Below are 57671 nucleotides of genomic sequence, written 5' to 3' on the forward strand. Positions count from 1 at the left end.
ACCCAAGCGTTCGCCCCACCCACACCTGCCCTGCCGCTCCGGACGCCAACGGGTGGGTCGGCGTTACGTCCGAAGCTGTTTCGTTTTTTTCGAATACTGGTATCCTGGGGGCCGGAGGTGTGCGTCATGGTCGGCATTCTGGAGGAAAGAACGATCCTGCCACCGCAGGAGCATCTGAGGCTGGACGCGGTGGCGCGCTTGCTGGCGGCGCATCCTACGCGGCAGGCCAAGTTGGTGGCCCCGAGCGGTGAATTGATCGAGCTACCCAGCGAGGTCTATCGGGCCCTGCGTGAGGTCGTGGAGGCGTTGTCTCAAGGCCTCGCCATCACGATCGCACCGCACAACACCATGCTCACCACGCAGGAAGCCGCTGATCTGCTGAGCATCTCCCGTCCGACGCTGGTTCGTCTCCTGGACGAAGGGGAGATTCCACACAGCATGCGAGGCAGACACCGCAGGTTGTTGCTGCGGGATGTCATGGAATACCAGGACTGTAGCCGTGCGGAACGACGCGTCGGTCTTGACGAGATGGTCGCCGAAGGCGAGGCGTCCGGCCAATACGACACGATCGAACCGCCGGGCCAGAGCAGGTAAAAGGGGACCAGGGGTGGGCTTTCCAGCGATGCTGGACACGTGTGTTGTATCCGGCGTACCTGTGCGACACGTTGTTGTCACTCGCGGAGGAGTGCGCGTACCGTCCGCTGTGGTCGGTGGATATCCTGACGGAGCTTCGCAGAAATCTGGCGACACGGATTCCGCAGGAGGCCGCGGATCGACGGATCGCACAGATGCGCAGGTATTTCAGGGACGCCGAGGTCACCGGTTACGAACCGCTGATATCGGACATGCCCAACGATCCAAAGGATCGGCATGTCCTGGCGGCGGCCATCTGCGGTGGCGCCGAGGTGATCGTCACCGCCAATGGGAGCGACTTCAAAGCCAAGGATCTTCAGCCTTACCACATCGAAGCTGTCAGCCCGGACGACTTCCTTCTGGATCAGCTGGACCTCTATCTTCTGGATCAGCTGGACCTCTATCCGGGCAGGACACTCGACGCATTGACCCGCCAGGCACAGCGGTATCGCCGAGAACCCCGGACGGTCTTGAGCCTTCTTGGCGTTTTGGACCGTTCAGGTGTGTCACGTTTCGCTTCCGAAGCCAGACGCTACCTATAGGGTCCCCTCTGCTTGGGGCCGTCGAATGCGTCCATCGTCCGAGGGCTTCCGCATGGGTTAAGGGCGGCGTCCGGTGCGGCGGCGCCAGGCCGCGCTGCCGGCGATCGCGCCGGCGGCGGCCCCGGCCGCGACGGCGGCGGGCACGGCGAGGCGGATCGCCTTACGTCCGGCGCGGAAGTCGCGCACCTGCCAGCCGTTGATTCGCGCGATACGGCGGAGCCTCGGGTCCGGATTGATGGCGACGGCGTGCCCGACGGCGGACAGCATCGGCAGGTCGTTCGCCGAATCGCTGTAGGCCGTGCACTCCGACAGGTCGAGCCCCTCCAGGATGGCGAGCTCGCGGATCGCGTCCGCCTTCGCCGGGCCGTGCATGATGTCGCTGACGAGCCTGCCCGTGTACAGGCCGTCACGAACCTCGCCGACCGTGCCGATCGCGCCCGTGAAACCGAGGCGCCGCGCGATGATGCTCGCCAACTCGACCGGGGTCGCCGTGACCAACCACACGCGTTGCCCGGCCGTCAGGTGCGCCTCGGCGAGCGCGCGCGTTCCCGACCAGATGCGGGCCTCGATCGTCTCGGCGAAGATCTCCTCGCCGAGAGTGACGATGTCGGCGACCCGGCGACCGGCGACGAAGGACAGGGCCGATTCCTTGATGTCCGCGATGTGATCACGGTTTTCCTTGCCGCGCATCCGAAAGCGGGCCTGTTGCCAGGCGAAACGAGCGAGGTCGCGGTTTCGGAAGAACCGGCGCGCGGCGAGCCCCCGAGCGAACCAGTAGATCGACGCGCCGTGTACGAGCGTGTTGTCGACATCGAAGAATGCCGCGGAGCGCTCGGGTTGTCCGTCGGCGGGGCGCTCCGCCGGGGTTTCGTCCGGCTTGTCGTTTGCCACGCCGTCGAGCGTATCTGGAATGCGTGGCGGAGGCACACCGCCGTCGTCGCCTTGATCAGTCTCGACCGTCGACGCGGCGGCGTGCTCCCGTGGGCTCATCCGAAGATCCCCGACAACAGATCGCCCAATTCGGACAGTAGGCCGCCGCCTCCGTCGTCCTCCTCGTCTTCGGTCGGGGAGGGTGACGTCGAGGGGGACGGGCTTGGCGACGCGGACGGATCGCTCTCGCCCGGCGTCGACGACGTGTCGTCGGGCGGGCTGTTCGTCGTCGTGTCGCCGGTGGCGAACGTGCCGTCGCCACCAGGGGTGGACTGCGCCTCGCACTGGCCGGGGAGCGGGCCGAGCTCGTCGGAGCGCAGTTGCGTCGCGTCCTCGGTGCAGGGCATGGCGAGGCGGAGCTGTTCGACGCGCTCGATGGAGGCGTCGAGAGGTCGATCGACTCGGCGGCCTCGGGGCGGGCCTCCACCGGCAGACGGTCGGCCAGGGCGGCGACGTCGGCACGGTGCGAGTCGAGGAAGTCATCGATGATGTCGAGCACGGCGGGGTCCGCGCGATCGACTGCTGCGGAGGTCAGTTCTTGCATGCCCCAACGGATGTCGTCGTCCATGTCGTTGAAGGCGATCGTGACGGCGGCCGGGTCCTTGATGACCTGTTCGGCCTCGAAGAGCCGCGTCCGCGCGAATTCGAAGTACAGCTGGCCCCGATTGACGTCGGAACCGGCCAGTGCGAGCTGGGCGTGCTCGGTGGATCGTTTGACGGGGTACAAGGCCTCGCCGGGCAGCGCGTCGCCGCTGGCGGTCGACACTCCGGTCAAACCGAAAACGGCGGCGGCGAGCGCCCCGGCGATGATGAAACGCCTGCGGGCGCGTGGTCGGGACGGAACCGGGTCCGCCCTTGGTGGGGCGTCCGATTCCGACCCGAGACCACCGACGGCGGCGACAGCCATGAGTCGTTGCCGTAGCTCGGCGGCGAACTCGGGGCGTGGAGCGCTGGCGTCGGTGGACTGCCGACTTGCGGTGGAGAGGGCCTGTCCAATATCGACCAGCGGTCGCAGGTCCTCGTCATGAGTGGTTTTGGTGTGGCGCCTCCGTCCCGTCTCGGCTTCGGTCAGGAGCTCGTTGAAACGTTCGGCTCGGCGCTTGTCCAACGGATTGCCGATCAAGTCGCGCACCCCCTCTCGTCGTGCGGTGCCGACCATTGCAACCGTTCCAACGGATGGGGGCGGCAAGAGGTTACGGTTATCCCAGAATACGTGGCCATATTTACGCTGAAGAATGCCTTGAAGGGTGGTTTTCGGTGGATGGGTCGCGCGGGGGCGCGCACCGAATCAGCGGCTGAAGCCCTCGGGGAGCAGTCGAGCCAAAGTCCGAACGGCGCGGTACTGGAGCGCCTTTATCGCGCCCTCGTTCTTGCTCATCGCCCTCGCCGTCTCGGCGACGGTGAAGCCCTGGAGGAACCGCAGGATGATGCATTCCTGCTGGTCAGGGTTGAGTTCTTGGACCGCCCGCAGCAGCGTGATGTTGGTGAGCTTGTCGCACACCATGCTCTCCGGGTCGCCCTCGGGGGAGCGTTCCTCCCGGTCGATGTCGAGGATCTCCGCGGTCGCCATCTCCAGCCGGTAACGGCCCGACTTGAAGTGGTCGGCGACGAGGTTGCGCGCGATCGTCACGAGCCAGGCGCCGAAGTCGCGCCCCTGCCACGTGAACGAGGCTATCCGTCGCAGCGCTCGCAGGAAGGTCTCGGACGCGAGATCCTCGGCGAGTTGGCGGTTGCCGACTCGGAAGTAGATGAAGCGGTAGACGGTCTCGTTGTATCGGTCGTAGATGCGACCGAACGCCTCGACGTCGCCGGCCTGAGCCGCCGCGACGAGCCGTTTGACCTCACTGGATCCGGACTCGTCGTTGTCGGTGGTGTTCTGTCCTCCGTCGCCCGAACCGTCGCCGCGTGAACTCGTGCGCGGTCGTGGGGACGGGCGGCTCTTTCGTTGCGTGTTGACCATGCGACTGTCCACTTGTTGCGGAACGTCCACCCTCGGGGGGCTGACATCGACGGCGAGCATGCGTCGAAGAGACGACAGCCCACCCGTCAGGGTGTCTGTCGCGACGCGGATGTCGACCGCGACGTCTGCTGTGGTGACCACCGGTACGGTGCCGGGCACTGGGCCTCCTCGGGTGAGGGGATGTCGGTTCCCAAGGTCTGAAGGCGAACCGACCCGATGATGATAGGACCAAAATCGCCGATTCGTGTGGACTTGATTACTCGGTTGGACGATTGTGTCCCGATTCGCGGTGGCCGGTAACGGACCAGATGTGCGACTCGTGAGATTGTCACACTTTCGATGGATGCTTTCCCGGGGCGTCCACACGGGCGTTCCGAATAGGCTAATGGGCGTCCACAGCCGACTGTTATCCATAGGGGAGACATAGTAGTGAGACTGAAGCTGTTGACTACCAAGGACTGTCACCTGTGTGTCGAGGCCCGTTCGGCGATGGCGCGCGTCTCTCAACACTCCGGTGTGGACTGGGTCGAGATCGACGTCGCCACCGACGACCACCTCGCCCGCGAATACGGCGACCGACTCCCCGTCGTACTGCTCGACGACAAAGAGCACGGCTACTGGCGTGTCGAGGAGGAGCGGTTGCTCCGCGATCTGAGGGCTTGACGGGGTTGGTCGTGACTAGGACTGGGGCTGGTCCGATGGCCTGGCCTTCGCGCCGTCTGGGGTCGGCCACGGTGGAGGGGGGAGTGCGAGGGGTGGAGGCGAAAGTCTCCCCCTTCGATGGTGGAGGAACCGTGGGCCGCCTCCTCGGAGGTTGAGGGATCGGAACGCGGCCCCTAGACTTCGGGGCATGGCTGCGCACTTGGTGTGGGACTGGAACGGGACCCTGCTCGACGACTTCGCGCTGGTCGCCGCCGCGACGTCGACCGTCATCACGGGCGCGGGCGGCCTGGACGTCGACCCGGACACGCACCGCGCCCGGTTTCGGCGCCCGATCATCGAGTACTACGGGGAGCTGCTCGGGCGGCCGTTGACGCCGGAGGAGTTCGTCAAACTCGACGAGCAGTTCCACTCGGACTATCGCGTCCGTCTGCCCGGTTGTCAGTTGTCGCTCGGCGCGTCGGAGGCGCTGTCGTCCTGGCGCGGCACCCAGTCGTTGTTGTCCATGTGGCATCACCGCGAGTTGGTCCCGCTCGTCGACACCTTCGGATTGACCCCGCATTTCGCGCGGGTCGACGGCCTCCGTCGGCCCTCGGAGGACTCGAAGCGGCCGTTCCTGGTGGCGCACTTGGAGGCGCTGTCGATCGACGGCCCCGACTGCGTACTGATCGGGGACTCTGTCGACGACGCGCTCGCGGCCGCGGCCGTCGGCGCGCGTTGCGTTCTGTACAGCAAGGGGTTCACGGCCCGCTCGGCGCTTGAGGCCGTGGGCGTCCCGGTCGCCGATTCGCTCGCCGACGCGATCGCGATCGCGTCAACCGACTAGGCCGTGGGAACCCGGTGTCCCGCAGGGTGAGCACCGATCGTCTCGTGGACTTGTCGGCGCTTCCGCATCCCCCGCGGTGCCGAACACCAGTAGGCACCTCCGGCTCTCGGCGCGTCCATCCAGCGCCGACGCCGCGGAAGTGGATTCCCACGGCGGTTCGTACTCGAACCGTGCGAACGAGCCGTGGCGCGGGGCCGAGACCGCCATGCGTCCGGGCGCGGACCACCGGCCCGTCGCCGCCGACGCGCTCGGTTCGGGGCCCGGAACCGACGCCACCGTCGGGTGATCGGGAAGCCTCCCATCGTGACGTGACGGGTGGCACATCCTTGCTCGATGTGGCCGGGCCGGTCGGTCCACGCCCGGTATCGCGCCTGACCTGCGTCGACGTCGCCGCCTCGCGGCCGTGACCTCGCACTCGCCGTGCCCCGCTCGATTTGTGCAAACCTTCACAAGCGCCTAAGCTGATCCGCGAGCACCCGCCACGACGACGCCCCGACGAGCTGGCGCCGTCTTCGCCATCATTCGGAGAGCACCTTGCCGATCGGATCGAATCCCATCGACGCGACCCCGGCCCCGCCGGATCCACGCGACATCCCCGACGCGACCGTCGCGCGCCTCCCCGAATACCTGCACGCGCTCCACACTCTGTCGGAAGCCGGCGAGAAGACGATCTCCAGCGAGGGCCTCGCCGCCGCGGCCGGTGTCAACTCAGCGAAACTCCGCAAAGACCTGTCCCACTTGGGTTCCTATGGCGTGCGCGGTGTCGGCTATGACATCACCTCCCTCGCCACGCACATCTCGAGCGTCCTCGGGCTGACTCGGCATCGCTCGGTCGCGCTCGTCGGAGCCGGACACCTCGGTGCCGCGCTCGCGGGCTACGCCGGGTTCACCAAGCGGGGTTTCGCGATCGTCGCGATGTTCGACGTCGCGCCGGAACTCGTCGGCACCACCGTCGGCGGTCTGCCCGTCCACCACATCGACCAGCTGCACAAGGTCGTCGGCGCGGAGGGCATTTCGATCGCCATCATCACGACGCCGCCGTCGGCGGCGCAGCGTGTCGCCGACTCGCTCGTTAAAGCTGGTGTGACGAGCATCCTGAACTTCGCGCCGTGCGTGCTCGACGTGCCGGACAACGTCGACGTTCGCAAGGTCGACCTGGCGATCGAGATGCAGATCCTGTCGTTCCATGAGCACCGCAAGGCTCGCGACAACGCGGCCATCGCACAGTCCGTGGATAAGGTGGCGTAGTGAATCTGCTGGTGGTGGGGGCGTCACACCGAACCGCTCCCGTGTCGATGCTGGAACGGCTGTCGATCCCGTCCGCGCGCACGGTCGAGCTCGCCACCGAGCTGCTCGCCGGGCGGTACGTCGCCGAGACCGTCGTCCTGTCCACATGCAACAGGACCGAGGTGTACGCCGCCGTCGACAGCTTCCACGGCGGTCTGACCCAGATCGCGGAGCTGCTCGCCCGCCACGCCGGGGTCGCCGTCGACGAACTGTCCGGCCACCTCTACGTCCGCCACGAGGGCGACGCGATTCGGCACGCCTTCGCCGTCGCCTCGGGTCTCGACTCGCTCGTCGCCGGTGAGGCGCAGATCCTCGGCCAGTTCCGCGATGCCTACGACCTCGCCAGGGACCACGGTTTCGCGGCACGGACGCTGCACGAACTCATGCAGACGGCACTGCGCGTCGGCAAACGAGTCCACAATGAAGCCCATGTGGACGCCGCCGCGCCGAGCGTCGTCGCGGCCGTCCTCGATCGGGCGACGGAGCTCGCTGAGACCGATGTGGACGGAGCATCCGCCCTCGTCATCGGTGCCGGATCGATGGGCGCTCTGGCGTCCTCGGCGTTGCGCCGTCGTGGCGTCGCCACGCTGCACGTCGCCAACCGCGACATCGAGCGCGCGAAGCGGCTCGCCGCCAACTACGACGCGCGTGTCTGGCGACTCGACGAGCTCGCCGCGGTCCTGCCCGAGGTCGACGTCATCGTCACCGCCACCGGCGCGCCCGCGCCGATCCTCGACGCGGCCACCTTGGCCGCGCGGCGATCGCGGTTGATCGTGTGCGACGTCGCGGTTCCGCGCGACGTGGCATCCGATGTGGAGGGATTGGCGGGCGTGACGCTCGTCGACATCGCCGCCCTGTCCGCGAGCGGCGGCCTCGCCGCGGGCGGCGGATACCTGGAGGCGGCCGAGCGCATCCTCGCCGAGGAGACCGACGCCTTCCGCACCGTCGCCCTGTCGGCGCAGGTCGCGCCGACCGTGGCGGCGCTGCGCACCCGTGCCGACGAAGTGGTCGACGCGGAACTGTCGCGGCTGACCCGCCGCACCCCCGAACTCACCGACGACCAGCGCGCCGAAGTCGCGCACACCGTGCACCGGGTCGTCCGACAACTCCTGCACCAACCGACGGTGCGAGTCCGTCAGCTCGCCGCCGAACCCGGCGGTGAGTCGTACACGCGAATGGTTCGAGAACTGTTCGCGCTCGATTCGCCCGTGCTGCAATCCGTCGACGGTGGTGATGTGGCCGATTGCCTTCGGGTGTCCCCCACCACATCCGACACGAACGATATGTGACTACAAAGGACTCGAAAGTGACATTTGCCCGGTTGTCGGATAACCTCGACGACCGGCGCGACACGACGAATGCCGGGGGCGGGGCGCCGGACGGCTCGCTGTTCGCGAGTTACGGCGCCGACTCGGCCAACCGACCAACACATCTGATGGAGCGAAGTACATGAGCAATGTCCGAAACATCGCCGGACGCGTGCGGTTCGTCGGCACCGGGCCCGGAGATCCCGGCCTGCTGACCAGGCGCGCGGTCGACGCGATCGAGTCCGCCGAACTCGTCGTGTGCGATCGCACGATACCGAGCCCGCTGCTCGACGCCATCACCGAGATCGCCGGTGAACAGACCGTCTTCACCAACGCCGACGCCGCGCCCGGCGAGCTCGTGAAGGACCTGATCGCCGCCGCCGCCGAGGGCCGCAACGTCGCCCGGCTCGTCGCGGGAGACGCCTACCCGAACGCCGCCGTCGCGGCCGAGATCGCCGAGATCTCGAACACGGACATCCCGGTCGAAGTCATTCCCGGCATTGGCTACGCCTCCGCTGTCGCCGGATACGCCGGAATGCCGCCGACGGAGGCGCGCACCGTCGTCGACGTGACCGACCCGGTCGCGCTCACGCCCGCCACCCTGACCTCCGCCGTCGCCACCGGCAGCCTCACGCTGTCCGCCGACGTCTCGCTCCTGTCCGGCGTGCGCGACGCGCTGCTGGCCGCCGGGATCACCCCGAGCACCACCGTCGCCGTGACCGGTGACGTGACCGGCGAGACCCAGTTCACGACGTCCTCGACCGTCGACACCTTCGTCGAGGCCGCGCTCGGCTTCGCCGGACGCGTCGTCCTGAGCATCGGCCACGGTGTGGACGAGCGCGGCAAGCTCGGCTGGTGGGAGAACCGGCCGCTGTACGGCTGGAAGGTCCTCATCCCGCGCACGAAGGAGCAGGCCGGCGCGATGAGCGCGAAGCTGCGCACCTACGGCGCGATCCCGTGCGAGGTGCCGACGATCGCCGTCGAACCGCCGCGCACCCCCGCCCAGATGGAGCGCGCCGTCAAGGGCCTCGTCGACGGCCGGTACGCCTGGATCGTGTTCACCTCCGCCAACGCCGTCAAGGCGATCTGGGAGAAGTTCGCCGAGCACGGCCTGGACGCCCGCGCCTTCGGCGGCATCAAGATCGCGTGCGTCGGCCAAGCGACCGCCGAGCGCGTGCGCGCCTTCGGCATCGAACCCGAGCTGCTGCCATCCGGCGACCAGTCCAGCGACGGTCTGCTCGCCGACTTCCCGCCGTACGACCAGGTGCTCGACCCGGTGAGCCGCGTTCTGCTGCCGCGCGCCGACATCGCCACCGAGGTCCTGTCGGCCGGTCTCCAGGAGCGTGGCTGGGAGGTCGACGACGTCACCGCCTACCGGACGGTGCGCGCGTCCCCGCCGCCCGCCGAGATCCGCGACGCGATCAAGTCCGGCGGCTTCGACGCGGTGCTGTTCACCTCGTCCTCCACCGTGCGCAACCTGGTCGGCATCGCGGGCAAGCCGCACGCGCGCACCGTCGTCGCCGTGATCGGCCCGCACACCGCCGAGACCGCGACCGAGTTCGGCCTGCGGGTCGACGCCCGTCCCGAGAACGCGAGCGTTCCCGACCTCGTCGAATCGCTCGCCGAGTACGCCGTCGAACTGAAGCAGCGGATGGCCGAGGCCCCCGTCAAGCAGCGGCGCGGCGCGAAGGTCCAGGGCCCGACGGCCCTGAGGTTCCGGTCATGACGGGCGGGTTCCCCGAGGTGCGGCCACGTCGTCTGCGGACGACGAAGGCCATGCGCGCCCTGGTGTCCGAGACTCGGTTGCACCCGTCGCAGTTGGTCCTGCCGCTGTTCGTCAAGGAGGGCCTCGACGCGCCGCACCCGATCGCCTCGATGCCGGGCGTCGTCCAGCACACGCGCGATTCGCTGCGCAAGGCCGTCGCCTCGGCGGCCGGCGCGGGCCTCGGCGGCGTCATGCTGTTCGGGATCCCGAAGACGCGCGACGCGTACGGTTCGGCCGGTATCGACCCCGACGGAGTCCTCAACGTCGCGATCGCCGACACGGTGGCCGAGGTAGGTGACGCGCTCGTCGTCATGTCGGACCTGTGCCTCGACGAGTTCACCGACCACGGTCATTGCGGGGTGCTGGGGCCGGACGGCAGTGTCGACAATGACGCCACATTGGAGCAATACGGCCGGATGGCATTGGCGCAGGCCGAAGCCGGGGCGCACATGCTCGGCGCCTCCGGGATGATGGACGGCCAGATCGGCGCCGTGCGCGCCGAGCTCGACCGAGCGGGCTGCACGGACACGAGCCTGCTCGCGTACGCCGTGAAGTACGCCTCCGCCTGTTTCGGGCCGTTCCGCGACGCCGTCGACTCTGCTTTGGATGGAGACCGGCGCACCTACCAGCAGGACCCGGGCAACGCCCGCGAAGCGCTGCGCGAGGTAGCCCTCGACATCGCCGAAGGCGCCGACATCGTCATGGTGAAACCGGCGCTGCCGTACCTGGACATCGTCGCCGCCGTCGCGGCGGAGGTGACCGTGCCGGTCGCCGCCTACCAGGTGTCGGGCGAGTACGCGATGGTCGAGGCCGCCGCTGCCAACGGCTGGGTGGACCGCGAACGCATGATCGTCGAGACGGCGACGTCGATCCGTCGCGCGGGAGCCGGCATCATCTGCACGTACTGGGCCGAGGAACTGGCCCACCTGCTGCGGCGCGAGTTCTGAGAGACGCCGCGCGAAGCGGGGGCCCGGCGAATCGCCGGGCCCCCGCTTCGCGCGGTCACCGTGTGCCGGGGTGTCGGTGAGCTCGGCCGCTACATTGGGGTCGCCTCGATGACGAGGTCCAGCAGGTGACCCATCGTCTCGTTGGGGGCGATCCCACAGTCGTCCGTCGCGGTCTCGACGGTCTTCCCGTCGGCCGTCTCGGCGGTGACCGCGTACACGAACATGTCGGCGCACTGGTCGGTCGAGGGCTCCCCCTTCGTCGTCAGTTCGGGATCGGCGACCAGCGAGCGCAACTGTGACAGGCGTTCCCCCTCCAAGGTCCCGTCCTGCGGGGCCATTCGCGCCTTGACGTAGCTCCACGCGCCGTCGGCGTCGATCGTCACCGTCTCGGTGATCCCGGCGATGCCGCCGGACTTCGTGATCGTCACGGTCGTGAACTCGGGAAGACCGTCCGACATGGTCTCGTCTCCCGGTTCGGTCTTGGAATCGTCGACGTTCGTCGTCTTCTCGGAGCTCGCCGGTTCGGCCTTCGGCTGGCACGCCGCCGCGCCACCGACGGCCAGCGCTGCCACGAGCGTGATCATGATGCGTCTCATACCTACTGTGACGCGGACCCGCTCGCCCCGGTTCCCCCGATCTCAGAACCATTGGGGCACGACGAAAGCGGCCCGGCCCCGTGAGGGACCGGACCGCTTCGAGTCGTACTTGAACGACGCGGGGGCTAGAAGCCGCCCATGCCGCCCATGTCACCGGCACCGGCGCCCGGGTCGGCCGCGGCCTTCTCCGGCTTGTCGGCGACGACGGCCTCGGTCGTCAGGAACAGCGCCGCGATCGAGGCGGCGTTCTGCAGAGCGGAACGCGTCACCTTGGTCGGGTCGTTGATGCCCTCGGCGAGCATGTCGACGTACTCACCGGTCGCGGCGTTGAGGCCCTGACCGGCGGGCAGGTTCGCCACGCGCTCGGCGACGACGCCGCCTTCGAGACCCGCGTTCGCGGCGATCTGCTTCAGCGGAGCGGACAGCGCGGCGCGCACCAGCGTGACACCGGTCGCCTCGTCACCCTCGAGCTCGAGCTTGTCGAACGCGGTCGCACCGGCCTGGACCAGCGCGACACCACCGCCGGGGACGATGCCCTCTTCGACGGCGGCCTTCGCGTTGCGAACGGCGTCCTCGATGCGGTGCTTGCGCTCCTTCAGCTCGACCTCGGTGGCCGCGCCGACCTTGATGACGGCGACGCCACCGGCGAGCTTCGCGAGGCGCTCCTGGAGCTTCTCGCGGTCGTAGTCCGAGTCGGAGTTGTCGATCTCGTTGCGGATCTGCTGGACGCGACCGTTGATCTGGTCCTCGTCACCGGCACCGTCGACGATGGTCGTCTCGTCCTTGGTGATGACGATCTTGCGGGCCTGGCCGAGCAGGTCCAGCGACACGTTCTCGAGCTTGAGCCCGAGCTCCTCGCTGATGACCTGACCGCCGGTCAGGATCGCGATGTCGCCCAGCATGGCCTTGCGGCGGTCACCGAAGCCGGGGGCCTTGACGGCCACGGACTTGAAGGTGCCACGGATCTTGTTGACGATCAGCGTCGCGAGGGCTTCGCCCTCGACGTCCTCGGCGATGATGACGAGGGACTTGCCCGACTGCATGATCTTCTCGAGCGTCGGGAGCAGGTCCTTGACGGCCGAGATCTTCGAGTTGACGATCAGGATGTACGGGTCGTCGAGGACGGTCTCCATACGGTCCTGGTCGGTCACGAAGTAACCGGAGATGTAGCCCTTGTCGAAGCGCATACCCTCGGTCAGCTCGAGTTCGAGGCCGAACGTGTTCGACTCCTCGACCGTGATGACGCCTTCCTTGCCGACCTTGTCCATCGCCTCGGCGATGATGTCGCCGACGGTCGAGTCACCGGCGGAGATGGAGGCGGTGGCGGCGATCTGGTCCTTGGACTCGATGTCCTTCGACAGCTTCGCGAGCTCATCGGCGACGGCCGCGACGGCCGCTTCGATGCCGCGCTTCAGCGCGATCGGGTTCGCGCCGGCGGCGACGCTGCGCAGGCCTTCCTTGACGAGGGCCTGAGCCAGAACGGTCGCCGTCGTGGTGCCGTCACCGGCGACGTCGTCGGTCTTCTTGGCGACCTCTTTGACCAGCTCGGCGCCGATCTTCTCGTACGGGTCCTCCAGCTCGATCTCCTTGGCGACGGACACACCGTCGTTGGTGATCGTGGGGGCGCCCCACTTCTTGTCGAGGACGACGTTGCGGCCCTTGGGACCGAGCGTCACCTTCACGGCGTCGGCGAGGATGTTCATGCCCCGCTCAAGCCCACGGCGAGCCTCTTCATCGAAGGCGATGATCTTAGCCATTCGGCTTCTACCCTTTCGGATATCGATTGACACGTCTCTTCGAGGCGGATGGCCCGCGACGACCCAGACCAGCTGTCGACGCGGTGCGTCAACGGTGGTCCCACCACCCCTTGCGGTTGGCACTCACATAGAGCGAGTGCCAATGACAGGTATAGCACTCTAACCCCGAGAGTGCCAAATCGGGTGATGTTATGTCTGGTAGCGGCTGTGTCGACGCTTACTCGGGCGCGCCGTCCAGCATCGCCGTCGTCGTCAGTCCCGGTTCCTCGGCGGCGCGCGCCTCCGCATAAGTGACGAGGAGACCACCGGTGAGCAGGAGCCCGACGAGCAAAGTCGACAGATAGGAGCCGATCGCGTCGGAGGCGATCTCGGCGGTGGTGACGGTCGCCTGAACTCCGGACAGGGGAGACGTGAACAGCCCCGCCAGAAGCGCTGTGGCGCAGGTGATCGTCAGGACGAACAGCAGCAGGAGCAGCATGCGGCCGAGGATCTTGGCGAACGACCGGTGCACCAACCGCAGGGATCGGGCGAGCGCCGGTCCGGTCTCGCAGACGACGACCGGGCCGAACAGTCCGAACACGACGATGAGGTATACGCCCGGCAGGACGAAGACGCAGATTCCCACCATGACGCAGACGGCGGCGAGGACGTACCAGCCCCACATTCGCAGGCCGCGACGGAATCCATATTGGAGGGATTCGCCGATGGAGACGCGGCGGTCCGCGGCCTCGACGAGGGCGATTCGAAGGGCCGCCGCCCAGCCGACGCACGAGAGGTACGCCGTGAGCAGCGACACCACGAGGACGATTCCGAGCCGGGCGCCCAGGGCGCGGGCGTCGTTCAGGAACGCGGCCGTCGGGGTGTGCAGCTCGTCGGCCTGGTCCCGCAGCATCTGGGACGCGACCTCGTTGATGAAGAGCCCGCCGATCGCCGACGCGATCACGGGGATCAGCGCGGTCACGGCGAGGACGACCAAGATCTTTCGCCAACTTCGGGAGATCACGCTGGTCAGGTTCGCTGACCATCCACTGAGGTCATCCGGGATCAGCGGATCGGAGCGGCGGTTTCCTGGCGATGCGGTCATGGCTGACGGGTTTCCTGACGTCGGAGCTGCATGGGCGATGCCCCGTCGCGAGGCCCCTGACGCGCCGACTGGCGGTGTGGTCGCCGGATCCCCTGCGCGGCTCGTGTGGTGACGAGCCGACCCGCGCCGCCGGGTTCGATCGGGCCCGCTCGCGACGGACGATCCGTCGCGGACGCCCGTGAACAGCGGTAAGGGTGGGCATCCGTGAGGATACCCACCCTTACAAGCTTGTGGCGTCGTCTCAGACGATGCGAACGTTTTCCGCCTGCGGACCCTTGTTTCCCTGCGCGACATCGAATTCGACGCGCTGACCGTCGTCCAGCGAACGGTAGCCGTCCGACTGGATGGCCGAGAAGTGGACGAAGACGTCAGCTCCGTTGTCGACGGCGATGAAGCCGAAGCCCTTCTCAGCGTTGAACCACTTGACGGTGCCTTGTGCCATGTACTTCCTTCTTACTGTGCGTTCTCCAGTTCGCGCGGATGCGCTAACCGGTCGATCACCGCGCGAAGCGCGCCAGTCACACGTTGGTGAGTCAAGCTCGGCAGGCGGAAATGGAATCTCACGACACCGGTTCGACGATGACCAGGTTAGGAGGCTACACGAAAGCACCCCCGGATGCCCATTCTGCCGGTAGCGGATGTATGACTCTTCGCACCGGCGTGTCGTGCCCGTGCGCCTGGCGTCATGAGTCACATCACAGTCGCGGGGCGACGGGGCACACGGTCTCGCGGTACCGCGTCGAAGGCCCGGCATCGAGGTCGATCTCGATGCCGGGCCCTCGCTCACTCGATCGCGCGTCGCGGGTTCAGCGGTCCCGCGACGTTCCGGGTCCGGTCACTCCGCGGTGCGCGGCTCGACGTGCTTACGGCTCTGGACGATCCGGAAGCGGTTCGCCACGTAGGCGCCGTCGGTCAGGGCCGCGTTGGCCGCCGCGTTGCCGCCCGAGCCGTGGAAGTCGGAGTAGGCCGCGGACTGGTTGACGAACACGCCCGCCGTCAGGTTCTGCGACAGGTGGGTGTTGACGTCGATCGCGGTGGCGACCGCCGCGTCCAGCACGCCATCCTGTGTGGAGTAGACGCCCATGGTGAGAGCCCCTTCGCGCCCCACGACGTCCCGCACCACGGCGAGGCTCGCGTCCGTGTCGTCCGTCGTGACGAGGAAGGTCACGGGGCCGAAGCACTCGCTGGCGTACGCGTCGGAGGACCCGGCGTCGACGCCGAGGATCAGCGGGGACCGCACGCGCGCCTTCGGGTAGGCGGGGTGCTCGACGGTCCGGGACGGCAGCAGCACCTCGCCGAGCGACGCCGCGTCGTCGACGCGCTGGACGACCTCCGGCGAGACGATCGCGCCGATCAACTCGACGGCGCGGGCGTCATCGCTGGTGAGCTTTGCGACCGACTTGACGATGCCCGCCTTGACGTCGTCCGCGGACAGGCGGCCGTCGGGGGTCTCGATGCCGTCGCGCGGGATGAAGATCGCCTGCGTCGTCGTGCACATCTGGCCACTGTAGAGGCACAGGGTGAAGGCGATGTTGTTGAACATCCCCTTGGGATTGTCGGTGGAGTCGATGACGATCGTGTTGACGCCGGCCTTCTCCGTGTACACCTGCGCTTGGCGGGCGTTGAACTCGAGCCACTCGCCGAAGGAGTTCGAACCGGTGAAGTCGATGATCTTGATCGACGGGTGCATCGCGACGATCTCGGCGATGCCGTCCTCCGGGTTCTCGGCGGCGAGCGTGACGAGGTTCGGGTCGAAGCCCGCGTCCGCGAGGACCGCGCGCGCGTGTCGCACGGTCAACGCCAGCGGGAGCACCGCGCGCGGGTGCGGCTTGACGATCACGGGGTTGCCGGTGACGAGCGAGGCGAACAGGCCCGGGTACGAGTTCCAGGTCGGGAAGGTGTTGCAGCCGATGACGAGTCCGACTCCGCGTGGGACCACGTGGTACGTCTTCTCCATCGCGAGCGGTCCGGCCTTTCCGCCCGGCTTCTCCCAGTACGCGGTGGCGGGCACGCGGGTCTGCTCGGCGTAGCCGTACGCGACGGCCTCCAGGCCGCGGTCCAGCGCGTGCGGGCCGCCCGCCTGGAACGCCATGACGAACGCCTGACCGGTGGTCGCGTGCACGGCGTTGGCGAGGGTGAACACGTCGGAGTGGATGCGGTGCAGGATCTCCAGGCACACGCCCGCGCGGGTGGCCGGGTCGGCGGCGCGCCACGCCGGCCACGCGGCCTCGGCGGCGTTGATCAACTCGGTCGGATCGGAAGCGGGGTAGGTGATCCCGAGGTCGATCCCGAACGGGCTGTCCTCGGTCGTGACGTGGCGGGGTGCCGTCGGCTGGTCGATCTCGAAGGTCTTTCCGAGCAGCGCCTCGAAGGCGGCCTTTCCATCGTCGGCGGCGGTCTCGCCGTAGACGCGCGGACTCGGGGACTCGGGGTAGGCCGAGTAGTACTCGCGCGAGGCGATCGCGGTCAGCGCTGCGTCGAGGGTCTCACGGTGCTTGCTGAACAGTGGGTGCGTCATGCGATTCATCATGCCGGATATCGGGGCGGTGACGACACGGGCGCGGGCGGAGCGTGAGGAGTCCTCTCGGCCGCGCGGGGTCCGAAAGCACGGGTCCGATCCGCCCGAGAGCGCGACGTCACAATGGTGTCATTATGGATGAAATGGTCCGCACGCGATCGCGCGGACGGAACATCCACTGAGGAGATGCCCTCTCGCCTTCGGCTGGAAGATCACGATTCCAGGGCGTCGGCGAGAGGGCGGATACCCAGAAGGACCGGGCCTGATTGTCGACGTCGGCATGCCGTCACGCCAACACCGACTCAGCATGGCAGCGCCGTGGGACGGCGGCAACCGATTAACGATCGAGACGACTTCGTCGCCGAGTCGACATCCGACGCCGGTTTTTCGCCGTCAGCCCTCGGCGGCCCGACGGAGCCGGTTCGCGAGCGCGTCGACGGCTCGACGGAGTCCGGGGGGTGCCTCGACCGTGAAGTCGGCGCCGAGCCACGCGAGCGTCATGGCGGCCAGGTCATAGGAGTCCGTCGCGAGCTCCAGTTCGCACGTGGTCGCGTCGATCGGGGTGACGATCCCGCTGACAAGGGCCGCCACGTCGGCGGCCGGTGCCGCGACTCGCACCCGGCATCGATACGGCCACATGTCGAAGCCGAGCGCGTTTCGCAGGTAGGCCACCAGATCACCGCCGGGGGCTTCGCGGGGCGTGAATCGCGGGCCGCCGGGGACGAGCGGGCGCACGCGATCGAGTCGGAACGTTCGCCAGTCGTCGCGATCGACGTCGAAGCCGACGAGATACCAGCGTCGGTCCCACAGGACGGCCTGGTGCGGTTCGACCGATCGCCGAGACGGGGTGCCGTGATGGTCGACGTAGTCGAATCGCAGGGTCTCGCGGACCCGGATCGACGTCGAGACCGCGTCGAGAACCGACGGGTCCATCGTGTTGTCCGTGGTGGGTTCGGGCATCGCGGTGACGGCGGTGTGCAGCGCGGCCACACGCTGCCGAAGCCGGGACGGCAGTACCCCGTCGAGCTTGGCGCGGGCCAGCTCGGCGGCGTCGTCGATGCCGGTGATGCGTGATCGGGCGGCGAGGCGCAGGCCGACGGCGATCGCGACGGCCTCGTCGTCGTCGAGCAGCAGCGGGGGCACCTTCGTGCCCGCCCGAAGGCGGTATCCACCATGGACACCTTGGGTCGCGTCGACGGGGTAGCCGAGCTCCCTGAGCCGGTCGACGTCGCGCCGGATCGTGCGCGGCGTGACGTCGAGCCGGGCCGCCAGTTCGGGACCCGCCCACTCCCGAGGGGTCTGCAACAGGGACAGCAGCCGGAGGAGACGCGCGTGAGTGGGCAACATTTCTCCAGAATGCCAGCGAAATAGGAACGATCCTGTCCGCTATCGGCCGCATGCTGCGTCCATGACACGAACACCGTTCCGTATCGACATCCCGCAGGCCGACCTCGACGAGTTGCGCGCCCGTCTCGACGCGACGCGCTGGCCCGACGAGTTGCCGGGCGCCGGCTGGGACTACGGCGTCAACCGCGAATGGCTGCGCGAGCTCGTCGAGTACTGGAGGCACGGCTACGACTGGCGCCGGCATGAGGCCCGGCTCAACGCCGTCGCGCAGTTCATGACGACGATCGACGGTCAGCCGATCCACTACCTGCACGTCCGTTCGCCGGAACCGGACGCGACGCCGCTCCTGTTGACGCACGGCTGGCCCAGCACCGTCTGCGACTTCCTCGACGTCCTCGGGCCGCTCACGGATCCGCGATCGCATGGGGGCGACCCGGCCGACGCATTCCACGTCGTCGCGCCGTCGGTGCCGGGCTTCGCCTTCTCCGGCCCGACCCTGGAACGTGGCTGGGGACTGACCCGGATCGCCTCGGCGTTCGCGCGGCTCATGGCCGACCTCGGCTACGAGCGGTACGGCGCGCAGGGCGGTGACTTCGGCAGCATGGTCTCGCCGGAGCTGGGCCGGATCGCGACGGAGCACGTCATCGGCGTTCACGTCAACGCGCTCGCGAACGCGGCGGTCTCGACCGATCCCTCTGATATGGAGCGTTTGGGCGCGGAGGATCGCGCCCTCGTCGAACAGAACGAGCACTGGTGGTACGGCCACTCGGGCTACGCGACTCAGATGTCGACCCGGCCGCAGACCATCGCTTACGCGCTCAACGATTCCCCCGTCGGTCAGCTGGCGTGGAACCTGGAGTGGTTCGTCGACTGGGACCCGGCGAACACCGAGCAGACGCGGGTCTCCCGCGACGCGATCCTGACGGACGTCACGACCCTGTGGCTGACACGGACGGCGGGATCGGCGGCGCGCCTGTACCTGGAGGCCGGTGAGGGCGGCTGGGGCGAGCGACCCGCTCCGTCACCGGTGCCGACTGCGGTCGCGAACTTCCCGGGCGACCGGGCGGTGCGCGGAGTGGCCGAGTTGTCGAACACCATCGTCCGGTGGACGGAGTTCGACCGCGGCGGCCACTTCGCGTCCTTGCAGGCGCCGGACCTGCTCGTCGGCGACATCCGGGAGTTCTTCCGCGACCTGGGTTAGTCCGCCGCGACTGCGACGAGAGGCGACTGCCGTCCTGTCCGGCCTACCCGTCGAACCCTGAACAGCCTGTCGCGTTGTTCAGGGTTTCGGCTTAACCCTGAACAAGCGGGGTCGTTGTTCGGGGTTCGGTTGGGTGTCGCCGGTTGTGGTGGTCGCCGTGATGGTGGTGAAACGACGAACGCCGGATGATCGCGATGATCACCCGGCGTTCGTGTTGCTTTGGCGGTGGCGGTGGGATTTGAACCCACGGACGGGTTGCCCCGTCACACGCTTTCGAGGCGTGCTCCTTCGGCCGCTCGGACACGCCACCGCCGAAAAGGTTACCGAAGCTCCCACGGAGGCGTGCGGTGGGGTGGCACCGCACGCTCAGCCCAGGTCAGAGCTTGTGGCTGCACAGGATGTAGTCGGACGAGGTCGAATCCGGGTAGTCCACCCAGTACCAGAAGTCGACGGCACGGCCATCGGGAGTCGACGGGCAGTCGGTCTCGCTGATCGTCCCGTACTCGATCGAGTAGACCTTGTAGTTCGCCGAGGAGTCGGAGCAATCGGCGATCTCCGCGTCCCACGCCTTCGTGTCCGGGTCGGATTCCCACGCGTACAGGCAATCCCCGACGAGCGCGTAGCGCGGGTCGGTGCTGTCGGTCGGCGTCGGAGTGGCCGAGCTCGGGGCGTCCGAGGACGGGGCGTCCGTGGGAGTATCGGTCGTCTCCGTCGAGGTCGTCGAGTCCGCTTCCGGATCCTTGGCCTCCCCACGGTTCGTGAGAACCAGGATCACGACGACGATGAGGATGAGCACGACGGCGCCCGCGCCACCCGCGACCCACGCGACCGTGTTGTTGTTCTTCGGCGGCTCAGGCGGTAGGAACCCCGTCATCCCCGGCTGGGGCTGCGGTGGAGGCATGCCACCGGCGGCGGGGCTGTACGGCATCCCGGTGACGGGCTGCTGGCTCTGCGGGTCGTATCCGTAGCCGTCGCCCGGGTGGGACGGGCTGTACCCGCCGCCCTGCGGGTAGCCACCACCTTGGGGTTGGGCATACGGATCGTGCTGGGTGGGCTGATACGGCGGAGCGTAGGGATCCTGCGGCGGCTGGTTGTAGGGGTCTTGCGGCTGCTGCGGCCGACCGTACGGATCATTCGGCTGTCCGTACGGATCCTGCGGACCGTACATAGACATACGGTGGTCTCCTCTTCGTGGGGGTGCTCGCGGCGTACGCCAAGGACTGGCCAAACTCCGCAGTCGGTTCACGGGACCGAACGTCTCGAATGAACCCAGGGCCGTGCGGGACGCTCGCCTTCATTAGAACGCTGGCTGTCAAAGATACGACGAAATACTGACATCGACATGAAGCGGCGTCACCCGCAAAGCAATCGATTTCACAACAGCCGGGGCTGTTCCGCGCGCGGACCACGGGAGACAACTCGCCCAAACGGCGTGAACAGGCCCGAATCGATCGCGTCCAGTAGTGGAGAACCTGTGCCCGAATGGCTGACGTACAGCAGGTCAGCGGCTCGGCTCATCGCCACGAACAGGGATCGACGCGCGTTCGCGGTGTCCGGATAGTGTTCTCGCGTCACGGATGCGCAGTACACGACGCGATATTGCCGCCCGGCGAGCTCGTCGGCGTCTCCCCAACCCGGGCCTATCACCGCGACCTCCGACGCGTCGACGCCGAGCGGGGCCAGGCGATCCCGGAGCCGGTCCGCCAGAGTCTGCTCGTCGTGGATCGAGGTGGCGTAGTAGCGGCCGATCGGCGCCGTTCCGGCGGTCGGCCGGGTCGGCATCATCTGTCGGCCGGGCGCGCGCGTCGTCGGAGTGATGAGCTGCATGACGGCGGCGATGATCGGAGCCGTCGAGCGATGGTTGCGCGTGAGCCGGACGACCCGGGCGTCCGGAAAGTCCTCCGGGAACCATTCGAACAGGACCGGCTCCGTCAGCACCGACGAGTCCGGGTCTCCCGTCGCGGTGAACGCGGGAGCGTCGCCCCGATCGGCGCGCAACGCCTGGTACAGCTTCGGGTCCATCAGGTGCAGGTCGTCCACGAACAGGTGGCCGAGCGGCGGCGGGGCCGAGAGCTCACCGAAGGCCGCGAAGGTCATGTCGTCGCACGCGTCGCCGACGAGTTCGCGCAGCCGCGTCTCGATGAGCGCGACGGCGTGCGGGGTCGCCGCGAGGACGAGACACTGCGACGCCGGGACGTTGAGCTCCGTCACCAGGTACGCGATCCGCCGGACCAGGACGTGCGTCTTGCCGGTGCCGGGGCCCGCGTTGATGAGCAGGGGACCGGGCGGAGCCGACGCGGCGACACGCTGCATCGCGTCCACATTGTCTAGGATGCCGGTGCCGACCTCTTCCATCCCTGCCAGGCAGGGGCCGTCCGGCGCTCGCGGATTGGGCCGCTGGGGGACGATCGGGTCGGGCATCGGGACGTACGTGACCGCTTTCAGGGCGCGCGGTTTCGCGCCCCGGCCGCGACGCGGCACCCGAGCGCCCGCGGGCAGGTCGAACAGCGCGCTTGGCTCATGTGTCGAACCCACACTCGAATCCTTTCAAAGCCGACGCGGTGGTGACGGTGCGGGTGTCGTCAACCCCCGGCGAACGGTGGCAGAACGTCGACCGTGTCGTCGGGGCCGACCGGAGAGTGACGGTCGTGGACCGTCACACCGGAGAGCAGCAGCCCGCACGACGGCAGGATGCGCGCCAACGGTTCGCCGTGACGTCGACTGAGCTCGTCGCGGAGTTCGTCGACGGTCGCGGCGTCGACGGATTCACTGTCCAGGCCGGTCGCGGCGCGCGCGGCGGCGAAGTATCGAACGGTTGCCACGGTGCGTCCTCATCTCAATGGCGTTCGGTGCGGATCTCAACCGCCGATGGCCGACATCGGTCGCGGTGGTTGGAGGAAGGTCTCGTCGTCGATCCCGTGACCGGGGCGTTTGGCCCACATCGTCGCGCGCCACGCGTCCGCGATCGTCTCATCCGGCTCACCCGCCCGCAACAGCGCGCGCAGGTCCGTCTCGGTCGTCGCGAACAGGCACGCCCGGACCTGACCGTCGGCGGTCAGCCGGGTCCGGTCGCAATCACCGCAGAACGGGCGCGTCACGGACCCGATGACGCCGACCTTCGCGGGTCCGCCGTCAACGAGCCAGGTCTGCGCCGGTGCCGCCCCGCGCGGCGCCGGGTCGGGCGACAGCGCGAACTCCGTCGCCAGGAGGGCGAGGATCTCGTCGGCCGTCACCATGTCGTCCCGGCTCCAGCCGTGCTGCGGATCGAGCGGCATCTGCTCGATGAACCGCAGCTGGTAGCCGTGCTCCAGCGCGAACCTCAGCAGCGGCACCGCCTCGTCCTCGTTGACGCCGCGCATGAGCACCGCGTTGACCTTGACCGGGGTCAGACCGGCCGTGGCGGCGGCGGCCAGGCCGGCGACGGTGTCGTCGAGGCGATCGCGATGCGCGAGTCGGCGGAACCGTTCGCGGTCCAGTGTGTCCAATGAGACGTTGACGCGGTCCAGCCCGGCGGCGGCGAGCGCCGCGGCGCTGCGCTCGAGGCCGATTCCGTTGCTGGTCAAACTGATCCGTGGTCGCGGCTCCAGCTCGGCGGTGCGGCTGACGATGTCGACGATGCCTCGTCTCAACAGCGGTTCGCCTCCCGTGAACCGGACCTGCCGGACGCCCAGCAGCCGCACCGCGATCCCGACCAGCCGCACGACCTCGTCGTCGGTGAGCAGCTCCGGTTTCGGCAGCCACGGCAGTCCTTCGGCGGGCATGCAGTAGGTGCATCGCAGGTTGCACCGGTCCGTCAGTGACACCCGCAGATCGACGGCCGTGCGTCCGTATCGATCGCGGAGCGCGTCGGCGGGTGGGGTAGCGGTCATACCTGCGACGGTAGCCGCTGGCACCGACCAAATTCGCGATGGCTGACGTGGGCGCGGCGGGAGCAGCGAGTGCCGGACGGCATAGGTGCCTGGCGTACCATCGACCGGTGAGCTTGCGACTGTATGACACTGGCACCCGGAAGGTGCGCGACTTCGTGCCGCGCGTACCCGGCAAAGTCGGCGTATACCTTTGTGGTCTCACGCTCCAGGGGCCGCCACATATCGGCCACCTTCGATCCGGTGTCAACTACGACGTCCTGAACGCGTGGCTGCGACACGGCGGCCTCGACGTCACGTACGTCCGTAATGTCACCGACATCGACGACAAGGTCCTCGCCAAGGCCGAGGACCAGGGCCGCCCGTGGTGGGCGATCTCGTTCGAGAACGAGCGCCGACTCGCCGCCGCCTACGCGGCGCTCGGGGTCCGGCCGCCGACGTACGAGCCCCGCGCCACCGGGCACATCCCGGACATGATCGAACTGATCGACACCCTCGTGGAACGCGGTCACGCCTACGCGCCGGGCAACGGCGACGTCTACTTCTCGGTGGCGTCGTTCGCCGAGTACGGCGCCCTGTCGCACCGCAAGCCCGAGGACATGCTGAGCGTGGTCGACGGCGACGAGAGCGCGAAGCGCGACCCACGGGACTTCACGCTGTGGAAGGCCACGAAGCCGGGCGAACCCGCCGACGCGACCTGGCCGACGCCGTACGGGCGCGGACGCCCCGGCTGGCACCTGGAGTGCTCGGCGATGGCCCGCCGCTACCTCGGCGACGGCTTTGACATCCATGGTGGAGGGACGGACATCATGTTCCCGCACCATGAGAACGAGATCGCGCAGTCCAAGGGTGCCGGTCTCGACTTCACGAACTTCTGGGTGCACAACAACATGCTCAACTTCGGTGGAACGAAGATGAGCAAGTCACTCGGCAACACGATGAGCGTCGAGGCGCTCGGCGAGCGCGGGTTCCGACCCGTCGAGATCCGCTACTACCTGGTGGCGCCGCACTATCGGTCGGCGTTCGACTTCTCGGACACGGCTCTCGGTGAGGCCGCCGCCGCCTACGGGCGACTCGACACCTTCGTGCGTCGGGTCGCCGACCTCGCCGGGGCGAAGTCCACGGTGGATGGTCAGCTGATGCCGGGCTTCGTCGCCGCGTTGGACGACGACCTGGGGACGCCCGCCGCGCTCGCCGTGATCCACGAGACCGCGCGAGAGGGCAACTCGGCCGTCGACGCGGGGCGGGAGGACGACGCGGTGCGCGCCGCCGCGTCCGTGCGTGCGATGCTCGGCATCCTGAACCTGGACCCGTTGTCTCCTCAGTGGAACGACGAGGGTGGGGCGGAGCTGACTCCGGTCGTGGATTCGCTCGTGTCGATGGTGTTGGAACAGCGCCAGCAGGCGCGCGCCCGCAAGGACTGGGCGACCGCCGACGCGATTCGCGATCAGTTGGCGCGGGCGGGATTGAGTATCGAGGACACCGCGGCCGGTGCCCGGTGGAGTGTGGACAAGGAACGGGGTAACGGCGGTGGCCGGTAATTCTGAGCGTAGAGCGAAACGGGTGACGTCCAAAAAGGGCTCAGCCAAGGGCAGTGGTGGTCAGGGCAAGAAGGCCCTGGAGGGACGCGGCAAGACACTTGGGGCGACGGATCGACCGTGGCACAAGGCTTACAGCGGCGACAACGTCCCGAAGAAGACCAAGTGGAAGCAGGAGAAGGAGCGCAAGGCCGCGGCCGCCGAAGGGCGCGTCTCGCGGATCGGGCGCTCGAAGCCTCCTCCGAAGCGCCGCGACACCGGTGACACCGTCGAGGTGATCGTCGGTCGCAACCCGGTCGCCGAGGCGATGCGGGCGAACGTTCCGGGCACGGCTCTGTATGTCGCGCAAGGTATCGAGGTCGACGAGCGAATCCGGGAGTCGGTGCGTCTCGCGGGCAACCGTGGCATGCCGATCCTCGAGGTGACCCGCTTCGAGTTGGATCGCCTGTCGCGCAACGCCGTCCATCAGGGCATCGGCATCCAGGTCCCGCCGTTCCACTACGAGACCTTCGAGGATCTGCTCGCGGCGTCCGCGGAACACCCGCACCCGCCGCTGTTGGTGGCGCTCGACGGCGTGACCGACCCGCGGAACCTCGGTGCGATCGTGCGCTCGGTGGGCGCGTTCGGCGGACACGGTGTCGTGCTTCCGCAGCGGCGCGCCGCCGGGATGACCGCCACGGCGTGGCGGACGTCGGCGGGCGCGGCCGCGCGGGTCTCGATCGCGCGGGCACCGAACCTGACGCGGGCGATTCAGCAGGCGCAGCAGGCCGGCCTGCTGGTCGTCGGGCTCGACGCCGACGGCGAGGTCGACCTGTTCGAACTTCCGGCCGCGACCGAACCGATCATGGTGGTCGTCGGCTCCGAGGGGCGCGGACTGTCCCGCCTCGTCGGCGAGACCTGCGACCTGCGTGTGCGCATTCCGATAACGTCCGATGTGGAATCATTGAACGCCTCCGTGGCGGCTTCGGTGACACTCGCCGAGATCGCGCGCCGTCGCCGCTAGGTCGATCGCCGCACGAATGTAGAACCGCCGTGGCGGGGACCACCGGTCCCCACTCACGGCGGTTTTTCGTCTACTGTGGCTTGGTTGGCCAAAGGTTCCGCTTGGTTGGGCAAATTGCGAAAACACGCCTGATTTGGAAATTTGCCCAACCAAGCGAGCAATTTGCCCAACCAAGCGGTAAGGGGGAACTAGAGGTAGAGGCCCATCGGCGGGGTGTCGTCCTCGTCGGTCGCGCCGCTCGGGAGCGGCTTCGGGTCGAAGAACCGGCGCCCGCCGAACTTCTCCTGTAGACGGTCGTCGAGGTCGTCGGCGAGTCGGGTCATCGATTCGACGGCCAGCATCAGGTGCCGGGGCTGGAAGTCCCGCCCGTAGACCGGTACGGACGCCCAGATCGTGGAGTCGCTGAAGTACAGGCGCCCGATCGGCAGGCGTCGCGTCAACTCCGACAGCTCCCGCCAGAGTCGCTCGTTACCCGCCACGTCCGTCAACAGTGGAGAGTAGACGTCGACGACGGGCGGCGCCTCCGACGGCTTGATGAACACCATCGCGGAGCCCGAACGGACGCTGATCTCCCCCGCGTCGTCGATCGACAGGTGCGAGGGCGTGGTGTGCAGCAGCGCCGCCACCACCGTCGCCACCATGTCCGCGAGCGGGCCCGACTGGGCGGGCGCGGCCACGACGGCCAGCGGCTCCTGCTCGATCGTCACGCGCGCGCTCGGCAGCGGACGGGCGGGGGTGAGCGACAGGTCGACGTCGGCGTCGTCGTCAGGCCCCTGGAAGTCGTAGGTCAGGAACGCCGGGTGCGGCGCCCCATACACGTCGCGCATGGTGCGGGCGACGACCGTGGCGAGCTGCCCGGCGTCGTCGGCGGGAACGTGCAGGCCGAAGCGTTCGCCGCTGCCGTCCAGCACTCCCGGGGGCTGCCAGCCGAGGGCGACGAGCTGCCCGACGGCCACCCGGTTCAGCTGCGCGTTCTCCGGAAGCGTCGCGTTGCTCGTGGCGTCGGCTCGGACGAGCCGGTCGGCGTCGACGGAGAACGACACGTCGTAGATGGCGTTGCCGGTTCCCGACGAGGTCGGGTCCAGGATGAGAGCGAGATCCGAGCCCTCGGGCAGCCGCGGCAGGACGGCCGCGAGCGCCGTTGTGAACTCTCGCCAGGCCGCCGCCACCTTCGCGGTCAAATCAGGTGCGTTGTCCTCCACACTGGCAGACACTACCCATCTCGCCGGCGTGATCGCCAGCGCCGCCGATCGCCTCCCGCGGGGCGGGCGCGTGCCGGATCGCCGGAACAGTGGGACAGTAGAGGCGTCCTGTCATTCGGTGAGGTCGACGTGGTGCGGTTCCCCTCATCGCGCTGAGCTGGCGTGGGGTCGCTGTCGGGCGGTGTCGATCGCCCCGGCTGAGTCCGTCTTCGCGTCGGCACCGGGCGACGGGGCGACGTCGGAGCGCGGCACCGCCGCACGAGTACGTCGGAGTCGAGCCCACCTGACGCGAAGGAGCGTGCCGCATGTCACAGCAGGAGCCGGAGAGTGACGCCGCGTTCGGGGCGCCCGCCCGGACGGCCGCCGGGTTCACCGGTGTCGTCGTCGGGATGAGGCACGCCCTCGGCGCGCCCGGTGTCGCTCGGGGGACGCGGGCCCTGTTGCGCATCAACCAACCCGACGGTTTCGACTGTCCCGGTTGCGCCTGGCCCGAACCGTCGCATCGGTCAGTCGCGGAGTTCTGCGAGAACGGCGCCAAGGCGGTCGCCGAGGAGGCGACGAAACGTCGCGTCGACCCGGCCTTCTTCGCGGCGCATCCGGTCGCCGAGTTGGCGACGTGGGATCACCATCGCCTGGGGAAGTCCGGGCGCATCACGCATCCCGTCGTTCGGCGGCCCGGCGACGACCACTATCGACCGATCTCGTGGCAGGACGCCTTCGCCCTCGTCGGCGACACCCTGCGGGAACTGCCCGACCCGAACGGGGCGCTGTTCTACACGAGCGGCCGGACGTCCAATGAGGCCGCGTTCCTGTACCAGCTGTTGGCTCGCGCGCTCGGCACGAACAATCTTCCCGACTGCTCGAACCTGTGCCACGAGTCGTCGGGAATCGCGTTGACCGACACGATCGGCATCGGCAAGGGCAGCGTGACCCTGGAGGACGTCCACACCGCGTCGCTGATCGTCGTCGTCGGCCAGAACCCCGGCACGAATCACCCGCGCATGCTGACCGCGTTGGAGACGGCGAAACGGAACGGCGCGAAGATCATGGCCGTCAACCCCTTGCCGGAGGCCGGTCTGCTCGCGTTCAAGAACCCGCAGACCGTCCGGGGTCTCGTCGGTGGGGGGACCGATCTGACGGACCTGTTCCTGAAGGTCCGCATCGGCGGCGATCAGGCGCTGTTCGCGGCGATCGGCGGGTTGCTGCGCGAGTGGGGCGCCGTCGACGACGGTTTCATCGACGAGTACACCACCGGCTATCCCGAGTACGCGGCCACCACACCGGACTGGGGCGCCGTCCTCGCCGCGACGGGCCTCACCCGTGCCGAGATCGTCGACGCGGCCCGGATGTTCGCCGACAGCGACGCGACGATCGTGTGCTGGGCGATGGGTCTCACCCAGCACCGGGACGCCGTCGCGACGATCGCCGAGATCGTCAACGTCCAGCTCATGCGCGGCATGATCGGTAAGCCCGGTGCAGGGTTGTGCCCGGTGCGCGGCCACTCGAACGTCCAAGGTGACCGGACGATGGGGATCTGGGAGCGGCCCCCGCCGTGGATCGACCGGTTGGAGGAGGAGTTCGGCATCGCGGTGCCGCGCGAGCCCGGCTTCCACGCGGTCGACGCGATCACCGCCATGGCGGACGGCCGCGCGAGCGTCTTCGTCGGGCTCGGCGGCAACTTCGCGGCGGCCAGCCCGGACACCGCCGTCACCGAGGCCGGACTGTCCTCATGCGAGCTCACCGTTCATGTATCGACGACCTTGAACCGGTCGCACGTCGTGCCGGGTCGCACGAGTCTGATCCTGCCGACGATCGGGCGGACCGAGCGCGACGAGCGCGCCGCCGGGGACCAGTTCGTGTCCGTCGAGGACTCCATGAGCCGCGTCCATTCGTCGCGCGGGCGGCTGCGCCCGGCGTCCCCGCACCTGATCAGCGAGGTCGCGATCGTCTGCGGGATCGGACAGGCGACGCTCGGCGACGCGTTGCCGTGGCGGGAGTTCGCCGACGACTATCGCGCGGTGCGGGAGCGGATCGCCGCCGTCGTACCGGGTTTCGAGGACTACGAGCGCCGACTGCGCGGCGACGGCTTCACGCTGCCGCACCCCCCGCGTGACGAGCGCAGGTTCGCCACCCCCGATGGCAAGGCCCGCTTCACGTCCTCGCCACTGTCGATGATCGACAGTCCGCCAGGGACATTGCTGATGCAGACCCTCCGAAGCCACGACCAGTACAACACCACGATCTACGGCAGGGACGACCGTTATCGCGGGGTCTCGAACGCGCGTCGGGTCGTCTTCTGCAACACCGACGACCTGGAGCGGCTCGAGCTGGCGGACGGGGACCTTGTCGACATCGTGAGCCACTGGTCCGACGGCGTCGAACGTCGCGTCAAGGCCTTCCGGGTCGTCGCGTATCCGATCGCCTTCGGGTGCGCCGCGACGTACTTCCCGGAGGCGAACCCGCTGGTGCCCCTCGGATCGACGGCCAAACGCTCGCACACGCCCACCTCGAAGGCGATCGTGGTGACGCTGCACAAGTCCTGACGCGACCGGGCGACGGGCCGCTGCGTGAGAGGACCACGTCGCCGGGCGGGCGTGAACCGCGACGTCGCGGCGGCGATCGGCCCTCAAGACGCCGCGTGACCTCGGACCAGGCCCGTGCCGGACGGCCGGACGACCGTCAACGATCCGCCAGGGCCTCCACGACGCGGGACATCGCGGCCTGCCAGTGGAGGCGTTGACGGGAGCGCTCGGCGGTGTCGGCCATGCGTTCCTGGTGGAAGCCGAGGACGCAGCGGCCGTCGCCGGGATCGGTGACGGTCACTTGCACGATCGTGTCGTGGGTGGCGTTCGCGGAGCGCCAGGTCAACCGGACGCGGTCGTCGTCGTGGAAGGACCGGACCTCCCCGGTCGTACCATCCTCTGTGGTGTATCGGCTTCCGGGCTTCGTCCCGAGCTTCGCCCCGGCGCCGAGCCACAGCTCGATTCCGTTGTCGCTCAACAGGAACGTCCACACCCGTTCCACGGGGTACGGCAGCGTCTTCGACACCCCGATCTCCCAACCGGCGTCCCTCGTCAACCCCGTCATCCCGAAACTCCGTTCGCGTCGTGGGCTTCGACGCTAACGGGACGGGACGGCGGCCGCCGGTGTTTCGGCAAGCCCTCGGCGGGCGACGTCAGGCGCGGGCGCAGAGGATCGTCTCCTTGGCGTCCGGCGGGTACAGCCCGTCCGGGGCGGGTTTCGCGGTTCGGTGAACGCCGACGCAGAACCGGATCGGCCCCGTCAGGTCCGGCACGGTGCCGGCGAGTTCGGTGGGGTAGTCGACCCGGAGCGCGTCGACGTCGAGGTCGAAGCTCTGCACGAGTTTCTCGCCGAGCTCGAGCGTCGTCGCGGCGATGCGCGCCGGGTCGGTCGATCCGGCGCCGCAGTCGCGGCGTTTACCCGTGTCGGCGTGGGTGAGCTCGCCGTCGGGGTTGCCGTGGCAGGTGTCGATGATGCGCAGGCCCAGCTCGGTCACGTCCCCGTCGACGACGATCTGGATGTCGTCGTCGGTCGCCTCGAGCTCGGCGGGCCGGGGATTGGCGGGATCGGCGACCCAGCCACGGTTGTAGACGACGAGCGGTCGTGTCTGGGTGTTGGTGACGCGATAGGAGATCGTGACGGTGTGCTCGGTGACGGTGAGGTCGACGTCCCAGTCGACGCCCGCCATGTGGGAGCGGGACCCGTCGACGCCGCACCCGGTGAGCGCGCCGAGCGCGATGAGCGTTGAGGACAGGATCGACAGTGACCGCATGGGTCCATTGTCGCGGCTGGAGGGGCGTCGATGGTGGCGGCTGTGGCGGGCGTGTGGCGGGGCACCCGCACCATTACTATATGTCGCCTTTTGGTCGCTCTTCGGGGTGTGTTGTGTGGTGAAACTGTCGTACCCGCGGCCGACAATGGATGCACTGCCATAAGTCACGGGCGGCGCCCTGCCGATACGTCGGTCGTGACGCGTTCGCTTGGCTGGTCCCGGGGGGCGCCTCGTGACCAGCCAAGCGGCGCTTCTCTTCCGCGCCGCGCGTTCGGCGCGACGGTCTAATCCTCTTCGTCTCCGACGTCGACGTGCGTCGGGTCGAGGACGCGACGCAGGAACGTCCTGGTGCGTTGCTCCTGCGGTTCCTCGAGAACGCTCCGCGGCGGTCCCTCCTCGACGATGACTCCGCCGTCCATGAACACGACGCGGTCGGCGACGTCGCGCGCGAACGCCATCTCGTGCGTCACGACCATCATCGTCATGCCGTCGTCGGCCAGTGATCGCATGACCGTGAGGACGTCGCCGACGAGTTCGGGGTCGAGCGCGGAGGTCGGCTCGTCGAACAGCATCAGCGTCGGCCCCATCGCCAGGGCCCTGGCGATCGCGACACGTTGCTGCTGTCCACCGGACAGCTTCGACGGATACTGGTTCGCCTTCTCGGCGACGCCGACCTTGTCGAGCTGTTCGAGTGCGATCTTCTTCGCATCGGATTCGCTGCGCCCCAACACCTTCCGCTGGGCGATCGTCACGTTGTCGAGCACCGTCATGTGTCCGAACAGGTTGAACTGCTGGAACACCATGCCGATCTGGCGACGGGCGAGATCGAGGTTCGCGTCGGGGTGGGTGAGCAGGAAGCCTTCAACGATGATGTCGCCGCGGGTCGGTTGTTCGAGCAGGTTGACGCAGCGCAGCAGCGTCGACTTGCCGGATCCGGACGGGCCGATGACGCACACGACCTCGCCCGGCTTGATGTCCAGGTCGATGCCGCGCAGGACCTCGAGCGAACCGAAGGACTTGTGCAGGCCGGAGATCTGGACGACGTACTGCTCGTCGTACTCGCTCATCGCGCTTCTCCTTGCTTGCGTTCGAGCCGCCGGACCACGAAACTCAGCGGGATCGTGATGAGCAGGTACGTCAACCCGGCGACGACCAGCGGCGTCGGGTTTCCGTGCAATGTAGACATGTCGGACCCGTACTTGGCGAGTTCCCTGGTGGCCGAGGAGACGCCGATGACGTACACCAGCGACGAGTCCTTGAACAACAGGATCAGCTCGTTCGTCAACGGGGGGATGACGATGCGAACCGCCTGCGGCAGGACGATCGTGCGCGTCGCCTGCGCGTGGCTCATCCCGAGCGACCGGGCCGCCTCGACCTGGCCCTTCGGGACGGCCTGGATGCCCGCGCGGAACGTCTCGGCGAGATACGCCGCGCTGACCAGCCCGAGGCCGAGCGCGACCGTGCCGTAGGTGTCGAACGGCATCACGAAACCGGGGAACGCGACCGGGACGCCGAACGCGAGCAGCAGGAACACCAGCAGCGCCGGCATCCCACGGAACAGCTCGATGTACGTGCTGGCGATGACGCGGTTGACGCGCACCGTCGACAGCCGCATGATGGCGAGCCCGAGCCCGAGGACGAAACCGAGGGCGTAACCCGTCACGGTGTAGATGAGGGTGTTGGCCAGCCCGACCGTGAACAGTTCGGGGATCATCTCCCACGCCAGATCGACGCGGAAGAACGCGTCGGCGATCAGTTTCCAGTTCGCCATCGAGACGATGACGACCGCGATGACGGTCAGCGCGGTGTACTGGATCGCGCGGGCGCGCTTGGCACGCCGACGTGGGCTGAGCCCAGGCGGAATGCGCGGCCCGGGCTCAGTCACTGTCGAGGTCATGACGCGGCAGGCTCCGTGCCGAACCACTTCTTGTAGATCTCCGCGTAGGCGTCGCCCGCCTTCGCGTCCTTGATGGCCTTGTTGACGACGTCGACCAGCACCTGGTCGGCGTCCTTCTTGAAGCCGAGGCCGTACTGCGAACCGGTCTCGATCGTGCCGCCCAGCTCGAACTTCTCGGCGATCTCGGGCTTCTTCAGCCATTCCTGGATGACCGGGAGGTCCTGGAGGATCACGTCGACGGTGCCGGACTGGAGGGCCTGGAGCTGCTTGCCCGAGTCCTCGTACTCCTGCGGGGTGAGGCCGTTGTCCTGGGCGAACTGGAGGCTCGTGGTCGAGGCCTGGACGCCCAGCTTCAGTTCGCCGTCGATGACGTCCTGGATCGACTCGACGGCTTCGCCCTTCGGCGTCATGAACGCGATGGCCTCGTCGAAGTACGGCTCGGAGAAGGTGAGGTTCTTCTCGCGCTCCGGGGTGATCGTCATGCCCGCCGCCGCGAGGTCGCACTTGTTGCCCGTGAGGGCCGCGCCGCTCTCGATCGAGTCGAACTTGATGTCGATGATCTCCTGCTCGAGGCCGAGTTCCTCGGCGGCGAGGTTCACGATGTCGACGTCGAAGCCGACGACCTCCCCGCCCTCCTCGAACTGGAACGGCACGTACGGCAGGTTGGTGCACACGGTCAACTTGTCCGGGTTCACCAGCGTGACGGTGTAACCGCCTGGGGTCTTGGCCTCCTGCGGGCCACCGCCGCAGGCACTGACGGAAAACGCCACGGCGACGGCGGCCGCAGCGGCGAGAACGCGCCGTCGGGGAAAGTTCAGTCTCACAGTCGGAACTCCTTGTTAGGCGGCTGGGAAAGGGGGCGGAATGTAGGCGTCATGCTGCCACAAACCGGACGACGCAGTGGCGTCGATTACGTAACGGTCCGGTGGCGACGTCCCGCGTTACCTGGCGTTTGGCACGGACGGTTATCGTGAATGCGAGCTGTGAAAGAAGGTATGCACCCCTATGAACTCCTCGTTGCTCACGGGCCTGCTGGTTCTGCTGGTCCTGGCGTTGATCGTGTTCGTCGTGCTCAAGATCGTGTCGCAGGTCCGGGCGGAGAAGCGCCGCAACGCCCCACCGCCCCCGAAGCCGCAGGATCCGTTCGCCGACCACGATTCCGACGTGCTGCGGGGTGACCCCCGGGCGCTGAAGGCCGGCGACATCTTCGACACGCACGGGGAGACCTTGACGGTCCGCGGGAGCCTCCGCCTCAAGGAGGGCGGCTACCAGTGGAGCGAGCACCTCATCGACACCGGCGGCGGCGTCAAACGCTGGCTGTCCGTCGAGGAGGACCCGGACCTGGAGCTCGTCCTGTGGACCGAGGTTTCGGACGCCCCGTCCGGTCCCGGTCCGAAGCAGCTCGACTACCAGGGCAGGATCTTCCGGTCCGTCGAGTCGGGCCGCGCCCGCTACGCGAGCGAGGCCACGACGGGGCTCGGCCCCGAAGGGTGGGTCGCCTACCACGACTACGAGGCGCCCGACGGCACCAAGTTGTCGTATGAGGACTTCGGCGAGAAAGGGCGGAGCGAGGCCGCCGTGGGTGTGCGGATCCACCGCAACGAGATCGTCATCTACCCGCAGTCGTCATGATCGTCAATCTGGACGTTCCCTACACCGATTCCCAGGTCACGGATCTGAGTTATCGGCGTTCGCCGATCGATCTGCCGGTGCTCGACACCCTGGAGCACCCGAAGGTCCTCGACGGCTGGTCCCTGTCCCTGCATCTGCTCGGCGCGAGCCACCAGGCGGTCCTCAAGACGCCGTGGGGCGTCGAGACCGAGACGGTCGCGTGCATGCGGCAACCCGGTGCGCGCCTGCCGATGTGGAGTCGTTCCGGCGGCGCGAAGGTGCAGATGTCGTTCCGCTGCCACGTTCACACGCCGGCGCGCCCGGTATTCGCGGAGCGTTGCGCTCAGCTGCGGCGCGACGCGCAACGGTCACCCCATACCCTCGTCGGGATCTTTCCCGGTGATCACGATGCGTTGACATATCTCAGTATCATTCCCGGCATCGAACAATGTCGATGGAGAACGGTGCACGCCTACCCCGAACGCCGCCAGCTCGTCGTCACCGACACCGTGGCGGCGCCGTCGGGTCCCCTCGTGCACTCCGTCGACTCCGTTCGATCAGTCCTTCCGCCCAGACCCCCACGGGAGCACCGTTGAGCGCCAACGGCAACAAAGCCACCAACTGGTGGATATTCGGAACCGTCGCGGTGATCGGACTCGTCATCGCCGCCGTCGCGATCGGTTCGACGTCCGGAAGTCCCCGCGACTTCATCGATGACAAGTACCGGTGTTCACCGGACCCGGAGGACCACGACAGCGCCGTCTGCACGTCGTCCTCGTCCCCCTCGACGGTGGCCTCCGAGATCCGTCGCGCCGTTCGCCCGATCGACACCCACTCCGACTACCAGTCGGGCGCGACCTTCTTCCAGTACCGCGACGACATTCTCGCGATCTTCCCCGACGGGAGCGGATCGCGAATCGAAATCGACGACTACAACCGTGGCTACACCCGGCATTCGACGTACATCGGCACCTACTGGAGTTCCACCCGGCCAGGGTCCTCCAGCGGATCCGGTGGCTACGGCGGTTTCGGCGGCGGCAAGTGACCTCCCCGACCTCGACGAACTAAAGGACAACTCATGTTCAAACTCCTCGCCCTCGACGCGCTGTCCGCGATGGCCTACAGCGGCGTCGGCCTCGTGCTGATGGCACTCGGTTTCATCCTCGTCGACATCGTGACGCCTGGAAACCTGCGCCACCAGATCTGGACCGACGGCAACCGCAACGCGTCGATCCTGCTCGGGTCGAACCTGCTCGGCGTCGGCGCGATCGTCGCCATGGCGATCTACACGTCCACGGGCGGGCTGCTCGTCGGGCTCGCGTCGAGCTTCGTCTACGGGATCGTCGGGCTCGTCATCATGGGCGTCGGCTTCGTCCTGCTCGACCTCCTGACCCCGGGCAAGCTCGGCCAGATCCTCGTCAACGACGCCCCGCACCCCGCGGTGTGGGTGTCGGCCTCGATGCACATCGCGGTCGCGCTGATCGTCATCGCCGGACTGTCCTGATCTCGATGAAGGCCGGAACGGGGGTTCGGGCAAGAGGCGCGCGCGCCGCGCTCATGGCGACGGTGTTCGTCTGCGCGGCGTGCGGCCTCGTCTACGAGCTGGCGCTCGTCGCGCTCGGCAGTTACCTGCTCGGCAACACCGCCGAGCAGGCGTCGATCGTGCTGGGCGTCATGGTCTTCGCCATGGGCATCGGCGCGCTCGCCGCGAAACCCCTGCAACGTCGTGCCGCCGTGTCGTTCGCGCTCATCGAACTGGCGCTGGCGTTCTTCGGCGGCCTCTCCGTCATCGTCCTCTACGCCGCGTTCGCCTGGCTCCAGATCTACACGATCGCCATGGTGGGCATGGCGTTGCTGCTCGGGGCCCTCATCGGCGCCGAGATCCCACTGTTGATGGTGATGCTGCAGCGCATCCGTAGGCAGGCCGCCGGCAGCGCCGTCGCCGACCTCTTCGCCGCCGACTACATCGGGGGCCTGCTTGGCGGTCTCGCGTTCCCGTTCCTGCTGCTGCCGCTGTTCGGCCAGCTTCGCGGCGCGCTGATCGTCGGTGCGGTCAACGCCGTCGCCGGTCTCGCGCTCGTCTTCATCGTCTTCCGCAAGGACCTCGGCAAGCGCGGGCGGATCACCCTGTCGGTCCTGTCCGCGCTCGTCGCGCTGACGCTGGTCGGCGGCTACGTCTACTCGCACCGCTTCGAGGCCGCCGCCCAACAGGCACTCTACGCCGATCCGATCATCTACTCGGAACAGACGCAGTACCAGCGGATCGTCATCACCGACGGCGTGACCCCGTTCGATGAGAAGGACACCCGGCTCTACCTCAACGGTGACCTCCAGTTCGCGTCCGTCGATGAGTACCGCTACCACGAGGCGCTCGTGCATCCCGCGATGGCGGGGGAGCGGTCGCGGGTGCTCATCCTCGGTGGCGGCGACGGCCTGGCGCTGCGCGAGGTGCTCGACTACCCGGACGTCGAGTCGGTGACGCTCGTCGAGCTGGACCCGGCGATGACCGGGCTCGCCGCGACCCACCCGATCCTGTCCGAGCTGAACGACCACGCTTTCGACGATCCCCGGGTGACCGTCGTCAACGACGACGCCTTCGGTTGGCTCCGTGAGGAACGCGGCGCCTTCGACGCGATCGTCGTCGACATGCCCGACCCGGACGAGACCGCGACCGCGAAGCTGTACTCGGTCGAGTTCTACGCCCTGGCGGCGCGGCATCTGACCGAGGACGGGGCGATGGTCGTCCAGTCCGGTTCGCCGTACTTCGCCCCGAAGTCGTTCTGGTGCATCAACGCCACGATCTCCGAGGCGGGGCTCGTCGGCACGCCCTACCACGTCGAGGTTCCATCCTTTGGGGACTGGGGCTTCCATCTGGTCGGGGCGAAGGCGCCGCCACTGGCCCTCGACCCGCCGTCCCCGCTGCGTTCCCTCGATCAACCCACATTGGACGCGGCGGCGGTGTTCGCGCCGGATGTGGCACGAGTCGACATCGAGGTGTCGACACTGATGCATCCGATCATCCTCGAATACGCCCTCGCCGAGTGGAAGGTCCACTAGCGGCCCAACGGCCGTGGCGTGACAGGCGTCCAGACCTCACCGAATCCCGACGGCGGGCAGGATCGCCTGATCGGCCACCCCCGCCAGGTGGTCGTTCGCGGGGTCCATCATGCGCCCCTCGCCACCGTCGGCATTGGCGTCGGGTTCGTCGGAGGCGTTCCGCCGACACTTGTCGAAATCCAGTCCTGGCAACCGGACTCGGCGCTCGCGGTGCCGCGTACCCCTGCACAGCGTCAGTGGCATCGGCGCCGGTCCCGGCTACGCGGCGCTCATGGCGCACGCGGGACGACGGGGCCGTTCGAGACGCTGCGGCGGCATCACCCACGGCCGTCGGTGAATCGACGCTGACCGATCCCACGAAGAGGGATCGGTTCGAATCCTCGACGGGAACGCGCGTCGCGCCGGATGCCGACGATTGTGCCGCATTTCGGTGTGAATATCCGAGTTCGTCCGGGGCCATTCGTGGGTAAATGCCCGTTAAGCGCATGTTTCGTCCACACCGGTAAGACGATATGTTCCTTTTGCGTGAGCTTTCTCGCCGTGAGCTGAACGTAAAGAGATTGACCGTCCGCTATCGCTTTATCGCGGTCCGAACCGTGTCTTGCCTCGGACGCGACGGCTGTATAGCCTGGTCGTGAAGTGCCCCCCAGTAAAGGAATTCAATGAGTAAATCCCTCGGTGATTCGGGCGGCTCGGAAACCGGGCGTTCACCGCTGTGGGCGAAATTCATGACCGGCATTGGCGCGCTGCTTATGGTGGTCGCGGGTGGAACGGTCGTGTACGCCAATACCTTGCTCGATCAGATCAACAACTCCGTCGAACCGGTCGATCTACTCGGTGACGGCGATGTGGACACGAGCGTTCCTATCGAGGGTCCGCTGAATCTGTTGATGATCGGTACCGACCTGCGGTACAACGACGAGGACGGTCTCGACCGCGCCGACTCGATCATGATCCTGCACATCAACAAGGATCTGACGAAGGCGACGATCGTCTCGGTCCCCCGGGACCTGAAGGTCGACATTCCCAAGTGCGACATGGGATGGACGAGCCCCTGCAACTACAAGGTCAACGCGTCCTACACCTTCGGCGGCGAGGATCGCTCCGACAGGTTCCAGAACCTCGCGAGCACGTTGTCGGAGCTGACGGGCATCGAGCGTTTCGACGGTGCCGCGATCGTCGGCTTCAAGGGCTTCCTGAAAGCCGTGAAGGTGTTCGGGACGGTGGAACTCTGCCTGCCGATCGACATGTACCTGGAGCAGGAACGGCTCGAGAACAACGGCGTCAGCGAGCTGTATCCGAAGGGCTGCAACGAATACAACCAGCAGAAGGCGTTGTACATCGTTCGCGAGCGTTACGCGTACGACCCGACCAACCCCGACTTCGATCCCGAGTACGGCGTCGGCGACTACGGGCGCCAGCACATGCAGCAGCACTTCATCAAGCAGCTGCTCAAGCGCGCGGACGAGCGGGGCTACGTCACCGACCCGACCAAGGTCGGCACCGTGATCCAGGCCGTCGGCGAATCCCTGACACTCGACCTGAACGGCCGGACTCCGGTCGACTTCGCGGTTGCGATGCGACACATCCAGCCGTCCGCCCTGCAGACGATCCGCCTGCCATCCCACTCGGAGAATCTCGGCGGCGAGTCCTTCGAGGTGATCACGCCCGACTCGCCGGAGGCGGAGCAGACCGAGGCCCTGTGGGCGGCGCTGCGCAACGACACGCTCGACGCGTGGATCGCCGCCAACCCCGATCTGATCAATAAGGACTGACACGACTCGCGACGGCCCGTCCTCCTTCGAGGGGCGGGCCGTCGTCGTACCCGGGTTCGCCCGTCGCCCTGTCTCCCAGCCGAACCGGCCACCAGGCCGGAGCTTCGACAACGCGGCCGGTGGCCGTCCAACCGCGTCAGCGGTTCGACCATGAACACTGCGACCCCGCGGGAGCCGATCTGCTGGGCAACGAGACGGCCTCTAGTCGGGAATCGGTATGCCGGAACGGTAGGCGATGACGACGAGCTGCGCGCGGTCCCGCGCGCCGAGCTTCGCCATGGCGCGCCCCACATGCGTCCGCACGGTCGCGGGGCTGACGACGAGCTTCTCGGCGATCTCGTCGTTCGAGCGGCCGGTCGCGACCCAACCGACGATCTCGCGTTCCCGCGCCGTCAACCGCTCGAGGTCGGGGTGTGGAGCGCCGGCCGGGGCCGCCCCGCGTGTGAAGCGGGAGATGACGCGCCGCGTGACGCCCGGGGACAGGAGCGCGTCGCCGTTCGCCACTACGCGGATGGCGTGCAGGATCCCGCCCGGATCGGTGTCCTTGGTGAGGAAACCGGCGGCACCTCCGTCGAGGGCCGCGAAGACGTACTCGTCGATGTCGAAGGTCGTCATGACGATCACCCTCGTTTCGCTGTAGTTCGGGTCGTCGGCCATGTGCCGCAACACTTCCAGACCATCCATGATGGGCATTCGAATGTCCAGCAACAGGACGTCGGGCCGCAGCCGCCGAACCTGGTCGAGGGCCTCGCGGCCGTTGTCGGCCTCGCCCACGATCTCGATGTCCTCCTCACCCGACGCCAACACGGAGAGGCCAAGCCGGATCAGGGACTGATCGTCGGCGATCACCACGCGAATCGTCACGGGGCCACCGTCGCATACGGCAGGCGGGCTCGGACGGTGAAGCCGCCCGTCTCGCCGGGGCCTGCCTCGAAGACGCCTCCGAGACTCTCGGCGCGTTGCCGCATTCCGGTGAGGCCGGTCCCCGGGGCTCCGTTTCCACCGCGACCGTTGTCGGTGATCGCGATCGTCACGACGTCCGGTAGATACGCGATCTCGATGCGCGCCCCGGACGCGTCGGCGTGTTTGAGGACGTTCGTCAGGGCCTCCTGCGCGATCCGGTAGACCGCGGTGTCCACCGATGGCGGCAGGCGTCGGGCGTCGCCGTCGACCTGGACCCGCACCCGCAGGCCCTCGGCCGCCGCGTTGTCGACGAGCGCGCGCAGATCGGCGACGCCTCGCGTGACGGGCGCCGTCGACGTCGGGGGCGCGAGCGTCGCGCGGAGGTCCCGCAACGCGTCGGACCCGGACTCGCGGATGGCGGCCAGGCTCGACCGCACCGGTTCCGGTACCTCCACATTGTCTCTATTGAGGACGTGCTGGATGACCCCGGCGTGCAGGTTGATGACGGCGAGACTGTGCCCGACGACGTCGTGCACCTCCCGCGCCATGTCGAGCCGTTCCTGGGCTTGGACGCGGTGACGTTCGGCGTCCTTCGCCCGCAACCGCGCCATCCGCGCCTGTCGAAAGGCCATGCCCGCCATCGTCGACAGGACGATCCACACGACGCTGATGACGACGTTGACGACGGGGGAGTCGTCGTCGGAATCCGCGATCAGTGAGTACGGGACGCTCGCGACGATGAGGACCGCGCATGTCGTCACCGCCGTTCGCGTGCCGCGATACGCCGCGAGCGTGCCCATCGCGGCGGCGAGGAGGATGAAGATCGGTCCATACGGATAGCCGAGCAGTGTGTACGCGGTCGTCCCCGCGACGACGGCCGCGACCGTCCCGATCGGGTACCTGCGGCGGAACGTCAGGCACAGTGCCGTCGCGGCGACGATCGCGAAGCCGAGTGGCCCCATGGCGGCTTCCCCACCGTCACCGTCGACGGCCGGGATCGTCGTCACCGCCGTCGCGACCCCGAGGATCACGGCGATGCCCGCGTCGATCCACAGCGTGCGGTCGTTCCAGCCGGTCATGCTGGGGAGGCTATCCCGACGGGGACCGTCCCGACGTCAGTCTGCCGACGTATTCGCCTACGACCCTCGCCGTACCCCGACAAGTCCGGGCCGGTCTGGCCCACCCCCGTCGCCGCGCCTGCCGACCACCGAACGATCCCGTAGCCGGGTGGCCGGAGAGTTCCGACGTGGATACCGAAGAGGCCCTGTAGGGCTGCGTGGCCGGAGAGTTTTCGGCTTGGTGGGGCGGTGTGCGGGGCGGGCCTTTTCTGCTGTTGGCGGGAAGGGAGACCCACCAAGCCGCAGAAGGTGACCTCTGCGGTCGGTCGCGTTTTGTGGGCGGCAGTGCTAGAAGGTGACCTCTGCGGTCGGTTGCGTTTCCCGGCTTGGTGGGTCTCCGTTAACGCCACCGCAGAGCGGTTTCGCCACGTTCACCGCCCCACCAAGCCGACCTGGTCGGGTGGTCGGGAACGGAGATGGGACTGGGCGTACGCGACGGCCCGGGGAAGCCGGGTGGCCGGAGAGTTCCGCCTTGCCGGTACCGGAGTAGTCCGACGTAGCCGGGTGGTCGGAGAGTTTTCGGCTTGGTGGGGCGGTGTGCGGGGCCGGCCTTTTCTGCTGTTGGCGGGAAGGGAGACCCACCAAGCCGCAGAAGGTGACCTCTGCGGTCGGTCGCGTCTTGGAGAAACCCCGAGAAGCGGGCGGCCAAAGTGTTCGGTCTCTTTAGACGGTCTGCTCTTGGCGTGGGGTGCGGAAGGGTTCTATTGTGTGGGTGGATGAGCAAGAGGGCGGCGAATTCGCGGCTCTCGCGGGGACCGAGTTACGGCCCCGTGTCAGGGGTGTGGTGCGTGAACCGTTTCCAGAACCCCGTACCGATTGGACGTTGGTCGTCGGCGTTGGTGCGGATAGTGTTCAGGGAGGCCACACCACGTCGATCATGAGGGATGGTGACGTGTGGACTTTCGTATTCTCGGCCCCATTGAAGTCCGTGACGAGACGTCCATGGTGGATCTCGCGGGTCGTCAGCGGCCGAAACTGTTGGCGGCGTTGCTGATCGAGCCCGGCAGCGTGATTCCGCGCCTACGCCTGATCGACGCGCTGTGGGAGCATTCCCCGCCGGACACGGCCGATCGCCAACTGCGCAACCTCGCGGGCATGCTGCGACGTGAGTTGGGGGACGCCGGCGCGGACCTGCATGTCACGGCCGCCGGCTACCGTCTCGATCTGACTCGTCATCGTCTCGACGCCGTACGTTTCGCGGAGCTCGTGACGCTCGGCAGGACCCAGGCGCGCGACGGAGATGCCGCGGCCGCGCGAGCTTCCCTCGCGGAGGCTCTCGGGCTGTGGCGGGGTGACGCGTTGTCGGGCCTGGACGGCGGAATGCTGCGATCGGCGGCGGATCGTCTCGACGAGTCTCGCTTGGCGGCGATCGAGGATCGCATCGACCTGGATCTCGACCTCGGTGCCCACCGCGACGTCGTCGGGGAGTCGCGTCAGTTGTTGCAGCGGCACCCGTATCGCCAGCGCCTGTGCGGTCAGCTGATGCGGGCGTTGCATCACGCGGGCCGGACAGCCGAGGCGCTCGACGCCTACGAGAGCTTTCGCGCGAGGCTCGGTGACGACATCGGCATCGATCCGAACGACGACCTTAAGAGTCTGCACGTGTCGATCCTGCGTTCGGAGGTGCCCGCGGCCCCCGTCGTTCCGGTCGCACCCGCCCCACAGTCCATGGTTCCCGCCCAGTTGCCGCTGGACACGGTGCGGTTCACGGGTCGTGAACGCGAGTTGTCCATGCTGGATGGACTGCTCGCGGAGGACCCGGACGCGGCGCGCCTGGCGGTGGTCGCGGGCCCCGGTGGCGCGGGGAAGACCGCGTTGACGCTGCGGTGGGGGCACCGCAACAGCGACCGTTTCCCCGACGGTCAGCTGTATCTCAACCTTCGCGGTTTCGACCGTGGTGAGCCGTTGAGCCCGATGGTGGCGCTGGCTCAACTGCTCGGCGGGCTTGGAGTCACCTCGGCGGCCGTTCCCGACGACGTGGACTCCGCCGCCGCGCTGTACCGGTCCCGGCTGGCGAACCGGAGGATGCTGATCCTGCTCGACAACGCCCGCGACGTCGACCAGCTCCGTCCGCTGCTCCCCGGTGGGGGCGACAGTGTCGTCCTCGCCACGAGCCGCAATCGGATGCTCGGGCTGGTGGCGGTGAACGGCGCGACGCCGATCGCGATCGACTCGTTCCGGCGCGAGGAGTCCGTCAAGCTCCTCAAGGGACTACTGTCGGACGCGATCGATGACGCGGCCGCCGACGAGCTCGCCGAACAGTGCGCGGATCTGCCCTTGGCGCTGCGGATCGCCGCCGCGCACATCCTCGCCCGAGGCGACGGCGCGGCGGACTTCGTGGTGCAACTACGCGACGGCAACCGACTCGACGAACTCTCCGCCGACAGCGACTTCCGCGCGGCCGTCGCCGCGACCTTCGAGCTCTCTCTGTCCGCTTTGGACGCGCCCGCTCGGCGTCTCATCATGCGGCTCAGCCAGATTCCGGGGGAGGACTTCGAACGCGACCTGGCGATCGCCATATCCACCGAGGACGACACCCGGGTCCTGTTGGACCGATTGGAGACCGCCCACCTGCTGGAGCGGCACCGGGGCGACCGCTATCGCTTCCACGACCTGATCGGCGAGTACGTCGCCGTTCGCGCGCACCAGGCGGGGATCGACGTCGAGTGGATCGCCGAGCCCCTGATCGAATGGCTTCATTCCCAGACTGGTCGCTTCACTGTCGGGGACTACCGCAATCTGCTCGCCGTCGCCGACGCGACCGGCGATCATCCGAAGGGTTGGCAGGCGGTCGTCGCCTTGCAGCAACTCCTCAACGTCGGCTGCGCGCCGAGTGAGATCCGTCAGCGGATCGAGGTCGCGCTGCGTCGGGCTCAAGTCCATGGCGATGAGTTCGCGCAGGTGATGATGCTCAAAGGACTGGCGACGTCCTATTGGGCCGATCGGCGGGAGGCCGACGCGATTCCCTTTGCGCGTCGGTCCATGGAACTCGCCACACGCATCGACGACACCGAGCACATCGGCAACGCGGGTGCGACGCTCGGCCTCATCCTGTACGCCAATAGCGACTATGTGGACGCTGAGGCCATGATTCTGGAGTCCCTGAGGATCGCGGTCGAGGCTGGTGATCGACGTCGGTCCCTCGCACGCGGCAGTAACCTCGCGACCGTCCGGCGGGTGCTCGGCCGTTTCGCCGGGGCCATGGAGCTGTATGAGCAGGAGTGGATGCGAATGCCCGTGGCGGACGCTTCCGCCGAGCTGAGTCATCGATACGGTCGCGGTCAACTCGCGATGGAGATGCGGCGGTACGACGAGGCACTCGTCCTTTATGACGCCATTCTCGAGGAGTCGAGGCGGGCACGCGCGGAACGTTTCGAGGAGATGGTGTTGACATCCCGTGCCGAACAACTGATCCGGCTCGGCGACGTCGAGGCCGGCCTGTCCGAGGCCCTCGCGGCGAACGCGGTCAGTGAACGTTCCGGCATGCCGTGCAGCCCCCGGGCGTTGATAATGCAGACCCGCGCCCTGGCCGAGCTCGGTGACTTCGACGGAGTGTCGGCCGTCCTCGCGTTGGCGGCTGCGGACCGCCCACGGCCGTCAAGAGCCACAACACTGGAGCTTCGACTGGTTCGCGGTCTGATGGCCCGGCGGATGGGCCGACTGACGGAGTCCGTGGCCCTGATCGGCGAGGCGATCGAGTTGGCGAGGGAGATCGAAGGACGCCCTGCGGAACTGCGGTGTCTCCTCGAACTCGGGCTCACCCATCTCGCCGCCGACGACATCCCGGCGGCGCGCCACGTCGCCGCGCGGATCCGGGCTCTGCTGCGAGAGTTGGACATCGAGTCCGCGGACCGGGTCGACGCGATCGACCGCTTCCTGACCGCCGTCCCGGAATGAACGCCTCGGCGGCGCCGGATCGCCTGCGCCGACGACGAAGCAGATCGGCGCCTCCCAATACATAGGACACCACAATGGATATCTTCCTGTGGGGCATTGCGACAATCCCTGGGACATAAAGATATGTGAGGACTTCACGTGTTTAGCGGGTTCGTCTTCGGCTGAACGGTCGATGTTATTCGATAGTGGAATGGCCAGGGATTCGATTCTCGGGATCGCTTTTCGGAACCATTCGAATACGTTCCGACTTTTTCGATATCGAAATGCGTGGAGCTATTGATGTGGGTCGGTCGTCGTGTTAGTGTCCGTGGCACTGTGACGCCCCCCACTACTCTAGTGAGATTTCGTCGCCGACGCGTGGTCTTTCGCGCTGGGCGGCCAATCGAGTCACTGCCGAGGAAATGAGGTTTGCATGTCCGATGACATCAAGGACACCATTGTGGATGACGCCGCTCTCGCCACCGAGATCGCCGCATCCGAGGCCCCCGCTGAGCACAGCGCGGACGGCACCGATGAGGACCTGACCTTCGAGGTTTTCGCGAGCCGTTGCCCTTCCAAGACGTGACAACCACACGGGGCGGGTCTCCCGACTGAGCATTGTCGGGGACCCGCCCCGTGACCGTTCTTCTTCGATCGCAAGGAGCATCACCATGGTCGATCGGGTCGTCTGGGATTCAGACGGTGGCCGCACCTACCTGGCCGGAGCGGGACGCAAGCCCCGAGTCGTCTCGGGGGCGGTCGGAGCGCTGTTGGGGCGGCTCCGCGAGGGCGACGAACTCGCGCGTCGCGAATATCCCGAGGCCACCGCCGCGTTGGAGTCGGGTGGTTGGCTCGCCCCGGACGTGGTGTTCCGAAAGACCCGACCCGGTCCGCACCTTCGCCGCGTCCAGATCGAGGTGTCGTTGCGCTGCAACCTGAGTTGCAGCTACTGCTATTCGATGTCCGGTCCGGGCCGGAAGCAGGCCATGAGCAGTGACCTGATTCGCTCACTTGTGGAGCAGGCCGACGCGATGGGCGTCGTCACGATCGACTTCACCGGGGGCGAACTGCTGCTCGATCGAGAGTGGCGGAGCTATGTCGACATAGCGTGGGCCGCCGGCATGGACATCACGATCCACACCAACGGCACGACGATCACGGCCGATGACGTTCGCTTCTTCCAGGACCGCCACGTATCCGCCGTTCAGGTCTCACTCGACTCCCATGTGGAGGAGGTGCACGACGCCGCCCGAGGACATCGCGGCGCGCTGCGTCGGACCCTGCGCGGGCTCGACCTGCTCACCGAGGCCTCGGTGCCGGTTCGGCTGTCGCTCATGGCACACGCCGACAATGTCGACTCGCTCGGCGAGACGATCGAGTACATGGCGGGCCGCTACCCGAAGGCCATGCTGAACGTGGATCGAGTGGTCGCCACCGGTGGAGCGCTCGCGTGCGACAACGGTTTGACCGCTCGCCGCTTCTGGCAGTTCCTCACGCCCTACCTGTCCGGCAATGTCCGCGCCGGTCGGGTCTGCGAATCCCCGGCGTTGTCGGACTTCGAACCGGAATGCGGTGTCGCGTACTCCTTCGTCTACATAACCGCCGATGGCGAGATCGCGTCCTGCCCGACGATGACGAGTCGTGAGAACCCCGATTTCCAGGGGCCCGACGCGCGTATTTCCACATTGTCGGAGGCGTGGTACGACAGCGCGTTCTTCAACGGTTTCCGTTACACCAATTGCGAGAACGTGACGTCCTGTGTGGCTGGACAGTTCTGTGGTGGCGGTTGCCGGTCTAACGCGTATGTCGAGACCGGATCGCTCACCGCGCCGGATGTGGTGGCGTGCAATACGAACAAGAATCGCACCAAGGTGTTCGTCGATTTCCCGACGCGATACGCGAGGGGTGATTTCGCTGTCGTCGACCGTTGAGCCGACGCGCGTCCGGCCCATCGTGTGCGATTGGGACGCCTCCTCGCGCAAGCCCGGCACCGGTCACAACGCCCACGTGTGGCGGGAACTCCTGCCCGAGGTGCCCGGCCTCGCGGCACCCGTCGTGGTGAACCGACGTCTCGGTGAACTCGTCCCCGTCGCGCTGACCGCTGTCGTGTCCGCCGCCCTGGCCGACGGGGAACGTCCCCTCGTCCTCGGTGGTGACCACCGCTTGAGCTTCTCGGTCCTGCGCGCCGTATGCGGCTACTACGACCGGCCGTTGGTGCATCACTTCGACGCCCATCACGACGCCCACCCGAGTCCGAGCATTTCGAACTTCTCGGTGTTCGACCACGCCGCCCGCCGTCTGGGCGTGCCCGTCACGCGATACGGGTGCCGTGAGGCGAACCCGCCGCTTCCACCGTCCCCGGTCGGACCGGTGTCCAGCGCGTACATCAGCATCGACCTGGACTACCTCGATCCGAAGTTGTTCGGCGGCGTCAGCTTTCCCGAACCCGTTCCGGACGGCCTGGTCGTCACGCCGGAAAGCTTGTGCGACAACATTTCCCGTATCGGAGACGAGTTCCCGGTGATCGGGGCCGATCTCGTCGAGTGGCGCGCCGACGCGGAGAATCCGACCGAGGTAGCCATCGTCATCGAAGTCTTGAAAGGACTGTCTAAGGTGTTGTCCGCTTCGACCCGGGTGGAGCCCGCCCCGTGATCGCGCGATTTCTGACGCCCTGGCGACGGTTGCTGACCGCCTCGGCGATCTCGAACGTCGGCGACGGCATCTACGCCGTGGCGTTCCCGCTGCTCGGCGCGACCTTGACGTCCGACCCGCGCCTCATCGCCGCTCTCGGCGCGGCCGTGATGATCCCGAACCTGGTGCTGTCGCTGCCCGCCGGCGTCCTCGTCGACCGGCTCGACCGCGGCCGACTCATGGTCGCCGTCGACTTCGCGCGCGTCGCGCTGCTGTTCCTGCTCGTCTACCTGACCTGGAGCGGGGGCCTGAATCTTCTCCATCTCTTCGTCATCGCCGTCCTGCTCGGCACCGGTGAGCTGCTGTTCGATATCGCCGCGTCGGCGTACGTGCCGTCGATCGTGCCGACGAAGGACCTACCGCGCGCCAACGGCCACCTCGCGACCGCCGCGGAGGTCGGCAACGGCGTCATCGGCCCCACCGTCGGTGGACTGTTGTTCGCCTCCGCCGCGGCCCTTCCGTTCGCCGTCGACGCCGTCGCGTTCGGGATCGCCTCGCTCCTGATTCTGCGGTTCGCCTGGTCGAAGCGGTCGAACGCCGTCGACACCGGAGCCGATACCGCGTCGGAGGAACACGCGCCCGTGACCGGTACCGGTTTCTGGCGTGACGCCGGGTACGGGCTGTCCTGGTTGTGGCGCAACAAGGACCTGCGCGCGATCACGATGGTCGTCGCCGCGTGGAACCTGTTCGGCTGGATGCCTGAGGCGATCCTGGTCCTGTACGTGTCCGAGACCCTGGGGCTCGGCAGCGTCGCGTTCGGCTTGTTCTTCGCCGCGACCTCGGTCGGCGCCGTCGTCGGCGGTCTCGCGTCCGGCCGGATGACGACCCTGCTCGGCCCCGGCCGGGTACTCGCGTTCACTGTCGTCAGCTACAGCCTGCTGATGCTTCCGCCCGCCGTGTCCTCGTCGCCGTGGACCATCGGTGCCGCGTTCTTCCTGCAGGGCATTCCGTTGATCGCGTGGGGTTCCGTCAGCACGAGCATCCGTCAGACGCTCGTCCCGGACGAACTACTCGGTCGGGTCGGCTCGGTCTTCCGCCTCATGGGCGCCGGGATGGCTCCGATCGGGTTCCTCCTCGGCGGTTTCCTCGGCGACTGGCTCGGACTGCGCGAGGTCTTCATCGTCAGCGGCGCCGGTCTGCTCGTCGCCTACCTGGTTCACGCGCGGGCGCTGAATCGCCTGTCCGCCGACTTTGCTCGCCGAATCGAGGCCGAGGAACGCGCTCCCGCAACGGAAGACCGCACGGCATGACCATCGGTGGCACCGCCCGGAATCCAGACAAGTCCTTTGTGGGTCGTGATGGTCCGCTCGCAGACCTGGCCGGGTGGCTTGCCGCCGACACCGCCGGTGTCGCCCTGCTCGTCGGGAGGCCCGGCAGCGGCAGGTCGGCGCTGTTGCGGCGGTTCACGATCGACCCGCCCACCCCGATCGCCGCTGTCATCGACGCGCGCGGCCGTACCGCCGAGGACACCCGTGCCGCGGTCACCACGGCTCTCGGCGGCACCGAGCCGACGCTCGCGTCCGACGTCATCAGGCGAGCCACGGCGGCACTCGGCCCGGCGATCGTCATCGACGGCCTGGACGAGGCCGCGCAGGGCGATCGGCTCGCCACCGGCTACGTGCTGGCCAGGCTCGCCGACGAGGGAGCCCGTCTCATCGTGGCGACGGACCATTGTGTGCAGACGCGACGTCTGCTGCGACCGCGACTCACAGTCGATCTCAACGCGCCCAACACCGTCAGCGGCAACCATCGCGACCTGAGCCGGCATCTCGCCGAGGTCCTCGGTGGTTTCGAAGGACCGTACGGCGCGTCGACGACGCTCCTCGCCCAGCTGTGCGCGCATCGCGCCGAGGGCGGATTCCTCGTCGGCCGCGCGCTCGCCGCCGCGCTCCGGCGCCACCCCGCCTCCGCGGCGCGGGACGCCGTCGCCGAACTGCCCGACACGATCGGCGGTCTCATCGACGCCGACCTCGCCCTGATCGCTCCGGCCGAGCGTCGACGCGTCCGAGCGATGCTCGCGGCGCTGGCCTGGGCGGAGGGGCCGGGCCTGCCGCCGCCCCTGTGGCCGATCCTGGCGACCGCCCTCTCGGGCGTCCGCCACGACGACCACGACGTCTCCATCACGCTGCGGCACGCGTCCCACTACATAGAACAGTCCATTTCCCCCACGCTGTTTCGCCTGGCGCATCACTGTTTCGTCGAGCACCTACGGGAGGTCGACCGTGGTCGGCGATGACGGCTTCGTGCACCACCGCATCGCGACCGCGCTCGCCGCCGCGCGCGACGCGGCGGGCCCCGTGGCTCGCGCGTACATCGACAAACACCTACCGACCCACGCCGCCGCGGCGGGGCGTCTCGACGAGTTCCTCGACGACGCCACCGTCGATCGCGCCGACGCCGCCCGTCTCGTTCGTGCCATCGCCGCCTCGCCCCACCTCGCGGGGCGCGCGCGTGAACGGGCCGAGGCGATCCTCGGCCTGAGCGCGCTTCCCGCGTCCGTCTCGGAACGACGGGCCGCCATCCGGACCCTGGACGCCGGGCACGATCGCGCGGACTCCTCCGACGGCGCCTGGGATCCGCTGCTCGCGCTCCGACTGCCCCCGGACGCGTCCACGGTCCTCAACGGGCACGACGACTGGGTGTGGAGCGTCGCGGCGGGGTCGCTGAACGGCCGTCCGCACCTGGTCACCACCAGCGAGGACGGCACGGCCGTCGTTTGGGACGCGTTGGCGCACAACGTGTCGGCGCGGTACACCGGTCACGACGGAGTGGTCAGCGCGGCCGTGTTCACCGAGCTAGACGGCCGACGATTGGTCCTCAGTGCGGGCTTCGACCGGACTGCGCACCTGTGGGATCCGCGCACCGGCGCGACCGAACGGGTCTATCGCGGCCACGACCGTGGCCTATGGAGCGTCGACATGGGACGACTCGCCGGGCGCCCCGTCGTCGTCACCGGCGCCGCCGACAACACGGTGCGGCTCTTCGACGCGAGGACGACCGGTGAGCTCGCGACTCTGCGCGGCCATGAGGACTGGGTGTGGTGCGCGGTGTTGGCCGAGGTCGACGGGCGAAGCGTCGTCGCCAGCGGCAGTGACGATCAGACCGTCCGCGTCGTCGACGTCCTCACCGGCGACCTGATCGCAGTCCTGAAAGGACATCGGGCCGGGGTCTCGGCGCTCGCGTTCTGCCGAGCAGGCGGCCGACAAATCCTGGCCACCGCCGCCTTCGACGGGACGATTCGCCTGTGGCGCACCGATACCTGGGGGGAGAAGGCCGTGCTGCGCGGCCACACCGACTGGGTGCGCGCCCTCACCGTGATTCACCGCCCCGAGGGCGACCTCCTCGTCAGCGGATCCGACGACGGCACCGTCATGTCGTGGGACCCCGTCGCGGGGCTTCCGGTCCGGCGGTATCGCGGTCACGACAGCTGCGTCACCGGGGTCGCGGTCGTCGACCTCGACGGACGGCCGACCGTCGTGTCCGCCGGTTTCGACCAGACCGTTCGCACCTGGCGCGGCGAACCCGATCAAGCCACCCCGCTCATCGACCCGCCCGACACGACCGCCATCGCACTGATCGCCGACGCCGATCCCGTCGTCTACGCCGCCACCGGTCACGACCTGCTCGTGCGGTCGTGCGCGGGCGGACCACCGACCGTTCTCACCGGTCACACGGAGCCGGTGTTGGCGCTCGCCACCGGAGCCCACTCGCCGTCGCTCGTGGTCTCCGCGGGCGCCGACGCGACCGTGCGGGTGTGGGACCACCGGGCGGGTGTCGCGACGATGACGCTGGCCGCCGATGACACGATCGCGACCTGCGTCGCCGTGGGTCGCCGCGACACCCGCGTCGCGGCGGGCGGCTTCGGCGGCGGGTTGCGCGTCTGGGACCTCCACAGCGGACTTCCGGTCGCGACGGTCGCCCGGCACACCGACTGGATCGCCTCCGCCGCCGTCGATCCCGTCGACGGGCTCTGTGTCTCCGGCGGCTATGACGGCGGCCTGTGGCTGTGGGACGAGCACGGGGAGGCGATCGCCGAACTCGACGGGCACACCGACGCGGTGTCGGGCCTCAGCCTGCCGGTCGACGGGCCGCTCGTGTCCTGCGGGTTCGACGGTCTGATCTGCCTGTGGGACATCGCGAGCCGTCGCCGTATGGACACATCGGAGAGCCATGATGGTCGGGTCACCTCGGTGGCGGCCGAGCGCCGAGGCGACCGGTTGACCGTCGTGTCCGGGGGAGCGGACGGCCGCGTCGTCGTGTGGGACGTCGCCTCCGGCGACCGGGTGACCGTGCCGCTGCCGAAGGCCGTCCAATCGGTCGCGATTCGCGGCGACGTCATCGCGGCGGGAACCGTCGAAGGTGGAGTGTTCGTGGCGCGGGTCGCGCGACTGGCCGCCGGGGAATCGCCGTGACGCGCTCCCGCCTCGCCATCGTCAATCGCGGCAGCATCGCGCTGGCGGCGGGCGACCCGTTCTCGGCGCCGTTGCCCGGCTCGGAAGTGGTGGCGCTCAACATCGCCCGCGCATTCGCCGACCGAGGCGCCATCGTCACCTACTATGGACTGTCCGCCGCCGGTACACGCGTTCCGAGAGTGGCGATCGAACCGGTCTCCGCGCTCCCGCGACTGCCCGACGGCGACGACCTGACCGTCCTCTGGCTTCGCGACTACGCCACGACCGTGCCCGACGTGGCCCTGCCCAGCGCCCGGCACGTCCTCCTGACGGAGGACTCCGCCAACGACCTGCGGGCCATCTTCCGCTCCGACCTCGCGACCGTCGCGTCGCACGTCCGTTCCGCGTTGCCGCGCTACGACGCGACGGTCTTCGCTTCCCGCTGGCACCGCGACGACTGGGGCGAACGCCTCGGTCTCGACCCGCACTCCTCCGTCGTCGTCCACAACCTCGCCGCGCACGTGCCCTGGCGCGACCGCCCCGCGACCGTTCCGACTCGCGTCGTTCACACCTCGCACCCCCGCAAGGCCCTCGCCGCCGTCATCGCGATCGCGCGCCTGACGGACCTGGACGTCACCGTCTCGGCGCACCCGAGCCTCTACCAGGACGATCACTGCCGCGTCATCCATCCCGACGGCAGCGGCGGCTGGGTCGATCGTGGACGGTTCGCGGACGTCGCCGCCGCGAGTCCCTGGACACGCTTCACCGCGCCCCGCCCCGTCGCGGAGATGGCCGCGTTCCTCGACGGCTTCGACATACTCCTGCACCCCGACTACACCGAGGAGACGGGCGCGACCACCGTCATCGAGGCACTGCGCCGAGGCCTGCTGCCCGTCGTCAGCGACCGGGGCGCCCTGCCCGAACTCGTCGGTAACGCGGGACTCGTCATCGACGGGGACAGCTGGACCGCCGACTACGCCTGCCGCTGCGCCGACGCGCTCGCCGCGCTGACGTCATCCGATATGGAGCGATACGGCGCCGCGCGCGCGGGACGCCGGGCCGACCTGGGCGATGAATCGATTGTGGCCCAATGGGCACAGGTGCTGTGCCTCGACGAAGGGAAAGCCTGATGCTCGCCGCTCGCCGCTGCCTCGAAGTAGAGGACGGTTCGTACATCTACGTCCACGCCGACCGGCACCTCGCCTGGCCCGAGGCGACCGCACTCGTCCATGGTGGACGAATGCGTCCGATCAACCACGACCAGCGGCACGCGGTCACCACCGCCGAGGCCGCCGCGCTCATCGCCGAGGGCCACGCGGCCCCCGTCGGCGGGCGACTCTTCGAACAGCCAGACCTGTGCGAACTCGTCTTCGAATGGGACAACGCGGGAGAACTCGCGTTCATCACCGATCGCGTGGCCGCGTCGCCGGGCGTCGGCGTCGAGTTCGGCTGCGGCGGCGGACGACTTCTCCGCCCCCTGCGCGCGGCTGGCATCGACCTCGACGGGATCGACGCCTCCGAACCCGCGATCCGTTGGCTCGCCGACGAACTCGCCGGACAACCCGTCGATCGATCCGTCGGCCGCGGTCGACTCATGGTCGCCGACATGGACTCCTTCTGCGCTCCCGGTCAGTACGACTTCGCGCTCGCGGGGCTGAACACTCTGCGGTATCTCCCGTCTTGGGCCGCGCTGCGTCGACACCTGCACGCCGCCGCCGTGAGCGTCGTATCCGGCGGCGTCTATCTCGTGCTGATCGACACGTGGACGCCGACCGCCTCGCCCGCGCCGGACGGCGACAGTGGCGAATGGGAGACGCCACCCGGCCCGGACGGCCTGCCGTTGCGCGTCGTGTGGTCGAAGATCCGGCACGACCCGGCCGACGGGATGGACCTGGAGCGGGTCGAGGTGTTCCGTGGCGACGAACGTCTCGTCGACGAGTACCAGCTTCAGCTCGCCGCGCCCGCGCCGCACTGGCGGAAGGTCTTCACCGAGACGGGAGAGTGGACGGTCGAGAGTGTTCACGTCGACGAGGGCGACACGGCCCGCGAGCTCACCGACGACTTCGAGCCCGTCGCGGGAAACTGCTGGTTCGTGTTGCGGAGGACGGAAGTCGAGGGACCGTCGCTGATCACTCGGTGACGCGTCGGTACAGCCACGCGGACGGCAGGGTGTCGCCGCCGAGCCGTCGATAGAACTCGGTCAGTCCCGCGTACGGGGTCTCGCCGAGGATCGCGCCACCGTATTCCACCCAACGAATTCCCTTTTCGCGCAGGAGTTCCAGCGAGCGCCACACGAGCAGTTTGGACAGTTGGGAGGGTTTCGGGTCGGGTGCGCGGCCCCACGCGAAGACGGTGGCCGACGCTCCGACGCCGAGGGACAGGGCGAAACCGGTCGCCTCGCCGTCCTCCCGGCCGAGCAGCGCGAGAGTGGACACTCCGGACTCGTCGCCCAGCAGGTGCCGCATATCGTCCAGTGTGACCGGTACGGGGCTGTCCTTCGCCTCCGCATGCCGCCGATACACGTCCAGGTAGGCGGGGAGTTCCGCGACTCCGACGGGCGCGAGCTCGCACGCCCGATCGGCCGCCCGCAGCTGTGAGCGGGTCCGCGAGGAGACTCCGGCCCACAAGGTCGATAGTGGATGATTGAGGTCGATGCAGTAGAAGAGCCGCCGGTCGAGCTGGTAACCGCACCCGGTGAGCACCCCGACGTCGGGATCGTCCGGCCCCCGATGTCCGCTCGCGGTGAGCACCGGGAACTTCAGGCCGATCGCGGACGCCCCACGGCGCGTGGCGATCGCCGTCAGTTCCGCGTCGATCGACGCCCACAGGTGTTCCCGTTCGGCGGCGTCGACGTCGGCCGCCAGCAGCGGCCCCGACGGTTCGTTGCGCCCGCTCACGACCACGTTCCCCATCGCGGTCACGGGCACGAGCGCCCGGATCGCGCCGTCGGTCACCAGCGCGAAACCGTCGTCCTCGACCTCGCGGCCGTCGACGCGTTCGCACCAGTGGCGGTCGTGGGTGAACCAGCGCGACGGTGTCGCCTCGATGAATCCCGACCATTCGTCGTCGGTGAGCTCGGCGGACGGCACCGCTCGCGTCGTCACAGCCACCACCCGCTGCCGCGTTCGTACCGCGAGACGACGGTGACTCCGCTCGTCGCGGCGGGGCGCGCCGTCAACAGGCAGAAGAACACCCGGTCGACGCCCGACTCCTTCCATTGCCGGTCAAGGGTTTCGGCCATGTCCTCGGTGGTCGCACCGGCGGTCTCGGCCAGCGTCGTCACCAGGTCCTTCGCGAACGCGGAGCCTTCGCCGAGCCGACCGACACCGGTGACGACGACGTCGAAAGTCCAGCCGTTGCGGCGGGCCGCGTCGGCGAGCCAGGTCGTGTGTGGACCGTCGCCGTCGCCGACCATCGTGGCCGTCGAATGGAGCCGCCCGCCGGTGTTGAGGCGGACGCGCGGAAGGACGGCCTGGAGGAGGTCGTGGCCGTGGCGTCCGCCGTTGGCGCCGGTGTCGAGCCCGTCGACGCCGAAGTTGGGGAACAAGGGGGCATTGACGCAAACCGTGTCAAACGGACGATCGGGAAGGGACACGGTCGTGGCGTCGCCCCAGATCGTCGTCACCCGGTCGTCAAGTCCGTGCATGGCGATGTTGAGCGCGGCGACCGGTCGCAGATCGGAGGTCAGTTCGACGCTGGTGACGTCGCCGCCGCCGCGCGCCATGAGCAGCGATTGGGCGCCCGTCGACGCGAACAGGTCGAGGCAGTTCCCGCGCGCGGCGAGCAGCTGTCGACCGAGCCCCACCGAATCCGCGCCGTAGTAGCCGCCGATCTGTCCGGCGGGCGGCCCCACGAACAACAACTGTCCATAATGATCGACGAGGCGGTGCTCGGGGACGACCGTTGCGGAACCGTCGTTCCGGCACAGGCCCGCGTCCGCCAGGACCTCCATCGAGCCGCCCAGGGCCGCTTGCGCTTCCGTAGTCGGCACGGACTCGTTGAGGCACAGCAGATCCACGATCACCCGCAACCGAGGACCGAGGGCGGGCCGTGCCGCGCGCACCGCCGCGTATCGCAGGCTGTCGCGATGGTAGGCGCCCAACAGCGCCGCCAGCCCGGACTCCTCGCAGTGTCGCAGCAGCGTACGTGGCATCGACGACCGCCTTTCGGGGGAAGGGGTGAACCGGCCGTCAGCTTAGAGCGTGCCTCGTCGTCGCGGATCGGGCGAGGTGAGTCGGTGCCGGCTCGTCGAAGGCGCGAGGTCCGGCGTGACGGCGCGGGCCGACAGCGGCGGTTCGGAGGACCGTCTCCCGACTCGCTGGCGGTCGCTACAACTCCCCGTAACGCTCGCCGTCAAGCTCTTCGGGATCAGGACCGAGCCAATACAGCACGCCATCGTCAGGGCCATCTGGCGGGAATCTGACTCCGATGTCCCATACGGCTCCCACCGGTGTGTCAGGTGGTGTGAGTCCGTGAGTTTCGCGAGCGTACCGGGCCAGCTCCTTGGACGACAGTGTGTCCTCCCGCAGCCAGAGGTCAGCCAACACGTCGGGGCTGGCGTCGATTCGTTTGTTCAACATTGTGAGATCGCTTCTCCTGTTCCCACGATTCGCAATCGGCTGGGGATCGGGTCTCTCTTGGAGACGATGTGCGCGTAGACGATGACATCGCGCGGGACGATCCGAGCGATGTTCTCATCACACCGGCGCGGATCCGGAGTGTGTGGTGGGTCTGGCGTACGACGCCCACATGGAGCGATGTTCATGTACAAGGCAAACGGCCCTGCGTGCCCCTCCTTCACGGCTTCACGGATCATCATCGCAGCATCCCGTTCCGCATGCCAGGTTGTCGTATAGTCCTCGCTTGATCGCCAGGGCTCCTTCAACTCATCACACGGTGGCGCCGTCCCCTTCTGGTGGGGCTGAATTGGTTCGCCCGTCATCCGCCGTCCGTTCCGATCGAAGAGATGGCCCCGTGCGCTCGTCTTGTTCGGATCGGCGTTGCTCGGCGGCCAACCGATGCGCCGCATCTCGGCTTCCGCGTCCCGATGTGGCCGCTTTGGGTTGAAGTCTGGCAACGGTGGTGCCCACCGGTCCGAGAGTGGCGTGGGTGGGGAGGGCCCGCCTCCGTCGCCCGTGAGGGCCGGCCCTGACGCCCCCGCGTGGAGTCGGGTTGTCCAAGCCGACACCTCGGACAGTTTGGAATCCACTTGAGACTGTAGTCGGCTCGCCTCATCGAGTGCGTCTTGGATGATCGCCAGTAGGGCGAGTTTGTCGTCGCCGCCGGACAGTTGGAACGCGCCGTCCGCGGACTCGGCTGCGGATTTCGCGGCAACGATCGTCGCCGTCAAGTCACGCGATCGCGTCGCGGCCGCGGACACGGCCGTCGACAGCTCCTCGGCTGCGCTGGACAATCGAAGCTCCTCTGTGGCTTCAGCCGTCGGTCGTCAGCTACCGCCGACTGTCGGTACAGGTCGATCGGGGAGGGTCATGAAAGCCATGGGTTGACATGTTCGACGCGTGGTCGCGCGCCGATCACATGCTCTATTTAAGACGACGCGCCTCTCGTCGCGTTATGCGGTCGGCCATTC

54 protein-coding genes and 1 tRNA gene are annotated in these 57671 nt (G+C 68.1%); 28 read left to right on the forward strand and 27 right to left on the reverse strand.

Features of this window, described 5'->3' with window-relative positions:
* Positions 1-594 (forward strand): excisionase family DNA-binding protein (locus ACM9NP_RS15400; RefSeq protein WP_415647385.1); only part of this gene is annotated, 594 nt, incomplete at its 5' end.
* Positions 595-635: 41 nt separating this feature from the next.
* Positions 636-1175 carry a PIN domain-containing protein gene (locus tag ACM9NP_RS15405; protein WP_415647386.1) on the forward strand — a complete coding sequence of 180 codons (540 nt, stop codon included), beginning with the start codon at positions 636-638 and terminating at the stop codon, positions 1173-1175.
* Positions 1176-1232: 57 nt separating this feature from the next.
* Here the strand turns inward: ACM9NP_RS15405 and ACM9NP_RS15410 are convergent, their stop codons facing one another.
* From ACM9NP_RS15410 to ACM9NP_RS15420, 3 genes are all read right to left on the reverse strand, one after another.
* Complete coding sequence (locus tag ACM9NP_RS15410) at positions 1233-2066, reverse strand: HAD family hydrolase (protein ID WP_415647387.1); 834 nt, start codon at positions 2064-2066, stop codon at positions 1233-1235.
* 55 nt (positions 2067-2121) lie between these two features.
* Positions 2122-3237, reverse strand: a complete 1116-nt coding sequence (locus ACM9NP_RS15415) for a DUF5667 domain-containing protein (RefSeq protein ID WP_415647388.1) — start codon at positions 3235-3237, stop codon at positions 2122-2124.
* A gap of 156 nt (positions 3238-3393) precedes the next feature.
* Positions 3394-4224, reverse strand: a complete 831-nt coding sequence (locus ACM9NP_RS15420) for a sigma-70 family RNA polymerase sigma factor (RefSeq protein WP_415647389.1) — start codon at positions 4222-4224, stop codon at positions 3394-3396.
* Positions 4225-4488: 264 nt separating this feature from the next.
* Here ACM9NP_RS15420 and ACM9NP_RS15425 point away from each other — a divergent pair, with 264 nt between their 5' ends.
* From ACM9NP_RS15425 to hemB, 7 genes are all read left to right on the forward strand, one after another.
* On the forward strand, positions 4489-4728 hold the full coding sequence (locus ACM9NP_RS15425) for a glutaredoxin family protein (protein ID WP_415647443.1): 240 nt from the start codon (positions 4489-4491) through the stop codon (positions 4726-4728).
* 187 nt (positions 4729-4915) lie between these two features.
* Positions 4916-5551: an HAD family hydrolase gene (locus ACM9NP_RS15430; protein WP_415647390.1), complete on the forward strand. Its 636-nt coding sequence runs from the start codon at positions 4916-4918 to the stop codon at positions 5549-5551.
* Between the two features lie 76 nt (positions 5552-5627).
* Entirely contained in the window at positions 5628-5837 is a 210-nt protein-coding gene (locus ACM9NP_RS15435) for a hypothetical protein (RefSeq protein ID WP_415647391.1), read from the forward strand.
* 248 nt (positions 5838-6085) lie between these two features.
* Entirely contained in the window at positions 6086-6799 is a 714-nt protein-coding gene (locus ACM9NP_RS15440) for a redox-sensing transcriptional repressor Rex (RefSeq protein WP_415647392.1), read from the forward strand.
* On the forward strand, positions 6799-8127 hold the full coding sequence (locus ACM9NP_RS15445) for a glutamyl-tRNA reductase (RefSeq protein ID WP_415647393.1): 1329 nt from the start codon (positions 6799-6801) through the stop codon (positions 8125-8127). Before ACM9NP_RS15440 ends, ACM9NP_RS15445 begins: the two co-directional genes overlap by 1 nt.
* Positions 8128-8287: 160 nt before the next feature.
* Complete coding sequence (locus ACM9NP_RS15450; protein WP_415647394.1) at positions 8288-9871, forward strand: bifunctional uroporphyrinogen-III C-methyltransferase/uroporphyrinogen-III synthase; 1584 nt, start codon at positions 8288-8290, stop codon at positions 9869-9871.
* Complete coding sequence (hemB, locus tag ACM9NP_RS15455) at positions 9868-10857, forward strand: porphobilinogen synthase (RefSeq protein ID WP_415647395.1); 990 nt, start codon at positions 9868-9870, stop codon at positions 10855-10857. Before ACM9NP_RS15450 ends, hemB begins: the two co-directional genes overlap by 4 nt.
* A gap of 89 nt (positions 10858-10946) precedes the next feature.
* Here the strand turns inward: hemB and ACM9NP_RS15460 are convergent, their stop codons facing one another.
* The 6 genes from ACM9NP_RS15460 to ACM9NP_RS15485 form a co-directional block, all read right to left on the reverse strand.
* Entirely contained in the window at positions 10947-11453 is a 507-nt protein-coding gene (locus tag ACM9NP_RS15460) for a hypothetical protein (protein WP_415647396.1), read from the reverse strand.
* A 125-nt stretch (positions 11454-11578) separates the two neighbouring features.
* The gene (gene groL / locus ACM9NP_RS15465) at positions 11579-13210 is read right to left on the reverse strand and encodes a chaperonin GroEL (RefSeq protein ID WP_415647397.1); all 1632 of its coding nucleotides are present in this window, start codon (positions 13208-13210) and stop codon (positions 11579-11581) included.
* Between the two features lie 217 nt (positions 13211-13427).
* A complete protein-coding gene (locus ACM9NP_RS15470; protein ID WP_415647398.1) occupies positions 13428-14294 on the reverse strand; it encodes a hypothetical protein in 867 nt (288 codons plus the stop codon).
* A gap of 241 nt (positions 14295-14535) precedes the next feature.
* A complete protein-coding gene (locus tag ACM9NP_RS15475; RefSeq protein WP_415647399.1) occupies positions 14536-14736 on the reverse strand; it encodes a cold-shock protein in 201 nt (66 codons plus the stop codon).
* A 393-nt stretch (positions 14737-15129) separates the two neighbouring features.
* Positions 15130-16821, reverse strand: coding sequence for a phenylacetic acid degradation protein PaaN (paaN, locus tag ACM9NP_RS15480; RefSeq protein ID WP_415647444.1), 1692 nt, complete (start codon positions 16819-16821; stop codon positions 15130-15132).
* 384 nt (positions 16822-17205) lie between these two features.
* Positions 17206-18159: a helix-turn-helix transcriptional regulator gene (locus ACM9NP_RS15485; RefSeq protein WP_415647400.1), complete on the reverse strand. Its 954-nt coding sequence runs from the start codon at positions 18157-18159 to the stop codon at positions 17206-17208.
* A gap of 61 nt (positions 18160-18220) precedes the next feature.
* On the opposite strand from ACM9NP_RS15485, the gene ACM9NP_RS15490 reads away from it, so the two are divergent.
* Positions 18221-19360: an epoxide hydrolase family protein gene (locus tag ACM9NP_RS15490; RefSeq protein WP_415647401.1), complete on the forward strand. Its 1140-nt coding sequence runs from the start codon at positions 18221-18223 to the stop codon at positions 19358-19360.
* Positions 19361-19580: 220 nt separating this feature from the next.
* Here ACM9NP_RS15490 and ACM9NP_RS15495 read toward each other — a convergent pair.
* The 5 genes from ACM9NP_RS15495 to moaA all read right to left on the reverse strand — a co-directional run bounded on the left by ACM9NP_RS15495 (position 19581) and on the right by moaA (position 23229).
* A tRNA-Ser gene (locus ACM9NP_RS15495) sits at positions 19581-19670 on the reverse strand.
* A gap of 66 nt (positions 19671-19736) precedes the next feature.
* Positions 19737-20534, reverse strand: coding sequence for an LppU/SCO3897 family protein (locus ACM9NP_RS15500; protein WP_415647402.1), 798 nt, complete (start codon positions 20532-20534; stop codon positions 19737-19739).
* Positions 20535-20734: 200 nt separating this feature from the next.
* A complete protein-coding gene (locus ACM9NP_RS15505; RefSeq protein WP_415647403.1) occupies positions 20735-21895 on the reverse strand; it encodes a UvrD-helicase domain-containing protein in 1161 nt (386 codons plus the stop codon).
* A gap of 47 nt (positions 21896-21942) precedes the next feature.
* Positions 21943-22182, reverse strand: coding sequence for a MoaD/ThiS family protein (locus ACM9NP_RS15510; RefSeq protein WP_415647404.1), 240 nt, complete (start codon positions 22180-22182; stop codon positions 21943-21945).
* A gap of 36 nt (positions 22183-22218) precedes the next feature.
* The gene (gene moaA / locus ACM9NP_RS15515; RefSeq protein WP_415647405.1) at positions 22219-23229 is read right to left on the reverse strand and encodes a GTP 3',8-cyclase MoaA; all 1011 of its coding nucleotides are present in this window, start codon (positions 23227-23229) and stop codon (positions 22219-22221) included.
* A gap of 107 nt (positions 23230-23336) precedes the next feature.
* Here moaA and cysS point away from each other — a divergent pair, with 107 nt between their 5' ends.
* Together cysS and rlmB are read left to right on the forward strand one after the other, a co-directional pair.
* A complete protein-coding gene (gene cysS / locus ACM9NP_RS15520; protein ID WP_415647406.1) occupies positions 23337-24767 on the forward strand; it encodes a cysteine--tRNA ligase in 1431 nt (476 codons plus the stop codon).
* On the forward strand, positions 24757-25767 hold the full coding sequence (gene rlmB, locus ACM9NP_RS15525) for a 23S rRNA (guanosine(2251)-2'-O)-methyltransferase RlmB (protein WP_415647407.1): 1011 nt from the start codon (positions 24757-24759) through the stop codon (positions 25765-25767). Before cysS ends, rlmB begins: the two co-directional genes overlap by 11 nt.
* A 188-nt stretch (positions 25768-25955) precedes the next feature.
* Here the strand turns inward: rlmB and ACM9NP_RS15530 are convergent, their stop codons facing one another.
* Positions 25956-26969, reverse strand: a complete 1014-nt coding sequence (locus ACM9NP_RS15530) for a T3SS (YopN, CesT) and YbjN peptide-binding chaperone 1 (RefSeq protein WP_415647408.1) — start codon at positions 26967-26969, stop codon at positions 25956-25958.
* Between the two features lie 305 nt (positions 26970-27274).
* Between ACM9NP_RS15530 and ACM9NP_RS15535 the strand changes: the two genes are divergently transcribed.
* Positions 27275-29512, forward strand: a complete 2238-nt coding sequence (locus ACM9NP_RS15535; RefSeq protein WP_415647409.1) for an FdhF/YdeP family oxidoreductase — start codon at positions 27275-27277, stop codon at positions 29510-29512.
* A gap of 136 nt (positions 29513-29648) precedes the next feature.
* Here the strand turns inward: ACM9NP_RS15535 and ACM9NP_RS15540 are convergent, their stop codons facing one another.
* The 5 genes from ACM9NP_RS15540 to ACM9NP_RS15560 form a co-directional block, all read right to left on the reverse strand.
* Positions 29649-30056, reverse strand: a complete 408-nt coding sequence (locus tag ACM9NP_RS15540) for an SRPBCC domain-containing protein (RefSeq protein ID WP_415647410.1) — start codon at positions 30054-30056, stop codon at positions 29649-29651.
* A gap of 88 nt (positions 30057-30144) precedes the next feature.
* Positions 30145-30762, reverse strand: coding sequence for a hypothetical protein (locus ACM9NP_RS15545; protein WP_415647411.1), 618 nt, complete (start codon positions 30760-30762; stop codon positions 30145-30147).
* Between the two features lie 284 nt (positions 30763-31046).
* Entirely contained in the window at positions 31047-31829 is a 783-nt protein-coding gene (locus ACM9NP_RS15550) for an amino acid ABC transporter ATP-binding protein (RefSeq protein ID WP_415647412.1), read from the reverse strand.
* Entirely contained in the window at positions 31826-32659 is an 834-nt protein-coding gene (locus ACM9NP_RS15555) for an amino acid ABC transporter permease (RefSeq protein WP_415647413.1), read from the reverse strand. The genes ACM9NP_RS15550 and ACM9NP_RS15555 overlap by 4 nt, the downstream gene beginning before the upstream one ends.
* Positions 32656-33483 carry a substrate-binding periplasmic protein gene (locus ACM9NP_RS15560; RefSeq protein WP_415647414.1) on the reverse strand — a complete coding sequence of 276 codons (828 nt, stop codon included), beginning with the start codon at positions 33481-33483 and terminating at the stop codon, positions 32656-32658. The genes ACM9NP_RS15555 and ACM9NP_RS15560 overlap by 4 nt, the downstream gene beginning before the upstream one ends.
* A gap of 181 nt (positions 33484-33664) precedes the next feature.
* On the opposite strand from ACM9NP_RS15560, the gene ACM9NP_RS15565 reads away from it, so the two are divergent.
* Genes ACM9NP_RS15565 through ACM9NP_RS15585 form a run of 5 tightly spaced genes read left to right on the forward strand, consistent with a single transcriptional unit; the run spans position 33665 to position 37327 of the window.
* Positions 33665-34291 carry a DUF4178 domain-containing protein gene (locus ACM9NP_RS15565; RefSeq protein WP_415647415.1) on the forward strand — a complete coding sequence of 209 codons (627 nt, stop codon included), beginning with the start codon at positions 33665-33667 and terminating at the stop codon, positions 34289-34291.
* Positions 34288-34866, forward strand: coding sequence for a DUF2617 family protein (locus tag ACM9NP_RS15570; protein WP_415647416.1), 579 nt, complete (start codon positions 34288-34290; stop codon positions 34864-34866). Before ACM9NP_RS15565 ends, ACM9NP_RS15570 begins: the two co-directional genes overlap by 4 nt.
* The gene (locus ACM9NP_RS15575; RefSeq protein WP_415647417.1) at positions 34863-35315 is read left to right on the forward strand and encodes a DUF4247 domain-containing protein; all 453 of its coding nucleotides are present in this window, start codon (positions 34863-34865) and stop codon (positions 35313-35315) included. The genes ACM9NP_RS15570 and ACM9NP_RS15575 overlap by 4 nt, the downstream gene beginning before the upstream one ends.
* A gap of 33 nt (positions 35316-35348) precedes the next feature.
* The gene (locus ACM9NP_RS15580) at positions 35349-35774 is read left to right on the forward strand and encodes a DUF350 domain-containing protein (protein WP_415647418.1); all 426 of its coding nucleotides are present in this window, start codon (positions 35349-35351) and stop codon (positions 35772-35774) included.
* A 5-nt stretch (positions 35775-35779) separates the two neighbouring features.
* Positions 35780-37327 carry a polyamine aminopropyltransferase gene (locus tag ACM9NP_RS15585; protein ID WP_415647419.1) on the forward strand — a complete coding sequence of 516 codons (1548 nt, stop codon included), beginning with the start codon at positions 35780-35782 and terminating at the stop codon, positions 37325-37327.
* A 36-nt stretch (positions 37328-37363) separates the two neighbouring features.
* On the opposite strand, the gene ACM9NP_RS15590 is transcribed toward ACM9NP_RS15585, so the two are convergent.
* Entirely contained in the window at positions 37364-37519 is a 156-nt protein-coding gene (locus tag ACM9NP_RS15590; RefSeq protein WP_415647420.1) for a hypothetical protein, read from the reverse strand.
* Positions 37520-37989: 470 nt separating this feature from the next.
* Between ACM9NP_RS15590 and ACM9NP_RS15595 the strand changes: the two genes are divergently transcribed.
* A complete protein-coding gene (locus tag ACM9NP_RS15595; RefSeq protein WP_415647421.1) occupies positions 37990-39102 on the forward strand; it encodes an LCP family protein in 1113 nt (370 codons plus the stop codon).
* A 201-nt stretch (positions 39103-39303) separates the two neighbouring features.
* Here ACM9NP_RS15595 and ACM9NP_RS15600 read toward each other — a convergent pair whose 3' ends face one another.
* Positions 39304-39966 carry a response regulator gene (locus ACM9NP_RS15600; RefSeq protein ID WP_415647422.1) on the reverse strand — a complete coding sequence of 221 codons (663 nt, stop codon included), beginning with the start codon at positions 39964-39966 and terminating at the stop codon, positions 39304-39306.
* Complete coding sequence (locus tag ACM9NP_RS15605) at positions 39963-41084, reverse strand: sensor histidine kinase (RefSeq protein ID WP_415647423.1); 1122 nt, start codon at positions 41082-41084, stop codon at positions 39963-39965. The genes ACM9NP_RS15600 and ACM9NP_RS15605 overlap by 4 nt, the downstream gene beginning before the upstream one ends.
* 933 nt (positions 41085-42017) lie before the next feature.
* Between ACM9NP_RS15605 and ACM9NP_RS15610 the strand changes: the two genes are divergently transcribed.
* From ACM9NP_RS15610 to ACM9NP_RS15650, 9 genes are all read left to right on the forward strand, one after another.
* The gene (locus ACM9NP_RS15610; RefSeq protein ID WP_415647424.1) at positions 42018-45020 is read left to right on the forward strand and encodes an AfsR/SARP family transcriptional regulator; all 3003 of its coding nucleotides are present in this window, start codon (positions 42018-42020) and stop codon (positions 45018-45020) included.
* A gap of 412 nt (positions 45021-45432) precedes the next feature.
* Positions 45433-45585: a hypothetical protein gene (locus tag ACM9NP_RS15615; protein WP_415647425.1), complete on the forward strand. Its 153-nt coding sequence runs from the start codon at positions 45433-45435 to the stop codon at positions 45583-45585.
* A gap of 85 nt (positions 45586-45670) precedes the next feature.
* On the forward strand, positions 45671-46930 hold the full coding sequence (locus ACM9NP_RS15620) for a radical SAM protein (protein ID WP_415647426.1): 1260 nt from the start codon (positions 45671-45673) through the stop codon (positions 46928-46930).
* Positions 46905-47651: an arginase family protein gene (locus ACM9NP_RS15625; RefSeq protein WP_415647427.1), complete on the forward strand. Its 747-nt coding sequence runs from the start codon at positions 46905-46907 to the stop codon at positions 47649-47651. The genes ACM9NP_RS15620 and ACM9NP_RS15625 overlap by 26 nt, the downstream gene beginning before the upstream one ends.
* Positions 47648-48940: an MFS transporter gene (locus ACM9NP_RS15630; protein WP_415647428.1), complete on the forward strand. Its 1293-nt coding sequence runs from the start codon at positions 47648-47650 to the stop codon at positions 48938-48940. The genes ACM9NP_RS15625 and ACM9NP_RS15630 overlap by 4 nt, the downstream gene beginning before the upstream one ends.
* Positions 48937-49926 carry a hypothetical protein gene (locus tag ACM9NP_RS15635; RefSeq protein ID WP_415647429.1) on the forward strand — a complete coding sequence of 330 codons (990 nt, stop codon included), beginning with the start codon at positions 48937-48939 and terminating at the stop codon, positions 49924-49926. Before ACM9NP_RS15630 ends, ACM9NP_RS15635 begins: the two co-directional genes overlap by 4 nt.
* Entirely contained in the window at positions 49913-52102 is a 2190-nt protein-coding gene (locus tag ACM9NP_RS15640; protein WP_415647430.1) for a WD40 repeat domain-containing protein, read from the forward strand. The genes ACM9NP_RS15635 and ACM9NP_RS15640 overlap by 14 nt, the downstream gene beginning before the upstream one ends.
* Positions 52099-53211: a glycosyltransferase gene (locus ACM9NP_RS15645; protein ID WP_415647431.1), complete on the forward strand. Its 1113-nt coding sequence runs from the start codon at positions 52099-52101 to the stop codon at positions 53209-53211. The genes ACM9NP_RS15640 and ACM9NP_RS15645 overlap by 4 nt, the downstream gene beginning before the upstream one ends.
* Entirely contained in the window at positions 53211-54221 is a 1011-nt protein-coding gene (locus tag ACM9NP_RS15650; protein WP_415647432.1) for a class I SAM-dependent methyltransferase, read from the forward strand. Before ACM9NP_RS15645 ends, ACM9NP_RS15650 begins: the two co-directional genes overlap by 1 nt.
* Here ACM9NP_RS15650 and ACM9NP_RS15655 read toward each other — a convergent pair.
* The 4 genes from ACM9NP_RS15655 to ACM9NP_RS15670 all read right to left on the reverse strand — a co-directional run bounded on the left by ACM9NP_RS15655 (position 54211) and on the right by ACM9NP_RS15670 (position 57110).
* A complete protein-coding gene (locus tag ACM9NP_RS15655; protein WP_415647433.1) occupies positions 54211-55185 on the reverse strand; it encodes a hypothetical protein in 975 nt (324 codons plus the stop codon). The genes ACM9NP_RS15650 and ACM9NP_RS15655 overlap by 11 nt on opposite strands.
* Complete coding sequence (locus tag ACM9NP_RS15660; RefSeq protein WP_415647434.1) at positions 55182-56234, reverse strand: class I SAM-dependent methyltransferase; 1053 nt, start codon at positions 56232-56234, stop codon at positions 55182-55184. Before ACM9NP_RS15660 ends, ACM9NP_RS15655 begins: the two co-directional genes overlap by 4 nt.
* Before the next feature lie 175 nt (positions 56235-56409).
* Entirely contained in the window at positions 56410-56661 is a 252-nt protein-coding gene (locus ACM9NP_RS15665) for a hypothetical protein (RefSeq protein WP_415647435.1), read from the reverse strand.
* A complete protein-coding gene (locus tag ACM9NP_RS15670; RefSeq protein WP_415647436.1) occupies positions 56655-57110 on the reverse strand; it encodes a DddA-like double-stranded DNA deaminase toxin in 456 nt (151 codons plus the stop codon). Before ACM9NP_RS15670 ends, ACM9NP_RS15665 begins: the two co-directional genes overlap by 7 nt.
* Between the last annotated feature and the right edge of the window lie 561 nt (positions 57111-57671).

It is taken from the genome of Stackebrandtia soli, from assembly GCF_965137155.1.
GTDB classification, from domain to species: domain Bacteria; phylum Actinomycetota; class Actinomycetes; order Mycobacteriales; family Micromonosporaceae; genus Stackebrandtia; species Stackebrandtia soli.

What these genes read in the sequence shown, in the direction of transcription:
- ACM9NP_RS15430 (WP_415647390.1), top strand. Translation starts at nt 4,916, where the DNA reads ATGGCTGCGCACTTGGTGTGGGACTGGAACGGGACCCTGCTCGACGAC.
- ACM9NP_RS15450 (WP_415647394.1), top strand. Translation starts at nt 8,288, where the DNA reads ATGAGCAATGTCCGAAACATCGCCGGACGCGTGCGGTTCGTCGGCACC.
- hemB (WP_415647395.1), top strand. Translation starts at nt 9,868, where the DNA reads ATGACGGGCGGGTTCCCCGAGGTGCGGCCACGTCGTCTGCGGACGACG.
- ACM9NP_RS15460 (WP_415647396.1), bottom strand. Translation starts at nt 11,453, where the DNA reads ATGAGACGCATCATGATCACGCTCGTGGCAGCGCTGGCCGTCGGTGGC.
- groL (WP_415647397.1), bottom strand. Translation starts at nt 13,210, where the DNA reads ATGGCTAAGATCATCGCCTTCGATGAAGAGGCTCGCCGTGGGCTTGAG.
- ACM9NP_RS15470 (WP_415647398.1), bottom strand. Translation starts at nt 14,294, where the DNA reads ATGACCGCATCGCCAGGAAACCGCCGCTCCGATCCGCTGATCCCGGAT.
- ACM9NP_RS15475 (WP_415647399.1), bottom strand. Translation starts at nt 14,736, where the DNA reads ATGGCACAAGGCACCGTCAAGTGGTTCAACGCTGAGAAGGGCTTCGGC.
- paaN (WP_415647444.1), bottom strand. Translation starts at nt 16,821, where the DNA reads ATGAATCGCATGACGCACCCACTGTTCAGCAAGCACCGTGAGACCCTC.
- ACM9NP_RS15485 (WP_415647400.1), bottom strand. Translation starts at nt 18,159, where the DNA reads ATGTTGCCCACTCACGCGCGTCTCCTCCGGCTGCTGTCCCTGTTGCAG.
- ACM9NP_RS15490 (WP_415647401.1), top strand. Translation starts at nt 18,221, where the DNA reads ATGACACGAACACCGTTCCGTATCGACATCCCGCAGGCCGACCTCGAC.
- ACM9NP_RS15500 (WP_415647402.1), bottom strand. Translation starts at nt 20,534, where the DNA reads ATGTCTATGTACGGTCCGCAGGATCCGTACGGACAGCCGAATGATCCG.
- moaA (WP_415647405.1), bottom strand. Translation starts at nt 23,229, where the DNA reads ATGACCGCTACCCCACCCGCCGACGCGCTCCGCGATCGATACGGACGC.
- ACM9NP_RS15535 (WP_415647409.1), top strand. Translation starts at nt 27,275, where the DNA reads ATGTCACAGCAGGAGCCGGAGAGTGACGCCGCGTTCGGGGCGCCCGCC.
- ACM9NP_RS15540 (WP_415647410.1), bottom strand. Translation starts at nt 30,056, where the DNA reads ATGACGGGGTTGACGAGGGACGCCGGTTGGGAGATCGGGGTGTCGAAG.
- ACM9NP_RS15545 (WP_415647411.1), bottom strand. Translation starts at nt 30,762, where the DNA reads ATGCGGTCACTGTCGATCCTGTCCTCAACGCTCATCGCGCTCGGCGCG.
- ACM9NP_RS15550 (WP_415647412.1), bottom strand. Translation starts at nt 31,829, where the DNA reads ATGAGCGAGTACGACGAGCAGTACGTCGTCCAGATCTCCGGCCTGCAC.
- ACM9NP_RS15555 (WP_415647413.1), bottom strand. Translation starts at nt 32,659, where the DNA reads ATGACCTCGACAGTGACTGAGCCCGGGCCGCGCATTCCGCCTGGGCTC.
- ACM9NP_RS15565 (WP_415647415.1), top strand. Translation starts at nt 33,665, where the DNA reads ATGAACTCCTCGTTGCTCACGGGCCTGCTGGTTCTGCTGGTCCTGGCG.
- ACM9NP_RS15570 (WP_415647416.1), top strand. Translation starts at nt 34,288, where the DNA reads ATGATCGTCAATCTGGACGTTCCCTACACCGATTCCCAGGTCACGGAT.
- ACM9NP_RS15580 (WP_415647418.1), top strand. Translation starts at nt 35,349, where the DNA reads ATGTTCAAACTCCTCGCCCTCGACGCGCTGTCCGCGATGGCCTACAGC.
- ACM9NP_RS15585 (WP_415647419.1), top strand. Translation starts at nt 35,780, where the DNA reads ATGAAGGCCGGAACGGGGGTTCGGGCAAGAGGCGCGCGCGCCGCGCTC.
- ACM9NP_RS15595 (WP_415647421.1), top strand. Translation starts at nt 37,990, where the DNA reads ATGAGTAAATCCCTCGGTGATTCGGGCGGCTCGGAAACCGGGCGTTCA.
- ACM9NP_RS15605 (WP_415647423.1), bottom strand. Translation starts at nt 41,084, where the DNA reads ATGACCGGCTGGAACGACCGCACGCTGTGGATCGACGCGGGCATCGCC.
- ACM9NP_RS15615 (WP_415647425.1), top strand. Translation starts at nt 45,433, where the DNA reads ATGTCCGATGACATCAAGGACACCATTGTGGATGACGCCGCTCTCGCC.
- ACM9NP_RS15620 (WP_415647426.1), top strand. Translation starts at nt 45,671, where the DNA reads ATGGTCGATCGGGTCGTCTGGGATTCAGACGGTGGCCGCACCTACCTG.
- ACM9NP_RS15635 (WP_415647429.1), top strand. Translation starts at nt 48,937, where the DNA reads ATGACCATCGGTGGCACCGCCCGGAATCCAGACAAGTCCTTTGTGGGT.
- ACM9NP_RS15650 (WP_415647432.1), top strand. Translation starts at nt 53,211, where the DNA reads ATGCTCGCCGCTCGCCGCTGCCTCGAAGTAGAGGACGGTTCGTACATC.
- ACM9NP_RS15660 (WP_415647434.1), bottom strand. Translation starts at nt 56,234, where the DNA reads ATGCCACGTACGCTGCTGCGACACTGCGAGGAGTCCGGGCTGGCGGCG.
- ACM9NP_RS15665 (WP_415647435.1), bottom strand. Translation starts at nt 56,661, where the DNA reads ATGTTGAACAAACGAATCGACGCCAGCCCCGACGTGTTGGCTGACCTC.
- ACM9NP_RS15670 (WP_415647436.1), bottom strand. Translation starts at nt 57,110, where the DNA reads ATGCGGCGCATCGGTTGGCCGCCGAGCAACGCCGATCCGAACAAGACG.